54 protein-coding genes and 1 tRNA gene (2 of these 55 cut by a window edge) are annotated in these 57,671 nt (G+C 65.7%); 9 read left to right on the forward strand and 46 right to left on the reverse strand.

The window, feature by feature from the left end:
- The 13 genes from KDG50_12680 to KDG50_12740 form a co-directional block, all read right to left on the reverse strand.
- Positions 1-70, reverse strand: the start of a protein-coding gene (locus KDG50_12680; protein MCB1866272.1) for a sodium:proton antiporter. 629 nt of this gene lie to the left of the window's left edge; only the first 70 of its 699 coding nucleotides appear in the window; its start codon is at positions 68-70; its stop codon lies beyond the left edge, outside the window.
- On the reverse strand, positions 63-332 hold the full coding sequence (locus tag KDG50_12685; protein ID MCB1866273.1) for a DUF4040 domain-containing protein: 270 nt from the start codon (positions 330-332) through the stop codon (positions 63-65). Before KDG50_12685 ends, KDG50_12680 begins: the two co-directional genes overlap by 8 nt.
- Complete coding sequence (locus KDG50_12690) at positions 332-619, reverse strand: Na+/H+ antiporter subunit G (GenBank protein MCB1866274.1); 288 nt, start codon at positions 617-619, stop codon at positions 332-334. The genes KDG50_12685 and KDG50_12690 overlap by 1 nt, the downstream gene beginning before the upstream one ends.
- Positions 616-882 (reverse strand): cation:proton antiporter, encoded by a 267-nt coding sequence (locus KDG50_12695; protein MCB1866275.1) that lies wholly within the window; start codon positions 880-882, stop codon positions 616-618. The genes KDG50_12690 and KDG50_12695 overlap by 4 nt, the downstream gene beginning before the upstream one ends.
- Positions 879-1,421, reverse strand: coding sequence for a Na+/H+ antiporter subunit E (locus KDG50_12700; GenBank protein MCB1866276.1), 543 nt, complete (start codon positions 1,419-1,421; stop codon positions 879-881). Before KDG50_12700 ends, KDG50_12695 begins: the two co-directional genes overlap by 4 nt.
- On the reverse strand, positions 1,418-2,146 hold the full coding sequence (locus KDG50_12705; GenBank protein MCB1866277.1) for a cytidylate kinase-like family protein: 729 nt from the start codon (positions 2,144-2,146) through the stop codon (positions 1,418-1,420). The genes KDG50_12700 and KDG50_12705 overlap by 4 nt, the downstream gene beginning before the upstream one ends.
- 3 nt (positions 2,147-2,149) lie before the next feature.
- Entirely contained in the window at positions 2,150-3,838 is a 1,689-nt protein-coding gene (locus KDG50_12710; protein ID MCB1866278.1) for an FAD-dependent oxidoreductase, read from the reverse strand.
- On the reverse strand, positions 3,835-4,827 hold the full coding sequence (locus tag KDG50_12715) for a pyruvate ferredoxin oxidoreductase (GenBank protein ID MCB1866279.1): 993 nt from the start codon (positions 4,825-4,827) through the stop codon (positions 3,835-3,837). The genes KDG50_12710 and KDG50_12715 overlap by 4 nt, the downstream gene beginning before the upstream one ends.
- Positions 4,827-5,999 carry a pyruvate ferredoxin oxidoreductase gene (gene porA / locus KDG50_12720; GenBank protein MCB1866280.1) on the reverse strand — a complete coding sequence of 391 codons (1,173 nt, stop codon included), beginning with the start codon at positions 5,997-5,999 and terminating at the stop codon, positions 4,827-4,829. The genes KDG50_12715 and porA overlap by 1 nt, the downstream gene beginning before the upstream one ends.
- Complete coding sequence (locus KDG50_12725; protein ID MCB1866281.1) at positions 5,983-6,558, reverse strand: 2-oxoacid:acceptor oxidoreductase family protein; 576 nt, start codon at positions 6,556-6,558, stop codon at positions 5,983-5,985. Before KDG50_12725 ends, porA begins: the two co-directional genes overlap by 17 nt.
- On the reverse strand, positions 6,555-8,981 hold the full coding sequence (ppsA, locus tag KDG50_12730) for a phosphoenolpyruvate synthase (protein MCB1866282.1): 2,427 nt from the start codon (positions 8,979-8,981) through the stop codon (positions 6,555-6,557). Before ppsA ends, KDG50_12725 begins: the two co-directional genes overlap by 4 nt.
- A 143-nt stretch (positions 8,982-9,124) precedes the next feature.
- A complete protein-coding gene (locus tag KDG50_12735) occupies positions 9,125-9,574 on the reverse strand; it encodes a F0F1 ATP synthase subunit epsilon (protein ID MCB1866283.1) in 450 nt (149 codons plus the stop codon).
- Between the two features lie 40 nt (positions 9,575-9,614).
- On the reverse strand, positions 9,615-10,664 hold the full coding sequence (locus KDG50_12740; GenBank protein MCB1866284.1) for a class I fructose-bisphosphate aldolase: 1,050 nt from the start codon (positions 10,662-10,664) through the stop codon (positions 9,615-9,617).
- Between the two features lie 172 nt (positions 10,665-10,836).
- Here KDG50_12740 and KDG50_12745 point away from each other — a divergent pair, with 172 nt between their 5' ends.
- Positions 10,837-11,892, forward strand: coding sequence for an SUMF1/EgtB/PvdO family nonheme iron enzyme (locus KDG50_12745; GenBank protein ID MCB1866285.1), 1,056 nt, complete (start codon positions 10,837-10,839; stop codon positions 11,890-11,892).
- Between the two features lie 94 nt (positions 11,893-11,986).
- Here the strand turns inward: KDG50_12745 and prmB are convergent, their stop codons facing one another.
- From prmB to KDG50_12770, 5 genes are all read right to left on the reverse strand, one after another.
- On the reverse strand, positions 11,987-12,892 hold the full coding sequence (gene prmB / locus KDG50_12750) for a 50S ribosomal protein L3 N(5)-glutamine methyltransferase (GenBank protein ID MCB1866286.1): 906 nt from the start codon (positions 12,890-12,892) through the stop codon (positions 11,987-11,989).
- Positions 12,893-13,013: 121 nt separating this feature from the next.
- The gene (locus KDG50_12755; GenBank protein MCB1866287.1) at positions 13,014-13,559 is read right to left on the reverse strand and encodes a cytochrome b; all 546 of its coding nucleotides are present in this window, start codon (positions 13,557-13,559) and stop codon (positions 13,014-13,016) included.
- A 2-nt stretch (positions 13,560-13,561) separates the two neighbouring features.
- Positions 13,562-14,788: a hypothetical protein gene (locus tag KDG50_12760; protein MCB1866288.1), complete on the reverse strand. Its 1,227-nt coding sequence runs from the start codon at positions 14,786-14,788 to the stop codon at positions 13,562-13,564.
- Positions 14,789-14,948: 160 nt separating this feature from the next.
- A complete protein-coding gene (locus KDG50_12765; GenBank protein MCB1866289.1) occupies positions 14,949-15,356 on the reverse strand; it encodes a DUF4332 domain-containing protein in 408 nt (135 codons plus the stop codon).
- Between the two features lie 308 nt (positions 15,357-15,664).
- A complete protein-coding gene (locus KDG50_12770) occupies positions 15,665-17,008 on the reverse strand; it encodes a GHKL domain-containing protein (GenBank protein MCB1866290.1) in 1,344 nt (447 codons plus the stop codon).
- Between the two features lie 39 nt (positions 17,009-17,047).
- Here KDG50_12770 and KDG50_12775 point away from each other — a divergent pair, with 39 nt between their 5' ends.
- Entirely contained in the window at positions 17,048-17,572 is a 525-nt protein-coding gene (locus KDG50_12775) for an MOSC domain-containing protein (protein MCB1866291.1), read from the forward strand.
- A 646-nt stretch (positions 17,573-18,218) separates the two neighbouring features.
- Positions 18,219-20,990 (forward strand): ribonuclease E, encoded by a 2,772-nt coding sequence (rne, locus tag KDG50_12780; protein ID MCB1866292.1) that lies wholly within the window; start codon positions 18,219-18,221, stop codon positions 20,988-20,990.
- 50 nt (positions 20,991-21,040) lie between these two features.
- On the opposite strand, the gene KDG50_12785 is transcribed toward rne, so the two are convergent.
- From KDG50_12785 to pcnB, 5 genes are all read right to left on the reverse strand, one after another.
- On the reverse strand, positions 21,041-21,919 hold the full coding sequence (locus tag KDG50_12785; protein MCB1866293.1) for a pantoate--beta-alanine ligase: 879 nt from the start codon (positions 21,917-21,919) through the stop codon (positions 21,041-21,043).
- Positions 21,919-22,713 carry a 3-methyl-2-oxobutanoate hydroxymethyltransferase gene (gene panB / locus KDG50_12790; protein MCB1866294.1) on the reverse strand — a complete coding sequence of 265 codons (795 nt, stop codon included), beginning with the start codon at positions 22,711-22,713 and terminating at the stop codon, positions 21,919-21,921. Before panB ends, KDG50_12785 begins: the two co-directional genes overlap by 1 nt.
- A gap of 64 nt (positions 22,714-22,777) precedes the next feature.
- Positions 22,778-23,437 carry a deoxynucleoside kinase gene (locus tag KDG50_12795; protein MCB1866295.1) on the reverse strand — a complete coding sequence of 220 codons (660 nt, stop codon included), beginning with the start codon at positions 23,435-23,437 and terminating at the stop codon, positions 22,778-22,780.
- Positions 23,434-23,925 carry a 2-amino-4-hydroxy-6-hydroxymethyldihydropteridine diphosphokinase gene (gene folK / locus KDG50_12800; GenBank protein ID MCB1866296.1) on the reverse strand — a complete coding sequence of 164 codons (492 nt, stop codon included), beginning with the start codon at positions 23,923-23,925 and terminating at the stop codon, positions 23,434-23,436. The genes KDG50_12795 and folK overlap by 4 nt, the downstream gene beginning before the upstream one ends.
- Positions 23,922-25,268, reverse strand: coding sequence for a polynucleotide adenylyltransferase PcnB (pcnB, locus tag KDG50_12805; GenBank protein MCB1866297.1), 1,347 nt, complete (start codon positions 25,266-25,268; stop codon positions 23,922-23,924). The genes folK and pcnB overlap by 4 nt, the downstream gene beginning before the upstream one ends.
- 73 nt (positions 25,269-25,341) lie before the next feature.
- Between pcnB and KDG50_12810 the strand changes: the two genes are divergently transcribed.
- Positions 25,342-25,417: transfer RNA gene (locus tag KDG50_12810), tRNA-Glu, on the forward strand.
- A gap of 83 nt (positions 25,418-25,500) precedes the next feature.
- Here the strand turns inward: KDG50_12810 and KDG50_12815 are convergent.
- The gene (locus tag KDG50_12815) at positions 25,501-26,214 is read right to left on the reverse strand and encodes a transposase (GenBank protein ID MCB1866298.1); all 714 of its coding nucleotides are present in this window, start codon (positions 26,212-26,214) and stop codon (positions 25,501-25,503) included.
- Positions 26,215-26,309: 95 nt separating this feature from the next.
- The gene (locus KDG50_12820; protein ID MCB1866299.1) at positions 26,310-27,065 is read right to left on the reverse strand and encodes a hypothetical protein; all 756 of its coding nucleotides are present in this window, start codon (positions 27,063-27,065) and stop codon (positions 26,310-26,312) included.
- A 471-nt stretch (positions 27,066-27,536) separates the two neighbouring features.
- Between KDG50_12820 and KDG50_12825 the strand changes: the two genes are divergently transcribed.
- The 5 genes from KDG50_12825 (at position 27,537) to KDG50_12845 (ending at position 34,207) form a co-directional block, all read left to right on the forward strand.
- Positions 27,537-28,421 carry an FHA domain-containing protein gene (locus KDG50_12825; protein ID MCB1866300.1) on the forward strand — a complete coding sequence of 295 codons (885 nt, stop codon included), beginning with the start codon at positions 27,537-27,539 and terminating at the stop codon, positions 28,419-28,421.
- Positions 28,422-28,504: 83 nt separating this feature from the next.
- Positions 28,505-31,261: a valine--tRNA ligase gene (locus KDG50_12830; protein ID MCB1866301.1), complete on the forward strand. Its 2,757-nt coding sequence runs from the start codon at positions 28,505-28,507 to the stop codon at positions 31,259-31,261.
- Between the two features lie 8 nt (positions 31,262-31,269).
- The gene (locus KDG50_12835; GenBank protein ID MCB1866302.1) at positions 31,270-32,175 is read left to right on the forward strand and encodes a glycosyltransferase; all 906 of its coding nucleotides are present in this window, start codon (positions 31,270-31,272) and stop codon (positions 32,173-32,175) included.
- Positions 32,176-32,201: 26 nt separating this feature from the next.
- Positions 32,202-33,317: a glycosyltransferase gene (locus tag KDG50_12840; GenBank protein MCB1866303.1), complete on the forward strand. Its 1,116-nt coding sequence runs from the start codon at positions 32,202-32,204 to the stop codon at positions 33,315-33,317.
- A complete protein-coding gene (locus KDG50_12845; GenBank protein ID MCB1866304.1) occupies positions 33,314-34,207 on the forward strand; it encodes a glycosyltransferase in 894 nt (297 codons plus the stop codon). The genes KDG50_12840 and KDG50_12845 overlap by 4 nt, the downstream gene beginning before the upstream one ends.
- Positions 34,208-34,278: 71 nt before the next feature.
- On the opposite strand, the gene galU is transcribed toward KDG50_12845, so the two are convergent.
- The 21 genes from galU to secD form a co-directional block, all read right to left on the reverse strand.
- Positions 34,279-35,163 carry a UTP--glucose-1-phosphate uridylyltransferase GalU gene (gene galU, locus KDG50_12850; GenBank protein ID MCB1866305.1) on the reverse strand — a complete coding sequence of 295 codons (885 nt, stop codon included), beginning with the start codon at positions 35,161-35,163 and terminating at the stop codon, positions 34,279-34,281.
- 87 nt (positions 35,164-35,250) lie between these two features.
- Positions 35,251-36,282 carry a hypothetical protein gene (locus tag KDG50_12855; GenBank protein ID MCB1866306.1) on the reverse strand — a complete coding sequence of 344 codons (1,032 nt, stop codon included), beginning with the start codon at positions 36,280-36,282 and terminating at the stop codon, positions 35,251-35,253.
- Positions 36,283-36,300: 18 nt separating this feature from the next.
- On the reverse strand, positions 36,301-36,936 hold the full coding sequence (cysC, locus tag KDG50_12860) for an adenylyl-sulfate kinase (GenBank protein ID MCB1866307.1): 636 nt from the start codon (positions 36,934-36,936) through the stop codon (positions 36,301-36,303).
- Positions 36,937-37,131: 195 nt separating this feature from the next.
- Positions 37,132-37,404 (reverse strand): helix-hairpin-helix domain-containing protein, encoded by a 273-nt coding sequence (locus KDG50_12865; protein MCB1866308.1) that lies wholly within the window; start codon positions 37,402-37,404, stop codon positions 37,132-37,134.
- 98 nt (positions 37,405-37,502) lie between these two features.
- Positions 37,503-38,219 carry an orotidine-5'-phosphate decarboxylase gene (gene pyrF, locus KDG50_12870; protein ID MCB1866309.1) on the reverse strand — a complete coding sequence of 239 codons (717 nt, stop codon included), beginning with the start codon at positions 38,217-38,219 and terminating at the stop codon, positions 37,503-37,505.
- A 7-nt stretch (positions 38,220-38,226) separates the two neighbouring features.
- Positions 38,227-39,447 carry a lipopolysaccharide assembly protein LapB gene (gene lapB / locus KDG50_12875; GenBank protein ID MCB1866310.1) on the reverse strand — a complete coding sequence of 407 codons (1,221 nt, stop codon included), beginning with the start codon at positions 39,445-39,447 and terminating at the stop codon, positions 38,227-38,229.
- Between the two features lie 17 nt (positions 39,448-39,464).
- The gene (locus tag KDG50_12880) at positions 39,465-39,728 is read right to left on the reverse strand and encodes a LapA family protein (GenBank protein MCB1866311.1); all 264 of its coding nucleotides are present in this window, start codon (positions 39,726-39,728) and stop codon (positions 39,465-39,467) included.
- 62 nt (positions 39,729-39,790) lie between these two features.
- On the reverse strand, positions 39,791-40,096 hold the full coding sequence (locus KDG50_12885; GenBank protein MCB1866312.1) for an integration host factor subunit beta: 306 nt from the start codon (positions 40,094-40,096) through the stop codon (positions 39,791-39,793).
- Between the two features lie 133 nt (positions 40,097-40,229).
- Positions 40,230-41,903 (reverse strand): 30S ribosomal protein S1, encoded by a 1,674-nt coding sequence (gene rpsA / locus KDG50_12890; GenBank protein ID MCB1866313.1) that lies wholly within the window; start codon positions 41,901-41,903, stop codon positions 40,230-40,232.
- A gap of 103 nt (positions 41,904-42,006) precedes the next feature.
- Positions 42,007-42,702, reverse strand: a complete 696-nt coding sequence (locus KDG50_12895) for a (d)CMP kinase (protein MCB1866314.1) — start codon at positions 42,700-42,702, stop codon at positions 42,007-42,009.
- Positions 42,695-44,008, reverse strand: coding sequence for a 3-phosphoshikimate 1-carboxyvinyltransferase (aroA, locus tag KDG50_12900; protein MCB1866315.1), 1,314 nt, complete (start codon positions 44,006-44,008; stop codon positions 42,695-42,697). Before aroA ends, KDG50_12895 begins: the two co-directional genes overlap by 8 nt.
- 3 nt (positions 44,009-44,011) lie before the next feature.
- A complete protein-coding gene (locus tag KDG50_12905) occupies positions 44,012-44,884 on the reverse strand; it encodes a prephenate dehydrogenase/arogenate dehydrogenase family protein (GenBank protein ID MCB1866316.1) in 873 nt (290 codons plus the stop codon).
- Positions 44,881-45,972 (reverse strand): histidinol-phosphate transaminase, encoded by a 1,092-nt coding sequence (locus KDG50_12910; GenBank protein ID MCB1866317.1) that lies wholly within the window; start codon positions 45,970-45,972, stop codon positions 44,881-44,883. The genes KDG50_12905 and KDG50_12910 overlap by 4 nt, the downstream gene beginning before the upstream one ends.
- Before the next feature lie 41 nt (positions 45,973-46,013).
- Entirely contained in the window at positions 46,014-47,096 is a 1,083-nt protein-coding gene (pheA, locus tag KDG50_12915; protein ID MCB1866318.1) for a prephenate dehydratase, read from the reverse strand.
- The gene (locus KDG50_12920) at positions 47,093-48,262 is read right to left on the reverse strand and encodes a phosphoglycerate dehydrogenase (GenBank protein ID MCB1866319.1); all 1,170 of its coding nucleotides are present in this window, start codon (positions 48,260-48,262) and stop codon (positions 47,093-47,095) included. The genes pheA and KDG50_12920 overlap by 4 nt, the downstream gene beginning before the upstream one ends.
- Positions 48,263-48,323: 61 nt before the next feature.
- Entirely contained in the window at positions 48,324-49,406 is a 1,083-nt protein-coding gene (serC, locus tag KDG50_12925; GenBank protein MCB1866320.1) for a 3-phosphoserine/phosphohydroxythreonine transaminase, read from the reverse strand.
- Positions 49,403-52,015 carry a DNA gyrase subunit A gene (gene gyrA / locus KDG50_12930; protein ID MCB1866321.1) on the reverse strand — a complete coding sequence of 871 codons (2,613 nt, stop codon included), beginning with the start codon at positions 52,013-52,015 and terminating at the stop codon, positions 49,403-49,405. Before gyrA ends, serC begins: the two co-directional genes overlap by 4 nt.
- Before the next feature lie 212 nt (positions 52,016-52,227).
- On the reverse strand, positions 52,228-53,385 hold the full coding sequence (locus KDG50_12935; GenBank protein ID MCB1866322.1) for a glycosyltransferase: 1,158 nt from the start codon (positions 53,383-53,385) through the stop codon (positions 52,228-52,230).
- Positions 53,378-54,841, reverse strand: coding sequence for an oligosaccharide flippase family protein (locus KDG50_12940; GenBank protein MCB1866323.1), 1,464 nt, complete (start codon positions 54,839-54,841; stop codon positions 53,378-53,380). Before KDG50_12940 ends, KDG50_12935 begins: the two co-directional genes overlap by 8 nt.
- 172 nt (positions 54,842-55,013) lie before the next feature.
- Positions 55,014-55,952, reverse strand: coding sequence for a protein translocase subunit SecF (gene secF / locus KDG50_12945; protein MCB1866324.1), 939 nt, complete (start codon positions 55,950-55,952; stop codon positions 55,014-55,016).
- Between the two features lie 6 nt (positions 55,953-55,958).
- Positions 55,959-57,671: the 3' portion of a protein translocase subunit SecD gene (gene secD, locus KDG50_12950; protein MCB1866325.1), read on the reverse strand. Its footprint extends 156 nt past the window's final position; the window shows 1,713 of its 1,869 coding nt (coding positions 157-1,869); its start codon lies off the right edge, out of view — the gene reads right to left on this strand; the stop codon is at positions 55,959-55,961.

The following is a 57,671-nucleotide window of genomic DNA, read 5'->3' on the forward strand; positions in this document are numbered from 1 at the left end:
GACGCGCACCGAGCGCAAACAGCAGCGCGACGAGTCCGAGCGAAAAGATCAGCGAAGCGAACCTATGCATCGCGATGCCCGCTGTCGCTGTCGACACGCGCGAGGCCCAGGCGTTTCAATCCGAGCGCCAGAACGATCGCGCTGAGCCCCGCGCCCACCGCCGCCTCGGTCATCGCGACATCCGGCGCACGCAGCAGCGCAAACAGCACGGCGACCGCCAGCGAGACGACCGACACACTCGCGACGGCCGCAACGAAATTGCGCACGAACAGCGTCACGAGTGCGGCGACCAGCGCCATGACGACGAGCACCAGCGCAATCCAGCCCTCCATCAGGGCGCCCGCCATGGCGCCACGCCGCGCCGGAACAGCGCGCGCGCGATCGTCGACGAGCCGACCGGATTGGTCAGCAGCAGAAACAGCCCGATCGCGAGCAGTCGCGGCCACCAGTCCGGCCGCAGCAACGCCGTGCCGGCAAGCAGCGCGAGCGCCCCCAGCGTCGCGGCCTTGGTGCCGGCCTGGATGCGGTTGTAGACATCGGGCATGCGCAACAGGCCCAGCGCAGCAAGAAACGCAAACACCGCACCCAGCAAGAGCAGGACGTCGCCGGCAATCCTCACGATGCATTGCCCTCCAGCGCGTGCGCGAGCGCGACGACACCGATGAACGCGAGCACGCCGTAGACCAGCGCGACATCGAGCACAAACACGCTGTCGATGACGATCGCGAGCGGGGCGAGTGCCGCGGTGAGGATCACGGCCAGCGTGTCCGCGGCAACGATGCGGTCGCCGGCGCCCGGTCCGCGCACCAGCCGGACCAGCGCCAGCAGCACCGCCAGGCCCAGCAGCGCCAATGCCGTCAGCTCGGCAAGATTGAGGTTCACTGCAGGAATCCGGCCAGATGCCGTTCGAAGTCCGCGGCGATCCGCTCGGTTGCGGCCTGCATGTCCAGGCCCGGCGGCGCATCGATCCAGTGTATGCGCAGGCGCGAACCTTCCATGTCAACCGTCAGCGTGCCGGGCGTCAGCGTGATGGCGTTGGCGAGCAGCAGGCGCGCGAGCGGCGAATGCAGCGCCGTTTCGATTTCGACGATTGCGGGATCAAGCGGCAACGACGGCGACAACACACGCCGCGCAACATCTAGATTGGCGCGTACGAGCGCCAGCATGAACCGGCCGACGAACGCCAGCAGTGCAATCGGCATGCCGGGCGTCGCGCGCAGTCCCGCGAATGCGGCGAGCCGTTCACCGGACAGCGCCGTGACGAGCAGCGCCGCGAGCGCACCCGCGACGAGTTCATCGACGCGCCACTCGCCCGCCAGCAGCATCCACAGCAGCAGGCACAGGAAAAACACCGCGACACGGCGCGCGAGCGGCACACGCGACTCACGCTCAGCGCGCAACACGGGGGCGGAATCCGTCACGGCAGGACGTAGTTCGTCGGTGCGCTCACGCTGCGTTCAACATAGGCCGCGCGTGCGGCAAGCACGAGCTTGACCACGGACTGTTCGTCGAAATGATCGGTGTTCACGGTGAAGTCGTAGGCGGCCGGTTCGTTGATGTCGCGGCCGAACAGCTCCTGCACGAACTTCGCACGCTCCGCGTCGATGCGCTCGGTCATGGAACGCGCCTGCTGGGCCTCGAGTCCGTGACGCCCGGCGATGCGTGCATAGCGCATCGCGGCGGACCCCGTCACACGCAGACGCAGCACCGGCCGGCCTCCGATCGGACGACCGCCGAGAATGAAGTTCGCCCCGCGGCCGATGATCACGCCGCCGGTCGTCGCGATGCCAAGCACGGCGTTGATCAAGGCGCGTCGATAACGGCTGGAATAGGTGCCGCGACCGCTGATGACCGCCTGCAACCACTCGGTACGGCTGCTCGCGACGTGTTCGTCGAGCCGCTCGAGCATCTCGGTGCTGACGTCGGTTTCGCGGCCCATGAGTTCGATCAGCTCACGATCGAAGAACGGCACCTCGAGCGCCTCGGCCAGCAAGTGACCGATGTGCTCGCCGCCCGACCCGCAGTCGCGCGACAGCGTCACGACGCAGCCCGGACATTTCGCCGTGCGGGCCCGGCCATCCATGCCGGCGAGGAATTCGGATTTCAGGATCGCGTCGAGCGCGCGGTGTACATCGATGCGCGACATGCGTCAGTCCTCAGGCGTCATCTGGATATAGCCGCAGGGGCATTCATGCGCGCACAGCCCGCAGCCCTTGCAATAGTCGTAGTCGAAAACATAGCCGCCCGCCCCGGCATCCGCAGCGGCGGTCTTGAGCACGGCGCTGTCCGGGCACAGGGTCCAGCAGTTGTCGCAGGCGAAGCATTCGCCGCAGGAAAAACAGCGCTGCGCCTCGGCCTGGGCCTCGCGGCGATCGATGCCGAGTTCGATCTCCACGCCCACACCGCGGTCGGCAACCGGCACCACGCGCTCCGCCGGGCGCTGCCCGGCCTCGTAATAGTTCAGGTTCAGCGCCTCGAGCGGTATCGGCTCCAACGCCGGCTCAGCCACATGGGCCCGCCCCTGAAGTTCGGCCCAGAGTGCCTCAGCGGCCCGGCGACCGTCGCCAATGGCCGCGCTGACCGTGCCATTGACGCCGAGCGCATCACCGCCCGCGAACACGCGCCTGCGACCGGCCAGCCGCCCGTCGTCAGCAGTCGCCAGATACCCGCGCGCATTCAGCATCGCGGCGAAGCCGTCCGGGTCCACGCGCTGACCGACCGCCGGAATGACCTGGTCGACCTCGAGCACCGATTCGGTGCCCTCGAACCCGACGCGGTGCAGCCGCCCGTCGCTGCCACGCAGCTTCTTCATGTGCACGATCTCTACCCCGACCACGCGCTCGCCGCGCAGGATCAGCCGCTGCACGCCGCGGTGCTCGTGGATGCGCACGCCCTCTTCGAGCGCCTGCCTGATCTCGCGCAGGATCGCCGGCATCGCATCCTCGGGCGCGACCCCGGGCCCCGGAATCGCCTTGTGCGAGATCACCCGCACCTCGGCCACACCGGCGGCCTTCAGTACCCGCGCGAGATCGATCGCCGTGTTGCCCGCACCGACCACCGCGGCACTGCGCCAGGTCGGCGCGGCACCGACGGTCAGCAGTTCCTCGAGCAGTTCCAGCCCGTTGTGCAGATCGGCCGGGGTGGCGCCCTGCACGTTCCACTCCGCGGCGTGATGCGTGCCGGGCGCGACGAACACGCCGTCGAACTGCGCGCGGAGTTCATCGAGCGAAAAGTGCCGGCCCAGCTGCTGGCCAGTGGCAAGCTCGATCCCGGTGCCGAGCAGGCGATCGATCTCGGCGTCCAGCACATCGCGCGCGAGGCGGTATGGCGGAATCGCCGTGCGCAACAGTCCGCCCGTGACGGCGAGCCGCTCGAAAACCGTCACGGCCGCGCCGAGCCGACGCAGATGCCAGGCCGCCGAAAGACCGGCCGGACCCGCGCCGACAACGGCGACGCGCGGCGTATCGGCCGCTAGTGGCGCGCAGGGGTAGGCCCAGCCCGCTGCGATGGCCTGCTCGCCGAGCTGGCGTTCGACGTGATGGATCGCGATCGGTGCGTCGAACCGGCCACGATTGCAGGCGCTCTCGCAGGGATGGTGACAGACCCGCCCGGTGATCGCCGGCAGCGGGTTGACCCGGACCAGGGTCTCCCACGCCCCCTGCGCATCGCCGGCATCGATGCGCGCCAACCAGGCCTGCGCGTCCTCGCCGGCCGGACAGGCCGCATGGCAGGGCGCTGCGCGATGCCGGTGCACGGGTCGTTCGTTGCGCCAGTCACCGGTCTTGAACGCGAGCGAGCTGGCCGGCGTCGCCCAGCCGCCGCGATGGATGCGCGTCACGCCCATCGGCCGCCTCCACGCGCGACGCGGTCGGCGCCGTCGGAATCGTGCGCACCGGCCGGCTGGCCGCCCAGCCCGTAGCGCTCGATGTTGCGGTCGGCCAGTGCCTGCAGGTGCGCGAGTTCCTCCTGCGCACGTGGGTCGTCCGCAAACAGGTGCGCGAAGCGCTTCTGCGCACGCAGATAGTCGGTCACCGGAAGCTGGGTGCGGATCGGCATCGCACCGGCGACATAGCCGCGTTCGAGTTCGACCAGCGGGTAGAGCCCGGTCTGCACCGCGAGTCGCGCGACCTCGATGGTGCGCTCGCTGCCGTGCCCCCAGCCGAGCGGACACGGCGAATGCACCTGGATGAAGGTCGGCCCCTCCACGGCCATCGCGCGGCGGACCTTCTTGCGCAGGTCCGACGGGTACGCGACGCTGGCGGTCGCCGCATACGGAATGTGGTGCGCGGCGACGATCGAGACCATGTCCTTTTTCAGATGCCGCTTGCCCATGCGCTCGCGGCCGGCCGGCGAGGTCGTCGTCGACGCGGCGTGCGGGGTCGACGACGAGCGCTGGATGCCGGTGTTCATGTAGGCCTCGTTGTCATAGCAGACATACAGCACGTTGTGGCCGCGTTCGAGCATGCCCGACAGCGCCTGCAGGCCGATGTCGAAGGTGCCGCCGTCGCCACCGAACGCGAGCACCTTGGTCGGCCGGCCCTGGGCCTTGAGCGCCGCTTCCATCCCGGCGGCGATCGCCGCGGCGTTCTCGAACAGGGAGTGCATCCACGGCACGCGCCATGCGGACTGCGGCCAGGCGGTCGTGAAGACCTCGAGACAACCCGTCGCGTTCGCGATCATGACATCCGGCCCCGCGGCTTCGGTGACAAGCCTTGCGGCCAGCGCCTCGCCACAGCCCTGACAGGCGCGGTGTCCGGCCTCGATGCCCTGAAAGCGCGGCTGTGCACGACGCAAGGCTGCGGTGTCCGCGGGAATCTCCACCGCCATCAGTGCTCCTCCACGGCAAGCCGCTCGGCCACGAGATCGAGAACCGAGAACCGCGCGGGCGTTGCCGCCTGCGCCTGCTCGATGATGCGTGGGTAGAGTTCCACCGGCATGTCGCGGCCGCCGAGACCGATCGCGAAGCCATGCACGCGCGGCGCACCGGCCGCGCCGTACAATGCCGCACGAACCTCGTTCGCGAGGATGCCACCGGCGCCCGGCGACAAGGCGCGCTCGACGACAATGAGCTCGTCGAGTCCCGCGCAGGCCACATGCAGGGCCTCGAACGGGAACGGCCGGAAGGCGCGCATGCGCATGAGTCGCACCGGATCGAGGTCCGGGTACGCATCGCGCGCCTCGACCAGCGTGCCAAACACCGAACCGATGGTCAGCACACCGATGCGCGCGCCCGGCACGTCGTCGACCGCAATCAGCGCCGCATCACCACGACCGGTCAGCTCGCGCCAGTCGGCGAACGCGCTTTCGATCTCGGCCGTGGAACGTTCCAGCGCGCGATGATGCGCGTGCCGCGCCTCGGAGTAATGTTCGGGACCGACCAGCATGCCGATGCTGCGCGCATGGTTCGGGTCGAGCGCGCGCTGAAAAACATACGGCGGCAGGAATCCGTCGACGAGTTCGCGATCGGGCAGATCGATCGGCTCGAGGGTGTGGGTCAGGGTGAAGCCGTCCACACAGACCATCACCGGCAGTTCGCAGCGCTCGGCGATCCGAAAGGCCTGGATCGTCGCATCCACGGCCTCCTGGTTGTCCTGACAGTACAGCTGAATCCAGCCCGCATCTCGCACGGCCATGGAATCCTGCTGGTCGTTCCAGATCGACAGCGGCGCGGACACGGCTCGATTCGCGCAGGTCAGCACCAGCGGCACGCGCATGCCGGCGATGTCGAACAGCACCTCGGCCATCAGCAGCAGGCCCTGCGAGGAACTTGCGGTATAGGCACGCGCGCCGGCCGCGGCGGCACCGAGCACGACCGAGGCCGCGGAAAACTCGCTCTCGACACTGACGAGTTCGCAGGCGAACTCGCCATCGGCGACCAGGCTCGCGATGTTTTCGACGATGTGGGTCTGCGGGGTGATCGGGTACGCGGCGACGACCTGCGGCCGGCACAGCCCGACCGCGCGTGCGATCGCCTGCGACCCCTCAAGCGCCAGACGCATCGATCTTCTCCCGCCAGAGTCCCGCCGGCACCTCGTTCGCGGCCTCGGCAACGACCGCGCGATTGCGCTCCAGCAGGGTTTCGCTGAAGCGCCCGACCATCGCCTGATCGAGTCCGTCCACGGACACCACGCCCGTCAGGCTCAGGAGCATCGCGAGCAGTGCCGTGTTCGGCACCGGGCGGCCCAGATGACGTTGGGCGATCTCGCCGGCCGGCGCGGCGATCACATCACAACCGAGGCGCTGCGACAGTTCAGCGGTGTCCGCGCTGCCGTTGATGAGTACGCCGCCACCGGCACGGATGCCGTCGAGCACCCCGGCGGTGTGCAGCAGCGTCGCATCCTGGATGACGACCAGTGCCGGCTCGCGCACGGCACAGCGGCGCCGGATCGGCGCGCCGGCGATCCGCACGAACGCGGCAACCGGCGCGCCACGACGTTCCGCGCCGAACGCCGGAAAGGCTTGGCAGAAACGGCCGTCCGCGAACGCGGCACCGGCGAGCAGATACGCCGCAACAACGTTGCCCTGTCCGCCGCGACCGTGGATGCGAACCTCGATCACGCGCCGCCCGCGACCTGTGCGCCATGGGCGTGATCGGCCTCGGCCTCGAGCACGATCTGCGTCATCTTCAGCACGCTGTCGGCATTCAGGGCGATCGAGGTGATGCCCTGCTCGACCAGCCAGCGCGTGATCTCCGGAAAGTCCGATGGCGCCTGCCCGCAGATGCCGACGTACTTGCCGGCCTTGCGACAGGCACGCACGGCCATCCCCATCAATACGTGCACGGCCGGATCGCGCTCGTCGAATTCGGTCAGCAGCCCGGAATCGCGATCGACCCCGAGTGTGAGCTGCGTGAGGTCGTTCGAACCGATCGAGAAGCCGTCACAGACCTCGAGGAAGCGCTCGGCCAGCAGGGCATTGGCCGGAATCTCGCACATCAAGATGACCTCAAGGCCGTCTTCGCCACGCTTGAGCCCGTTGGCCGCCATGAGATCGAGCACACGGCGCGCCTCAGCCACCGTGCGCACGAACGGGATCATGAGTTTCAGATTCGTCAGCCCGAACGTCTCGCGCACCTTCTTCATCGCCGCGCACTCGAGCGCGAAGCAGTCGGCAAACTGCTTGGAGTAATAGCGCGAGGCCCCGCGCAGACCGAGCATCGGGTTTTCCTCGTGCGGCTCGTAGTCCTGCCCACCGACCAGTTGCGCGTACTCATTCGACTTGAAGTCACTCATGCGCACGATCACCGGTTTGGGATGAAACGCCGCCGCAATCGCGCCCACGCCCTCTGCAAGCTTTTCGATGTAAAAGCTGCGCGGATCGGGATAGCCGGCCATGCGCCCATCGATCTCGTCCTTCATCGTGTCGTCCAGCGTGCTGTAACGCAGCAGTGCATTCGGGTGCACACCGATCGACTTGGAGATGATGAATTCAAGCCGGGCCAGCCCCACGCCCTCGTTCGGAAGCTGCGCAAATTTGAAGGCACGGGCGGGATCGCCGACGATGAGCATCACCTTCGTCTTCGGGCGCGCCATCTGGCCGACGTCGACGACCTCGTGACTGAACGGCAGTTTGCCGTCGTAGACATAGCCGACATCGCCCTCGGCGCAGGACACGGTGACTTCGCGTTCGGTCGGAATGCGCGAGGTCGCATTGCCGGCACCCACGACGGCTGGAATGCCGAGTTCACGCGCGATGATCGCGGCATGACACACGCGCCCGCCGCGATTGGTGACGATCGCCGAGGCGATCTTCATGACCGGCTCCCAGTCCGGATCGGTCATGTCCGTGACCAGCACCTCGCCGGGTTGCAGTTCGTTCATGTGCGCGGCCTCGAGGATGATCCGCGCACGACCCGCACCGATGCGTCCCCCGACGCTCTTGCCCTGCGCCAGCACCGGTCCGCGCTTGTCCAGCGAGAAAACATCCTGCACCAGCGCCGAACGCTGCGAGTGCACGGTCTCCGGACGTGCCTGCACGATGAACAGCTCGCCGGTATTGCCGTCCTTCGCCCATTCGATATCCATCGGCCGCGGCGTGCCGGCGTGTTCCGAATAATGCTTCTCGATGGTCACCGCATAGCGCGCGAGCTCCAGCACCTCGTCGTCGCTGATCGCGAAACGGCTGCGCTCGATGTCACGCACCGGGACGTTGCGTGTGGCGGCACCCGTGACCGGGTCACTCGAATAGATCATCTTGATCGCCTTCTCGCCGAGATGCCGGCGCACGATCGGGCGGTGCGAGTCCAGCGTGCCCTTGAACACCAGATATTCATCGGGATTCACCGCGCCCTGCACGACGTTCTCGCCGAGGCCATAGGCCGCCGTGACCAGCACCGCATCGCGAAAACCGGTTTCGGTATCCAGCGTGAACATGACGCCGGACGCGCCGATGTCCGAACGCACCATGCGCTGCACGCCGATCGACAGCGCCACGCCCATGTGTTCGAAGCCCTTGTCGACACGGTAGGAGATGGCGCGGTCGGTATACAGCGAGGCCAGCACGCGCTTGCAGGTGCGCAGCAGCTGTTCGGTGCCGCGGATGTTCAGATAGGTCTCCTGCTGACCGGCGAACGAGGCATCCGGCAGGTCTTCGGCCGTTGCGGAACTGCGCACCGCGACATCGGTGTCGTCGCCGTAGTCGCTGACCATCTGCGCATAGGCGGCGGCAATTTCCTCGGTGAGTTTCGGCGGGAGTTCGGCATCGACGACCCAGCCGCGGATCATCGCCCCGGTCGCCGCCAGCGCGTCGACATCGCGCTTGTCGAGCGCACGCAGGGCCTCGGCGATGCGCGCGGTCAGATCGTTGTGTTCAAGGAAATCGCGAAACGCCTGCGCCGTCGTCGCAAACCCGTTGGGCACCCGCACCCCGCCGCCCGTGAGCGCCCGGTACATTTCACCCAGCGAGGCGTTCTTGCCACCCACCAGCGGCACGTCCTCGATGCCGAGTTCGGAAAACCAGCGTACGTAGCGCATGTCATTCATTAGCTGTCCCCAATGGTCCTGAGATTTGGACGCCGCGCACGCGCGACGCTGTGGTGGATTGATCCCGATTGGCCGACCTTCGCATCACGACAGCCGGGCGTTACAGAACGGTTACTGCGCGCATGGGCCATCCACACGCAACGCTAGGAACGGCCGCCGCCGGTGCGGTGCCGGCCGTGACTCTTGCGCAGATCCTCCACGGCCTTGAGCCGCGCCAGCGCCTCGGCGAGTTCGGCCTGCGCGCGCGCGGTTTCGAAATCACCCTTTGCACCGGCCAGTGCGATCTCGGCCGACCGGCATGCGGCCTCGGCACGCTCCAGATCGATGTGTTCGGCACGCTCGGCGGTATCGGCCAGCACCGTGACGACATCCGGCTGCACCTCGACCATTCCGCCGGAGATGAAAATCACGCGTTCTTCCTGCCCCTCGGACTGCACGCGCACATCCCCGGCGCGCAGGCGTGCAATCAGCGGGCTATGCCCGGGCGCGATGCCGATTTCGCCATCGACCGACGGTGCACAGACCAGATTCGCGGAGCAGGAAAAGATCTCGCCCTCGGCGCTGACGATGTCGACGCGGATGCTCCGCGTCATACCGCCCGGAATACCGCGGGCACGGCAGGCCCGGGCACCGTCATGCGATCGTCACATCGGCGCTTGCGTACACGTCCTGGATGGCATTGAGCAGCCGCACGCCATCGGCCATCGGCTTCTGGAATGCCTTGCGCCCGGAGATCAGCCCCATGCCGCCCGCGCGCTTGTTGATCACCGCCGTGCGCACGGCCTGATGCAGATCGTCCGAACCGGACGCCCCTCCGGAGTTGATCAGTCCGGCGCGGCCCATGTAGCAGTTGGCGACCTGGTAGCGCACCAGATCGATGGGATGTGCAGTCGTGAGTTTTTCGTAGACCAGCGGACTGGTCTTGCCAAAACCAATCGCCGTGTAACCGTTGTTGCTGTCGGCCTGCTTCTGCTTGACGATGTCGGCCTCGATCGTCACGGCGAGGTGATTGGCCTGACCGGTCAGATCGGCGCTCGCGTGGTAGTCCCTGCCATCCTTCTTGAAGGCATTGTTGCGCAGGTACGCCCACAGAATCGTCGCCATGCCGAGTTCGTGCGCACGCGCGAACGCCTCGGAGATCTCCATGATCTGACGCCGGGATTCGGCCGAGCCGAAATAGATCGTCGCGCCGACCGCGACCGCACCCATGTCGAACGCCTGCTCCACGCTCGCGAACAGGGTCTGGTCATGGATGGCCGGATAGCTGAGCAGTTCGTTGTGATTGATTTTCACGACGAACGGAATACGGTGCGCGTAACGGCGTGCCACGGCGCCCAGCACGCCGAGCGTGGACGCAACGCCATTGCAGCCGCCCTCGATCGCCAGTTCGATGATGTTGGCCGGATCGAAATAGATCGGATTCGGCGCGAACGACGCACCGCCGGCATGTTCGACCCCCTGATCCACCGGCAGCAGCGACACATAGCCGGTGCCGGCCAGGCGGCCGTGACCAAACAGCTGTGCGAGCGCACGCATCACGCCCGGCTTGCGGTCGGAAAGCGCCACGACGCGGTCAAGGAAATCGGGCCCCGGAAGCGCGAGCATCTCGCGCGGAATGCCGCTGCAGGTGTGCCCAAGCAGGCTCTCGGCTTCGTCGCCGAGAATGTCGATCACGCTGGCCATCCGCCCCTCCGTGTTGGTTTACGGGCGTGTCAGCCTACGCCCCACCACCCGGGCGATGTGTTGACATTTGTCAAACAAACCCGCCGTGCAACCTGCCAGTCACATCGCCGGAAAAACCCTACAATGCGTGTGTCGCACGCCGTTGTAGAACCCACGATCCCGCTCACACGCCATGCATCCGAAGCGCCCAATTCCGTGGTTGAAGTGGATACTGATCCTGCTCGCACTGGTCGTCGCGGGCGGGCTTTTCTACGTCGCAAAGTATTCCTGGTACGAACGCTACGTCTGGCCCTCGACCATCGAAGGCATGGACGCCCCGCCGCCGCCGGACCGCAGCGTCTGGCCTGCCGAGCCCTACCCGCTGAAGATCGAGACCCAGCGTGTGGAGGTCGCGACGCCACAAGGACTGGCGGTTCGCGAGATCACCTATCAGGTCAACAGCCTGGACATGGACCTGGTGCGCATCGACGCTGGGGCGTTCATCCAGGAACCGACCTTCGGCGCCCGACCCGACCGCCGCGCCTGGCAGCGGGCCTCGCGCTGGTATCCGCCGAGCGGACCGCAAGCGCACCAGGTGACCGTCACGCGGCCCTATCTGATCGGCGCATTCGAGGTCACGAATGCCCAGTTCGAGCGCTTCGACCCGTCGCACCGCGACCGCCGCGCCGAATACCAGCCGGCCAACAAGCCGGTCTACGACCGTCACCCGGCCGAGCCGGTCAGCTGGACCGAGGCACAGGCGTTCTGCCGCTGGCTCTCGGAGCGCGAGGGTCGGCTGTACCGCCTGCCCACCGAGGCCGAGTGGGAACTCGCCGCGAAGGCCGGCACGACGGCACGCTTCTACTGGGGCGAGGCGTTCTGGGACCGCAGCCTCGCGAACCTCGGCGGACTGCACTCGAACGCCGAGACCCTGCGAGAGGACAGCTACAAGCAGACCGCCCCGGTCGGCATGTATCCCGCCAACCCCTGGGGGCTCTACGACATGCTCGGCAACAGCTATGAGTGGGTCGCCGACTGGTGGCACGAACCGCACGCGACCGATGTCGTCGATCCGACCGGACCGGATTCCGGCCGGCTGCGCATGGCCAAGGGCGGCAGCTGGACGACCCGTCCGTATGCGATGTATATCGGCGAGAACGATGGCAACAATCCGGCCGATCTGCGCGACATGCGCGGGTTCCGGGTGCTGGCGGAACTGCCGCCATCTCCGACGGCTGCAAACCGTTGAAACCCAGAGAAATCGAACAGCCGCCGTTCTTCGTTTTCGCTGTTTGTGGCAATCCGGGACGGATTGACCCGCGCCTGCCGCCCAGGGCGAGCGGTCAGCCGTCGCGCCACTGATCGAGCGCGGCACGCTCGATGACGACGACGCCTTCGCCACCGCGTTCGAATTCGGCCTCGACCCAGGCCAGATCACGAAACGCCCGCGCAAACGCCGGCAGGCTCAGTCCCACCTCGATGACCAGGATCCCGTCGTCGGCCAGCCAGTCCGGGGCAGCGGCGAGGATGCGCCGGGCGAAGTCCAGCCCGTCGTCGCCGGCCACCAGACCCATGCGCGGTTCGGCGTGGTACTCCGCGGGCAGGGCGTCGACCACGGCATCCGCGACGTACGGCGGGTTCGTCACGATCAGCTCGTAGCGCGCGGCGGGCAGTTGCGCGAACAGGTCCGACTCGAACACGGCCACACGCCCTTCGAGGCCGTGACGGGCGACATTGGCGCGCGCGACCGCCAGCGCATCCGGCGAGCGATCCGACAGGTCGACCGCTGCATCGGGGAAGGCCATGGCGCAGGCGATGCCAATACATCCGGAGCCGCAGCAAAGATCCAGAATCCGGTCGACCGGGCGATCTTCCAGCCAGGGCGCAAACCCGGCCTGGATCAGCTCGGCGATCGGCGAGCGCGGGACCAGCACGCGTTCGTCGACAGCGAAGTCCAGCCCGCAGAAACGCATCGTTCCGGTGAGATACGCGGCCGGCTTGCGCGTGTCGATGCGCCGGCCCACCAGTCCGGCGATGGCTTCGGCCTCGGCCGCGCTGACCCGGGTTCCCAGCACCCAGTCCGGCAGCTCGTGATCCAGGGCCAGGGCATGCAGCACCAGCGCGAGCGCCTCGTCGATCGCGTTGTCCGTGCCATGACCGAACACCAGCCCCGCGCGGTTCATCGCGCTTGCCGCCGCACGCACATGATCGGCCACAGTTCTGAGTTCCGGCGTTATCGCGTAAGGCATGGTTCGGTATCCGGGTTTCACGCGGCACGGGCGCGGGCCGCCATTATCGTTCCGACAACGGTGTCGCGGATGAAGCAGGCCAGGCGTCCGGATGACGGCCGATCACCCAGCGATGTCCCGTTCAGCGCCGCGGCAGCATCCGCCGCAGCACATCGTCGCGCAACACGAAGTGGTGCTTGAGGACCGCGCCGACGTGCAGCACGAGCAGGCCAATCAGGCCGTAGGCGACGGACTGATGCACCAGCACCGCCGCTTCCAGCAGCGCCTCGTTCTTCGGGATCACCAGGGGCAGCTCGAACAGGCCGAAGAAGGCGACGTGATAGCCGCCGGCGGACGAATCCACATAGCCGGAGATCGGCAGCACGAACATCGCGAGATAGAGCATCGTGTGGGTCGCGTGCGCGGCAAAGCGCTCCCACGCCGCCAGACCCGCTGGCATCGCCGGCTGCACATTGCGCCGCCGCCACAGCACCCGCACGACAGCGAGCATCAGGACCAGCAGGCCGAAGGACTTGTGCCAGCCGTACCAGCCCCACTTCGGATCGCCGTCGGGCAGCTCGACCATCCACAGGCCGAGCGCGAGCAGGCCGAGCATCACCAGCGCCATCGACCAGTGCAGCACCATCGCCACGCCGCCGTACCGAACCTCGTCATTGCGCCAAGCCATCCTCAGGCCTCCATGAACATCGTCTTGAGCCGCCGCGCGCGCAGCGCCAGATCAATCAACACCAGACCACCCGCCAGCCAAAGCAGCGGCGGCAGCCAGTCGAGCACCCCCGCGCCAGCTGGCGACACCTGCACGCCACCGGCAACCAGACCGCCGCGGATCAGCGTCGCCACCGACAGCATCGTGAACCACAGCCCCAGCACCAGGCCCTCGCGGCCGCGCGTGCCCAAGCCGAGCGCCGCGCTGATGCCGGCCATGAACACCACGCCCCAGGCGCCGCCGGCGAGCATCTGCGCGGCGATCAGCACGCCAAGGCTGTCGGCGAAACTCGCGCCGAGCGTGGCGAGCCCACCGACGAGGGCCGCCACGACCAGCGTCTCGACCGGCCCAAAGCGGCGCGCCGCCGCCGCGCCCGGGAACACCAGCAGCTTGAAGCCGACCCAGAACAGCGGCAGCACCCAGACCAGCTCGGCGGCACCGATGTAGGCAAGAAACTGCGGCTTGGTGTTGAGGAAAAAGTGAATCTGAAAACCAAAGCCGAGCAACAGGCTGGCGAGCAGCAACCGTACGACATTGCGCGGCTGGAACGGCGGCATCGCGCGCTCGTCCGGCGCAGTGTCTGACTGTCCGCGACTCAGGGCCTCCATGCGCGACATCCCCAGGGTGACCAGCAACAGCGTCGCGCCGGTCAGCATGAACGGCACGACCGGGTCCACGCCCTTGAGCCACAGCCCGAGATACGGCGACACCGCGCCCCCCAGGGCGAGGCCGAGCAGGGTCAGCGCCACCAGACGTGGCGCGCGCGGGCGCGCGGCGTGTTTCATCAGCAACACGATCGGTGGCGCGCGCAGCACCGAGGAGGTGGCGATCCACACGACGATCAGCAGCGTGAACACGGTCTGCGCGACACCGCCGACGCCCAGCTCCAGGGTCAGCGGCAGCAGCGCGAAGGCCAGGCAGGAAACCACGTTGACCCCGGCGATCAGCGGCCCGATGCGGCCCAGCACGCGCTCGAAGCGATCGGCCGCGTAGCCCATCACCGTGTCGGACACCGCGAACACCAGCTGATCGAGCAGGATGAACCAGATCAGCAGGTCGCGGCCCAGGCCGATGCGCTCCAGCAGCTCGCCAAGATAAGTGACGTAGACGATCCAGGTCGTGAAGAACAGAAACTGCACCACGGCGAGGTACAGCGCGGTGCGGCGCAACGGATTGGAAGCTTCATTCATGGCGGGGCCTCACCGACTGACGCGGCAAGTGTACGCGCGCAGATCGATTTTGGAACTCCGGCGTACTACCGATCCCATCGCGTTGTCGCTGATCCACGCCTGTTCAACGAAAAAGCCCGGCACTGGGCCGGGCTCGTTGTCGATCGGACTGCGGACCGAATCAATGCGTGATCAGCGGTTCCATGGTGCGTGCCGCGTCGATCCAGCGCTGGATCGATGCCTGCGGCGGCGTTGCGCGCGCGAGACGTTTCGCGGCGTTGACCTCCTTCATCTTCTCGGCAAGATTCTCCGCCTTGCGGTTGCGCAGTTCCTTTACGGTATCCACGCCGGCGGCTTCGAGCATTTCCGAAAACTGCGGGCCGATGCCCGAAATGCGCATCAGGTCCGCGAGATTGGCCCAGGTCAGGATCAGCTTTTCGCTGATGTCGCAATCCTTCGCGATCTTCTGCCGGCCGCGTTTGTCGCAGCACAGTTTCAGAAGATCCTTCGTCGTGCGGATTCCGGCACCGGCGAGCTTCTTCGCATAGACCGGTCCGATGCCCTCGACGGCTTCGATCTTGTATGACATATGTTTGTTTCCCCTTTGGTCGACTGGTACATGGCACCGGCCCACACCCCGGATGCCGACTTACGGTTTTGCACACCACCCCGCACGCCCGGAGTGTACCAGCGTCCCGCGCCCGCCTCCCATCACAGGCAAGCAGCGTTTACAAAATTTTTTCAGCCCGATCACGGCCGGACGTCAGTGACACGCGACGCCGGTCTTCGCTGACAAACATTGCTTCTGCCTTCGCTTCATAGGCTTACGGAACGGATGTAAACCGATACCTTTCAATCCGCCCGAAGATCCGCCGACAACGGCACCAGGGATCCGACTCAACGCCGCGGAAACTCGATCGTGACCAGAGCGCCACGCAGGTCGGGGTCGGCACCAACTTTCAACGCACCGCCGTACGCGGCGACCAGTTCACGCACGACTGCGAGACCGATGCCCTGTCCGTCGACCCGCTCGTCGGCACGCACGCCACGTTCCAGCACGGCCTCACGCGCCGGCTCGGCAATGCCCGGCCCGTCATCGGCAACCGTGACCACGATCATGTCCGACCGAACGGTCGCCGCCACGCGAATCTCCCGCCGCGCCCACTTGCATGCGTTGTCGAGCAGGTTTCCGAAGATCTCCATGAGATCACCGCGCTCGATGGCCGCACGCAACTCCTTGTCGACCGCGAGATCGATCGACAGCGACTTGTCACGATAGACCTTCGCAAGCGCACCACGGATCTCTTCGAGCACCGGTCGCAACGCAATCGATGCAAGCAGCGCGCGCGTGCCACCGGCCGCGGCGCGGCCGAGCTGATAGCGCACGATGTCGTGCATGCGCTGGGCCTGTTCCCGAACGCTGGCGCGCAGGTTCGCGTCGGACTCGCCCTGCACGGCGCCGTGCAGCACCGCGAGCGGTGTCTTCAGGCTGTGCGCGAGTTCGTCCAGGGCATTCGCGTAGCGCATCTGGCGCGCGCGACCGGATTCGAGCAACGAGTTCACCGCCCCGGTCAGCGGCGCGAGTTCGCGCGGCACGGCGCGATCGATCGCATTCGCCTCGCCCGCGGAAATATGGCGCAGATCGCCCGCGACCTGCGCCAGCGGACGCAGGCCCCAGTGCAGCACCACCAGCAGCGCGGCGAGCAGCACGGCCGCCAGTGCGCCAAGCCACAGCCAGAGCCCCTGCGCGAAACGTGCGACCTGCGCCTGCACGCCGACGCGGTCGCGGGCCAGCGCGATGGTCATCGGCCGCTCGGCACCGGCCTCGGTCTCCCAGATCACGCCGAAGCGCACGATCAGCCAGCTGCGCCCGCGGGCATCGTCGAGCGAGTTCACAAGCATCGTTCCGGGTTCTTCCACCGGGACGATCGCGAGGCCCTCGCCCACCGCCGAAGGCGACTGCCAGAGCACCGCGCCGGCCGGATCGAGAATTCGGGCGATCAGGCCCGAACCCGTGGTCTCAAGGTCCGGCACCGGCGCGGGTTCCTCAACGAGCGGCAGGCCCTGGGCATCCAGGTCCGTGGTCGCAAGCAGGGTGTAGACATGCGCCTGCAGGGTGTCACGCAGAGCCGTCTCGCGCGCGTCCTTGAACGCCTCGACCAGGGCAACGACCGTAAGCCCGAGAAAGACCACCAGCACGGCCCCGGCGGCGATCGCGAGCCGGGTGCGCAAGGCCATCATGCCGACCGCCCCGCGCTGCGGCGCCGATACAATTCGTCCATGTTCGATCGAGAACCGGGAAGACCCTCACCCATGCGCTGGCCGGTCGCCGGCACCGGCACGCTGGAGTGGATCGGACTGCGGTCCGCGCGGCGCGCACCCATCGATGTCGTCGGACAAACCCGGCTGCTCGCCGGGCAGGGACTGGAAGGCGACCACTGGTCCGGGAGCGCGAGCGGAAAGCGCCAGATCACGCTGATCCAGGCCGAACACCTGCCGGTAATCGCGGCCTGGACGGGCCGGACGTCGATCGACCCGGCCCTGCTGCGCCGGAATCTGGTCGTTCGCGGAATCAATCTGGCGGCGTTGCGCACGGCTCGGTTTGCGATCGGCGAGGCCATTCTCGAAGGCAGCGGTCATTGTCACCCGTGTTCGCGCATGGAGGAAGCGCTCGGCCCCGGCGGTTACCAGGCCATGCGCGGACACGGCGGGATCACGGCGCGGGTGGTGGTCGGTGGCGTCATCCGCACCGGCGACGCCGTGCGCTGGATCGCGCCGGTCGACGGCGACGCCCCCTCCGACTGAAGCTTGACAACACGCCGATTGTGGCTTCCCGGCCCGGCTGATACACTCGCGCGGTCCGTTACGGTGCATGGACCAAAGCGTCCGGCCCCGCGACGGCGGCGATGGATCGACACCTTCCGCCCGCAAGGCGTCACCCCGGCCCCGGCCGGTGTCACGGCCGCGCCAACCCGCTGCCAGCCTTCGAGCCGAATCCGGCCGTCTGAGCCCTCACCCGGCGACGCCCGTCGAACCACCGCCACAACGGCGAGCGCAATTCAATCGCGCCACGCCGAAGAGACATGCCCCGTCTGCAGGCAGCGCTCAAATGGTAATCGGCCGGAGGGTCCGGCCGGACGCGCCGCGGAGCCGGGGAACCTGGCGGCCACCGTGGCACAAGCGCGGGGGCCCGTAGCAACACCGGCATCACGCGAGTGCGCCGGGCAGGCAACAATCGGACATTCCGCGTCGCGGTCCGACCGCGGCGCGACAATTCGGCAACGAACTGCGGGCCCGGTCCCGCATTCTCCGGTCTGGCGGCACGCGTGCGTCCGATCCGGGAGGCGCACCGCTTGAGCGGCATGCGTGTTCGTACAGAGCGCCAGGAGCGGCGCCGCCACCCGCCTGCCCCGCACCGCGCGATCCAACAACATAACAAGGACCCGCGCGAATGAACCGAATGCTGATCAATGCCACGCAGCGCGAAGAGCTGCGCGTGGCGCTCGTCGACGGCCAGCGGCTATACGACCTGGACATCGAGTCGCCCGGACGCGAACAACGCAAATCCAACATCTATAAGGGTCGCATCACGCGCATCGAGCCCAGCCTCGAGGCCGCGTTCGTCGACTACGGCGCCGACCGCCAGGGGTTCCTGCCGTTCAAGGAGGTCGCACGCGAATACTTCTCCGAAAGCGCTCAGGAAAAGGGCGGCCGCGCGACCATCGCCGAGGCCCTGCGCGAAGGCCAGGAACTCGTCGTCGAGATCGAGAAGGAAGAGCGCGGCAACAAGGGCGCGGCGCTGACGACCTTCGTCAGCCTCGCCGGCCGCTACCTGGTACTCATGCCGAACAACCCGCGCGCAGGTGGCGTCTCGCGGCGCGTCGAAGGCAAGGACCGCACCGAGATGCGCGAGGCGCTCTCCGGTCTGGAAGTGCCTGCGGGCATGGGCCTGATCGTGCGCACGGCCGGGGTCGGCCGGCAGGTCGAGGAACTGCAGTGGGACCTCAACTACCTGCTGCATCTGTGGGACGCGATCTCGCGCTCGGCCGAGGCGCGCCCCGCGCCGTTCCTGATCTTTCAAGATTCGAACATCATCATCCGCGCGATCCGCGACTACCTGCGCCCGGACATCAACGAGATCATCGTCGACAACGAGCGCGTGCATGAACAGGCGCGCGGCTTCATGCAGCAGGTCATGCCGGAGAACCTGCGCCGGCTGAAGCTCTATACCGACCGCGTACCGCTGTTCAGCCGCTACCAGATCGAATCGCAGATCGAGTCGGCGTTCACGCGCGAGGTCAAGCTGCCGTCCGGTGGTTCCATCTCGATCGACCACAGCGAGGCGCTGACCGCGATCGACGTGAACTCCGCACGCGCGACCAAGGGCGCGGACATCGAGGATACGGCGCTCAACACGAACCTCGAGGCCGTCGACGAACTCGCCCGCCAGCTGCGCATCCGCGACCTCGGCGGACTGATCGTGATCGACTTCATCGACATGGGCCCGTCGAAAAACCAGCGCAAGGTCGAGAACCGCATGCACGAGGCGCTGAAGATGGACCGCGCGCGCGTGCAGCTCGGGCGCATCTCGCGCTTCGGCCTCATGGAGATGTCGCGCCAGCGCCTGCGCCCGTCGCTCGGCGAGTCCAGCCACATGGTCTGCCCGCGTTGCAGCGGCTGCGGCTCGGTGCGCACCGTGCACTCGCTCGCGCTGTCCATCCTGCGCCTGCTCGAGGAAGAGGCCATGAAGGACGGCACCGCGCGCGTGGTCGCGCAGACGCCGGTCGACGTCGCGACCTTCCTGCTGAATGAAAAGCGCCGGGCGATCGAAGAAGTGCAGACCCGCAACGACGTGACCATCGTCGTGGTCCCAAACATGAACTTGGAAACGCCGCACTACAGCATCGAGCGAGTGCGCCGTGCCGACGTCAGCGAGGAGACCGAACGACCGGTCAGCTACGAGATGGTCGAGGCCGTCGAGGAATCCGCCGAAACCGGCGAACCACGCATGCGCGCACCGGACGAACCCGCCGTGCGCGCGATCGACCGCCCGCCGCCCGCGCCCGCGCGGCAGCCGGCACCGCCCTCCGACGCCGAGATGTCGGCAACGACCGCCGCGGTTGCAGCGGCCGCGCCGGCCGTCAACAACGGCCTGCTGCGACGCGTCTGGCGCGCGCTGGTCGGCACCGGCGAGAACGCCGTGCCGGCATCCGCGGCCAACGATGCGCCGGGCGAATCGGCCCCGGTCGCAGCACCGGTCAACCCGCCGGAAGCCGCGCCCGCGAACACCGCAGGCGCCGCGCAACCGCGCCAACCGGGGCGCGGCAATGATGGGCGTTCGCGCCACGAGCGTGGGCGCGGTCAGCGGCGTGAAGGCGGCGAGCGGCGCGACGGTCGTCGCGACGGCGGGCAGAATCGCGACCGCGGCGAACGCCCGCAGCGCAGCGAAAGCACCGAGCGTCCGGAGCAGAACGAACCGCGCAATCGCCAGGACGGACAGTCACGCGACCCAAACCGGCAACGTTCGCGACGCGGTCAGCGCTCGCGTAATTCCGGCGAGCCCGGGACCACGCCAAGCACAGACGCCACGGCACCGACCGGTGCCGAACCGACGAGTCCGCCGACCGCCAGCCCCGCGGCCGGCGACGCGCCGCAGGCCACGGCTCCCGCCGTGCCGGCGAACGAATCGGCCACTACCACGCCTGCACCCGCGCCGGAAGACGCCGGTGCCGCGCCCGTGAAGAAGGCCAATCGGCGCGGTCGCCGCGGCGGCCGCGGACGCCGTCGCGCACGCGAGGGTTCAGCGCCAGCCGGTGAGTCCGGCGCCGCGGCCGACACTTCGGACAACCCCGCGGCCGGTGGCGAGGCGCAGACTCGGGACAACAACGGCGGCGACGGTACCGAACGGCCGCGTCGCCAGCATCAGCAGCGCCCGCCCAAAGAGCGGGCACCGCGCGACGCCAGCGACCCATCGGCGCCACCGAGCCAGCCGCCCGCCCAGCATGGCGGCAACGGTGCGGGAGAGGGCCCGGCACATTCGGCGCCGGAAACGCCGGCACCGCGTCCGGCCGAAAGCGCCGCGGCGCCTGCGCCGCAACCGACCGAGGCACGCCCCGCAGCGGAACCGAAGCCCGAACCGGCGCGCACACCGGCGCCCGAGGTCAGACCGGAGCCAGCACGTGCGCCGGCCACGACCGACGGCGGTCAGGGCACCGGGGAATAGTGTCCTGTCCCGCGATATCAGGCTGCTGAAAAGAGAAGCTCAACAGCCTGCTAGCGCCCGGGCACCGCAGTTGCGGCCTGATCGCCGCGCGTAAATTCGAGGTTGTCGATCAGCCGCGTCGCGCCCATGCGCGCAGCAGCGAGAATCACCAGGTCGCGCGTGTCCGCACCTGCCGGCGCAAGCGTCGTCGCGTCGCACACCCGCAGGTACTCGGGGACGAAGCCGCCGACCGCGAGTCCGGCCGCGGCATTGCGTTCGATCTCGGCGATCGGATCACCGGCCAGCACGCGCTCGCGCGCCATGACCAGCGTTGCATAAAGCCCCGCTGCACGCTTGCGTTGGTCGGCATCGAGATAGCCGTTGCGCGAACTCATCGCCAGCCCATCGGCCTCGCGCACCGTCGGCACACCTACGATCTCGAGCGGCAGGTTCAGATCGGCGACCATGCGCCGGATCACCAGCAGCTGCTGAAAATCCTTGCGGCCGAACACCGCGATATCGGGCTGCACCAGATTGAAGAGCTTCAGCACGACGGTCGCGACGCCGACGAAATGTCCGGGTCGCGCGGCGCCACAATGGATGTCGGAGATACCCGGCACTTCCACGCGGGTCTGATCGCCGGGACCGTGCGGGTACAGCGTCCTGACGCCGGGCAGAAACAAGGCGTCGGCACCTGCATCGACCAGCCGCGCGGCATCAGCACCCTCGGTGCGCGGATAGCGCTCGAAGTCCTCGCCCGCACCGAACTGCATCGGATTGACGAAGATGCTGACGATGCTGCGCGTGGCACGCTCGCGCGCAACCTCCACGAGATGCAGGTGGCCGTCGTGCAGATTGCCCATGGTCGGCACGAAGGCAAGCGACTCGCCGCTCGCGCGCAGCTCCGCACGCCAGGCACGCAGCTCGTCGGCATCGCGCAGCGTCTGCATCAGGCGTAACAGTGCTCTTCCGCCGGGAACTCACCGGCGCGCACGGCCTGAACATAGGCGCGCACCGCGGCCTCGATCGAGCCGCTCCCGGCCAGAAAATCGCGCACGAAGCGCGGCCTTGGCCCGCCCATGCCGAGCATGTCGTGCAGCACCAGCACCTGGCCGTCGCAGTCGACGCCCGCTCCGATGCCGATGGTTGGAATCGCGAGGCTCGCCGTGATCCGCGCGGCGAGCGGCGCCGGCACACATTCGAGCACCAGCATCTGCGCACCGGCGTTCTGCAGGTCCAGCGCATCGCGCGCGATGGTGTCGGCCTGTGCCGGATCGCGGCCCTGCACGCGATAGCCGCCGAAGCGGTGCACCGATTGCGGCGTGAGACCGAGATGCGCGCACACCGGTATGCCCTGCTCGGCCAGTGCCTCAACGACTGCAAGCTGCGCTCGGCCGCCTTCGAGCTTGACCATGTGCGCCCCGCCCTCGGCCAGCAGCCGGCCGGCGTTCTCGAGCGCCTGCACGCGGCTGGTATAGGTCAGAAACGGCAGGTCCGCGATGATGAAACACGGCGCGGCGGCACGCGCGACGCAGGCCGAGTGGTAGGCCATGTCGTCGATACGCACGGGCAGCGTGGAGCCATGCCCCTGGATCACCATGCCCAGCGAGTCGCCGATCAGGATCACATCCACACCGGCCGCGGCGAGCACGCGCGCGAAGCTCGCGTCATAGGCCGTCAGCACGGCAATCTTTCTGCCGTCGGCCTTCATGCGGTTGAGCGTGGTCAGGTTGATGTCGGTCATGGTTTCGCACGGCAACGAACAGGTCGCAAAGCATACCGGCAACCGCCACGCCCCGGCACGACCGTCATACCCGTTCCATCGCGGCCGACTGCGCGTTCAGATAGTGCAGGCCATGCTCGGCCCGCTCGATCGCACGCAGCACCAGCGCCAGATCGGCGTCGTTCGCAATCGGGTTGATGTGGCTGGTGTTGATGATCACCACGGGTGCGGCCGTGTAGTCGTAGAACAGCCGCGCATAGCGTTCGCCCAGGGCATCCAGATACTCGGCACGGATCGCACGTTCGGCCGGACGCCCGCGGCGCGCGATGCGCTCAAGCAACACCGGCGCCGACGCCTGGAGATACAGCACGACATCCGGACGCGGCGGATCGATCGCCAGATGACGCTGCACCTGTTCGTACAGTGCAAACTCGGCCCGGTCCAGCGTGATCTCGGCGAACAGCCGATCTTTCTCGATCATGAAGTCGGCGACCAGCGCCTGCCGGAACAGATCGCCCTGGCGCAGTTCGCGCAGCTGCTGTTCGCGTTGCAGGAGAAAATGCAGCTGGGTCGCAAGCGCCGCCTCGCGCGGTGCGCGATAGAAACGATCGAGGAAGGGATTGTCCGCCGGGCGCTCGAGCAGCAGCTGCGCACCGAGCGTCTCGGCCAGCCGCGTGGCCAGCGTGGTCTTGCCGACGCCGATCGGCCCCTCGATCGCGATGAAACGCCGTGTTTCGCGGCTCATGGAGCGACACGCCGCAGATCATGACGCTCGTCGAGCGCAGCCAGCAGCGCAACGGCCGGGCCGCGACCGGGAATCACGATGTCCGGCGCGAGATCCAGCAACGGTTGCAGCACGAAATCACGACGGTGCATCTGCGGGTGGGGCAGCGTGAGCTTCGGGTCCGACGCGACTCGTGCGCCGAACAACAGCAGGTCTAGGTCCAGCACACGTGGTCCCCAGCGCGTCCCGGCCCGGCGATCGCGCCCCGCCGCGCGCTCGATCGCAAACAGGGCATCGAGCAGCGCGGCCGGCTCGAGCGCGGTATCCAGTGCCGCGACGGCGTTCAGGTAGTCCGGCTGATCCGGCGGCCCTAGCGGCGCACTCCGGTAGACCGGCGAGCGCGCGACCAGCGTAGTCCGTTCCGTGCCGGCGAGCGCATTAAAGGCCTGCCCGATCCGGGTGGCCGGGTCGCCGAGATTGGCGCCGAGCCCCACATAGGCCCGGGTCACGACCCGGATTCGGCTGCCGGTTTGCGCCGGCGCCGGCGCCGGCGGTTGCGGCGTTTCGGTCCGTCGGCCTCGATTGGCGCCGGCTCGGCACGCCCCTCTGCAAGGTCCGTCCACCACTCGGCCAGTGCCGGCTCAACCTCGCCGGATTCCGCGCGCAGCAGCAGGAAATCATAGGCTGCGCGAAATCGCGGATGCGTCAGAAACCGCTTCGCCCGATTGCCGTTGCGTTGCTCGAAGCGCGGTTGCAGACGCCAGATCTCGCGAATGACGCTCGTGAAACGGCGTGGAATGCTCACACGCGCGGCCTGCCCGTCGAGCACCGCATCGGCCGCGCGATCGATCACCTCGGCCGGCACGGCCTCGCTGGTCATTTCGCGCTCGGCGCGCAGTCGAACCGGTTCCCACAGCAGCGTGGCAAACAGAAACGCCGGCGTAACGGGGCGGCCATCGGCGATGCGCACATCAGTATTTTCCATCGCGCGCGCAACGAAGGTGATCGGAAAGTGCTGGACCTCCTGCGCGAGCGCGGATTCGGTCGCCGGAAACAGCTGGCCGAACAGCCGGAAGTGGCGAATCTGTTCGAACGACTGCAAAGCATGGCCAGTCATGAACAGCTTCAGCACTTCATCGAACAACCGCGCCGGCGGGATATCGCCGAGCAGGCCGCCAAGCTGCCAGATCAGCTCCTCAGTGTGCTTCTCCAGCGTGAAACCGAGCTTCGCCGCGAAACGTGCCGCGCGCAGCATGCGCACCGGGTCTTCGCGGTATCGACGTTCCGGATCGCCGATCAGCCGGATCACGCCGGCATCCAGATCGGCCCGGCCGCCGACGAAATCCAGCACCGAGAAGTCGTCGATGTTGTAGTAGAGCGCGTTGACCGTGAAGTCGCGCCGCCAGGCGTCCTCCTCGATCGTGCCGTAGACGTTGTCGCGCAGCAGGCGACCGTCGCCGTCCACGGTCATGCCGTCGTGGTCTTCATCCGGGTCGCTGCCCTTACGGAAGGTCGCAACCTCGACGATGTCGCGCCCGTAGCGCACATGGGCCAACCGGAACCGACGGCCGATCAACCGGGCATTGCGAAACAGCTCCGCGACCTGCTCCGGGCGGGCGTCGGTCGCAACGTCGAAGTCCTTCGGCTCACGCCCGAGCAGCAGATCGCGAACCCCGCCGCCGACGAGATGGGCCTGGAACCCGGACTTGTGCAGCCGGTAGAGGACCTTCAGCGCGCTTTCGCTGATCAGGCTGCGCGAGATCGTGTGCGCGGACCGCGGGATGACGGCAGGGGCGGAATGAATGGCGGTGGTTCCTGCTTTGAAGCGGGTTCCGCCGGCCGTGGGCCCCATGCCTGACACGGCACGATTGAGTGGCGGAACGATCCGTTTATAATACCATCGCCTGCCAGCCCGGCACCTCGCCGCTCCCTTCGTCTAGAGGCCCAGGACGCCGCCCTCTCACGGCGGTAACAGGGGTTCGAATCCCCTAGGGAGCGCCATTTCCGACTTCCCCGGTACGGCGCAATCAGCCGTTCGCCCCGTTACTTCGGCGGTACGGTGGCCGGTCGGGCGGGCGCGGCGCCTAGCTGGGAATTTCCTCGACTTCCAGCCGCGGAATCGACGGGCGCCCGCGCCTGGAATGCCCCACGTTGCACTTGAGCTTCGCCTCGATCCGCTCGCGGAAATGATCGTTGCCGAGCGGCGTGCCCGTGCGCCAAGCCGCGCGAATCTGCTCGAGAGCGCCCGGTTCGACATGCGCCTTGAACAGCGCCTTGTACGCCTCGAGCCGTGCCGGGCGGGTCCGCGCCAGGTTCAGATACAGCGCATGAGCAGTGACCAGATCGTCGGCCTTGCCCTGCGCATTCGCCCGATAACTGCTCCACCGGTAGCCCGCCGGTGAGCGGACCATGTCCGCCCGGACCGGATTGAGCTCGATGTAGCGCATGCAGGCCAACAGATACTCCTCGTCGTGGATCAGGCTGGCCTTGTAGCGCCCCTCCCAGATCGAGCCGCTGGTGCCATACAGGTGATTGACGTACGGCACATAGCGCCGGCCGACGTACTGCATCATGCGGCTGATGCCGTCTTTCTCGGCTGGTGTGACCAACACATGAATGTGATTGGTCATCAGAACGTAGGCGTGGATCGCACAGCCATAGCGCACGGCCGCCTCGCCAAGCCAGCCGAGATAGGCCGCGTAGTCGGAATCCTCGAAGAACACCGGCTCGCGACTGTGGCCACGCTGGACGACATGGACCGGCACTCCAGGTAGATAAAAACGTGGTTTTCGTGGCATTTACCCACCCCCTTCGCAGCAGAAGGGGGATCGTAACACCTGCGGCAGGCCAAATAAAGGGCTCTGACCCCTTTTTATAGGGCTCTGCCCCCTTTTTATAGTGGAACATTCATTGTATCAACCAGCAGCGGTTTAAGCCTTTTTTGTTCCCCTTTTGTGGGACAGCAGTGGCTCTGCCCCTTAAATTCAGTGTTGCACTTGATTCTTGAATCTAAGCTGACCCCTATATTTTTAATTGTTAAATTGACCAAAGGAAGCATGTATAAAATTAGGAATAGTGTAGTTGGCAGTGGAACAGATTGCGTGATATCGATTGTAAGGATCGGTACGAACGGATTCGTGCCGCCAGTGCCGCCGCCCATTCGAAAATCGTTATCCATGGCGCCGCCGAAAACAAAAGAACCACCCAGGCTATTGTATATCGCGGAAATACCTTCTGAATTAAAGGTGATTTCTCTAAATGAATAGCTCGCATAGTCGGGTATCAAAACTGACCCGTAATTTACACCTGTACCCAAGTCATTGAATATAGAAACATCAGTAGTGGAGTCGCCAAGAAGGGCTGGGAGAGCCGTATTCACATCGTAAATTGAAAAGAATCCGTTGGTGGAAGGGTGGGTGCCGTTGTCAGTGTTTCCCACATAAAAACGAAATACTGCTGAATTCACATTGCCGGATAGACCGGATAGATCAAATGTGAAGAAGTTATGCCACTCTGTAAACGCTGTACTGCCGTAATAAAAACCTGCGGAGTAGTTCTCATTGGTGCTTACATGTTGGCCTTCATCAGAGTACCAACCTCTATCTGATGGATTGAAAATAAAAGGAAGTGCGAGACACCTGATTGGCATCAATAGAGATACAAGGATTTAAGGAGTCAGAGCCCTTTTCAAGAGATCGACGCCGGGCACAGGGTCCAAAAAGGCCGGATGCACGATCCCCCGCCCGACCGGCTGCACCGGGCGGATCGCTTGGAGTCTGGCGACATCGGACAGACGCATGATCCCTGCTCCCGCGTTGAAACCCGTTCATTTCCCACTCCAGAAGGCTAGAACACCGGGAGGCCACTGACAAGGCGGCCGCAGGCCTGCCCTGGCGACCGGATGGGGCAAATGGCCCAGGCTGCCGCAGCGCACAACGCCTGCCGCGATTTTCTGCAAGAATGGGTCCCACGACGGCACTGCGGCAGAGGACCTCGTGATTCATCCGGCACACCGAGCCCCGATCCGGCCCGACCAGCCCCGCCCGGCAGCACGGCGACCAGCCGCAGCGCGACGCGTTCACCTGCCCGCCCCCGGCGGCAGCGGATGCCGGCAAGCCCGATGACCGACCCCACCGACAACCGCTCGATCAAGGCCTGGCTCGTGTTCAAGGGTGAGCGAATTCCGCTGCGCATGTCGTTCAACGTTGGTCGCTCGCAGAAGTGCAAGTTCGTGCTCGAGGACGATCGCGCCTCGCGCGAGCACGCGATGTTCCAGTACGACGACGCCGGCCGCCGCTGGCTGATCATCGATCTGGGCAGCACCAACGGCACCTATCTGAACGAAAACCGCCTCAGCCGGCCGATGCCGCTGAAAGACGGCGACACCGTGCGCATCGGCGACAGCCAGTTCGAGTTCGGCGAGCTGCGCGACGAGACGCTGACCCGCGATGCGTCCAGCATCGCCTCCGATCGCACGGTCATCGCGGTGAACACCACGCCGGTCTGGCTGCTGCTCGCCGACGTGAAGGGCTCGACCCGGCTGATCCAGGAACTGCCCCAAAGCGAAGTCTCGCTGAAATTCCGCATGTGGGGCCGCGAGTGCGAGCGCATCGTCCAAGCCAGCGGCGGCATGGTGAACGAATACATGGGCGACGGCCTCCTGGCGTTCTGGCGCGACGCGCCGGACGCGCCCGGACGCATCGCGACGATGCTGCGCGAGTTCAACGCGCTGGAATCCGAAACCGGCCTGGGTTTTCGCGTGATCTGCCACTACGGCGTCGTGGCGATCGGCGCCGGCATGAGCAGTGGCGTGGAGAAGCTCGCCGGCAAGGACCTGAACTACATCTTCAAGATCGAGAAACCCGCCGGCAAGACCGGAATGAAGGTCAATCTGACCCAGGCCGCCGCCAACCGCCTGGGCGACCAGTTCGAGTGCATGGAGACGGCCGAGACCGAGGTCGCGGGCTTCGCCGACCAGCACAAGATTCTGACCCCCTGCTTCTAGCGCACCCGCCCGCATGCGGCCGACCAGCCGCCCGTGGCCGCCCGTTATAATCGCGCCTTTATTCGCTCCGCCCCTTCCTGACCATGGACAAAAGCTTCGATCCCGCCGCGATCGAGTCCGATCTTTACGGACGCTGGGAACAGGCCGGCGTGTTCGCGCCCAGCGGCGACGGCGCGCCGTACTGCATCATGATCCCGCCGCCCAACGTCACGGGCAGCCTGCACATGGGCCACGCGTTCCAGGACACGATCATGGACGCCCTGACCCGCTACCACCGCATGCGCGGCCGGCGCACGCTCTGGCAGCCGGGGACCGACCATGCCGGGATCGCGACGCAGATGGTCGTCGAGCGCCAGCTGAACGCGACGGGCAAGACCCGCCACGACCTGGGTCGCGAGGTGTTCATCGAGCGCGTCTGGCAGTGGAAGCAGGAGTCCGGCGGGCGCATCACGCGCCAGCTGCGCCGAATGGGTGCCTCGGTCGACTGGTCGCGCGAGCGCTTCACCATGGACGAGGGCCTGTCGGCCGCCGTGCGCGAGGTGTTCGTGCGCCTGTACGAGGAGGGTCTGATCTATCGCGGCCAGCGCCTCGTGAACTGGGACCCGGTACTGCACACGGCGGTCAGCGATCTGGAGGTCGAGAACGTCGAGGACAATGGCTACCTCTGGCACCTGCGCTATCCGCTCGCGGACGGCAGCGGGCAGCTGGTCGTCGCCACGACCCGGCCGGAAACCATGCTCGGCGACACCGCCGTGGCGGTGCACCCCGAGGACGAACGCTATCAGGCGCTGATCGGCCGCGAAGTCGAACTGCCGCTGACCGGCCGGCGCATTCCGGTGATCGCCGACACCTATGTCGATCCGACCTTCGGCTCGGGCTGCGTGAAAATCACGCCCGCGCACGACTTCAACGACTACGCCGTCGGCGAGCGCCACGGCCTGCCGCTGATCAACGTGCTGGATCGCAACGCGGCCATCAACGACAACGCACCCGAGGCCTACCGCGGGCTGGATCGCTACGAGGCACGCAGGCGCATCATCGCGGATCTCGAAACCGTCGGCCTGATCGAGCGCATTGAAGCGCACCGTCACGTCGTGCCGCGCGGCGACCGCTCGGGTGCCGTGCTGGAACCGTGGCTGACCGACCAATGGTTCGTGCGTGCCGGCCCGCTCGCCGAGACCGCGATCCGCGCGGTCGAGAACGGCCGCATCCGCTTTGTGCCCGAGAACTGGACCAAGACCTACTACGAATGGATGCGCAACATCCAGGACTGGTGCATCTCGCGGCAGATCTGGTGGGGACACCGCATCCCGGCCTGGTACGACGAGGCGGGCAATGTCTATGTCGGACGTAGTGAAGTCGAGGTCCGCGAACGCCACGCACTGGGCGATCGCCCGCTGCGCCAGGACGACGACGTGCTGGACACCTGGTTCTCCTCGGCGCTGTGGCCGTTCTCCACACTCGGCTGGCCGGAAAACACCGAGGCGCTGCGCAGTTTCTACCCGACCAGCGTGCTGGTCACGGGCTTCGACATCATCTTTTTCTGGGTTGCCCGGATGATCATGATGGGCCTGAAGTTCATGGACGACGTGCCGTTTCGCGAGGTCTACATCCACGGGCTGGTGCGCGACGCGCACGGCCAGAAGATGTCGAAGTCCAAGGGCAATGTGCTCGATCCGATCGACCTGATCGACGGCATCGACCTCGAAACGCTGGTTGAAAAACGCATCGCTGGACTGATGCAGCCACAAATGGCCGCAACCATTGAACGTCATACCCGCGAGGACTTTCCGCAGGGCATCAAGGGCTACGGCACCGACGCACTGCGCTTCACGTTCGCGGCGCTGGCCAGCACCGGGCGCGACATCAACTTTGATGTCGGCCGCATTGAAGGCTATCGCAACTTTTGCAACAAGCTGTGGAACGCCGCGCGCTATGTGCTGATGCGCTGCGAGGACGGTGCGGACATCACGCCGCACACCGACCGGCTTACGCTCGCCGACCGCTGGATTCGTTCACGGCTCGCCGGCACCGTGCGCATCGTCAATGACGCAATCGGCAGTTACCGGTTCGATCTCGCCGCGAACGCGCTGCACGACTTTGTCTGGCATGCCTACTGCGACTGGTATCTGGAACTGACCAAGCCCGTGCTGAACGACGCGAGCGATTTGCAGATGGCGGCCACGACACGTCACACCCTGCTCGACGTGCTCGAAAACACCCTGCGTCTGCTGCATCCGATCATGCCGTTCATCACGGAGGCCGTCTGGCGACCCGTTGCGGATCGCCTCGGCGTCGCGGGCGAGACGATCATGCTCGCGCCCTACCCTGAATCCGACGCCATCGTCGCGGACCCCGCGGCCGAGCAGGAAATGACCTGGCTGCAGAGCTTCGTGCTGGGCGTGCGGCGCATCCGTGCGGAAATGGACATCGCGCCAGGCAAGCCATTGCCGGTGCTGGTACAGGGCGGCAACGATGAAGAACGGGACTGGTTCGAACGCAATGCGGGTCTGATTTCCGCACTCGCACGCATCGAGTCCGCAAGCCGTCTGGCCGATGGCGAAACCGGCCCGGAGAGCGCGACCGCCATTGCCGGCGGCACAACGATTCTGATTCCGCTGGCAGGGCTCATCGACAAGGATGCCGAACTCGCCCGGCTCGACAAGGAACTCGGCAAGCTGTCCGCGCAGATCGAACAGATCGAGCGCAAGCTGTCGAATGCCAGCTTCGTCGAGCGTGCGCCTGCGGAAGTCGTCGCCAAGGAACGCGCCCGCGCCGACGGCCTTCGCGATGCCATCGCGAACTTCAGCGCGCAGCGCGAACGCATCGCCAGACTTTAGGCTCCATCGTGCGCATCAGTGTCTGGCTGACGACCTACAACTCCGAGCGCTACATAGCCGCGGCGATCGACAGCGTCCTCGCGCAAACGCGACCGGCCAGCGAGATCGTCATCTGTGACGACGGATCGAGCGATGGAACGCGCGAGCTTCTGACCGCCTACGCGAACCGGCATCCGGGCCTGTTCCGCATCGAGTTCAACGAACGCAACCTCGGCATCACGCCGAACAAGACCAAGGTCGCCGGGCTGTGCACGGGCGACCTCGTCACCTGGCTGGATGCCGACGACCGGTTTCTGCCACGCAAGCTTGAGCTTGAATCCGATGCGCTGCTCACGCATTCCGACGCCGGATTCGCATTTTCGAATGTCCGGCTTGTGGATTCCGATGGCACCCCGCTGAGCGAGTGGGATTTTTCCAGGGCCTTCGGGGCCGGCGGCCCCGTTCCACGCGATACGCTCGTCGGCGCACTCCTGCGACCGTCACGATTCACCGCACACCTTCGCAACGAACTCGTACACCGTTGCCTGATCCCGACGCCCGCGTTCGATCCGAGGATCCGGCTCTGGCAGGACTGGGATGCGCGCGTATCACTGGCGATTGAACATCCGGGCATCTACGTGCCAGAAACCCTGCAGGAATATCGCCGAACCGACGAATCATGCAGTGTCACCCACACCGTCGCCAGCCTGGAAGACATGGTGTATGCGGCGGAGAAATTTCACGACACGATTGCGGCACTGCCGCCGGATGCCGCAACGAAATCCCGCTGGGACTTCGTGCAGATCTCCCTTCAAAAGTACCGTGAACTCGGACAGGTTTCACGCCGCGACGCAGCCCGCGCCCGCCGAGCGCTCGCCCGGCTTGCCTTCCGTCATCCGAGAATTTTCGCGCATTTTTACTTCAGGCCGTCCTGAATCGGCGGGCTTTCGTGACTTCGCAAATGCAACCGTTTGCGTATTGTCGCAACCCGCCGCAAGACGCCAAAAAAGCACTGCTGTGCTACGTCGCCGATCCACTGGTTTCCAGCGAGTTTGGCGATTGGCATCTACACCCAAACCGTCGCAACGCAGTGACGATCGCTACAACGATTACGGAGCTGGGGTATTCTCTGGATGTGATTGATTGCGAGAGCACGCTGGATTTCGACGCATCCGACTATTCCCTGATCGTTGGCCAGGGCCCGGCATTTACAACGGCCCTCAAGTCAGCCGCCAACGAGGCCGTGAAGGTTCTATTGGGCACGGAACTCCCACCGGGATTCGTCCGCCGCGCACTGCATGCACGACTGAATCGGCTTCATTCCGGTCGCGGCGGTGACTACACCGAGCAGCGTCCGGAATTTCTGACCGACACCATGATCGATGCCTCCGATCTGGTTCTGTGCATGGACTCAGCCTTCGCTCAACAGATCTGGCGCCAGCGGGCTGACGCCGTGACGAGGCTCGCGCCCGGCTGTCTGAACGACATTCCGACGATTCGTTTCCGCAACCCGTTTACCGCGAGACGACGGTTCCTCTGGATGGCCGGCACCGGGCTAGTCTACAAGGGGCTCGACCTCGCGCTCGAGGTCTTCTCTTCGCGACCCGACCTGGAACTGCACATCTTCGGCCGAGTCAGGGCGAACCCGGAATTTTGTGACATGTACCGGCGGGAACTGTTCGAGACACCGAATATTTCGCTTCATGGATTCGTCGATGTACGCACAGCGAAGTACCGCTCCATCGCACGACGCTGCGCGTGGAACCTGGTGCTGTCCTGCGCGGAAGGCGGAGGCGACAGCGTATGGACCCCCATGCGTTCGGGGCTGCTGCCAGTCCATCTGCGCAGCGCGGCCATCGACGCAGACGGTTTCGGCGTCATAATCGAGACTGATTCGATCGAGGCCATTTCAGCGGCGGTGGATCGTAGCGCGGCAATCAGTCCGGCCGAGTGGTATCGACAGTATCGGCGTCTTCAATCGACGATGCGGCGCCGGTTCACATCGCAAAGGCTGCAACTCTCATTGACCGAGGCATTGACAAGCATCGACCGGCATCGAATGTTGGTGGCCCAGTGAGCAACCCGCCGCCATCGATCTCCGTCATCATCCCGTGCTTCAACATGGCGGCCTATCTGGGCGCCACGCTCGAGTCGGTAGTGCGCAATGACTTTCCGGGCCTGGAACTGATCGTTGTGGACGGCGGCTCTGCCGATGGGTCGGTCGACATCATCAGGCGCTACGAACAGCACATCAGCTGGTGGTGTTCCGAGCCGGACGACGGCCAGTACGCGGCGCTGAACAAGGGCTTCGAACACGCCACCGGCGAGATCCTGGCCTGGCTCGGCGCCGATGATCTGTATTTCCCGTGGACACTCGCCACGGTCGGCTCCCTGATGAAATCGTTCCCAAAGGTGGACTGGCTGACATCACGGTTTCCGGTCCTGTTCAACGCCGATGGCGTGGCGATCGAGTCATCGCGCGCCACGCCGCTCAACCCGGTCGCGTTCTATCGCGGCCATAACCTGCCGATCGGAATGCACCACAGGGGCGGAGGCCGCTTTATTCAACAGGAATCGACGTTCTGGAGACGCGGACTGTGGGAGCGCTGTGGAGCTCGGCTGGACGAATCGGTGACGCTGGCCGCGGACTTCGATCTCTGGGCGCGGTTTTTCGAGCATGCCGAATGCTGGTCGGTCGAGGCCCTGCTCGCCGGATTCAGACGCCGGACCGACCAACGCAGCTCGAATCTCGATCTGTATCGCGACGAGGCCACGCGGGTGCTTGCGCGCTACGGCCAGTTTCCTCGTGCGCAGGCAAGCCCGCGCCCCGGTTCGGTTCTGTCCAGGATTCCCGGCATGCCCCTGCGACTGCGCGAACGCTGGGGTGCGGTCTGCGCCGGCCCGGTGCTGCGGTTCCAGCCCAGAACGCAGAGCTGGATTGAAACGATCGAATACTTCCCGACCTGATCGCCCCCCCGGCACCTGCATGCTCATCATGCCTGCCCCGGGAAATGAACCCCCGCTCGATTCTTGTCGTGTCAGGGCGTGGTCTCGCCCAGGCTCTGCAGATACTCACGAAATGGCTCACCAAGCTCGGCGTGATTGAGCGCGAATTCCACGGTGGCCTTGAGATAGCCCAGCTTGTCGCCGCAGTCATAACGGCGACCCTCGAAGCGGTAGGCGAACACCCGCTCGGTTGCGAGCAACCCCGCGATCGCATCGGTTAACTGAATCTCGTTCCCAGTGCCCCGCTCAGTGGTTGCAAGTCGCGCGAAAACGCGGGGCGTGAGTACGTAACGTCCGATCACTGCCAGGTTGGACGGCGCCTTTTCCGGCGCAGGCTTCTCGACGATGCCGCGAATCTCGGACAACCGTCCGTTGCCGGTATCGGTGGCGACAATGCCGTAGCGATGCGTCGCCTCGCGCGGCACCTCTTCGGTCGCGAGAATCGAACAGCCCGTTTTTCCGTACTGCTCGACGAGCTGCGCCATGCAGCCGCGACCGGGATTGGCGACCAGATCGTCGGCGAGGATCACAGCAAACGGTTCGTCGCCGACAACCGGCCGCGCGCATAGCACCGCATCACCGAGCCCACGCGCCTCGGGCTGCCGGATATAGGTGCAGGTGATGCCGTCCGGCACGACGCTGCGCGCCAGTTCCAGCAGACGCTCGTTGCCCCGCGCGGCGAGTTCGGTTTCCAGTTCGTAGGCCTTGTCGAAGTGATCCATGATCGAGTTCTTCGTCCGGCCCGTGATGAAAATCAGGTTTGTGATGCCGGCCTCCACGGCCTCATCAACCGCGTACTGGATCAACGGCCGATCGACGATCGGCAGCATTTCCTTGGGACTCGCCTTGGTGGCGGGCAGAAATCGAGTGCCGAGACCGGCGACCGGAAACACCGCTTTGGTGATGGGTTTGATCATCGTGTTTGAATCAGAAACAAAAAATTCGACTGCAATCCTAACCGTCGCACAGGCCGCCATGCGGCTGCAAATCCGCGCCGGGAATCCTCATGCCGACAGCGGCGCGCGACGATCGATGACCCGGGCAATCGCCAGGTAAAGAACCGCAATGCCGGCCAGCACCATCCATTGCACCTGCGGACCCGCATCGTGCGAAGCGATGCCGAGCACGGCGGACAGCCCCATGAGCCAGAGCGAATGCAGGAACAGGCCGCGTTTGGTGCCGCCCGCAAGCAGCCAGCGCTGGTAGTAGTGATCGCGGTGCGCGCGCAATGGCGAGCGGCCAAGCAGCAGCCGCCGAATCAACGTCACGGTCGCATCCACGACAAAGGGTGAGAAGACGAGCAAGGCGGTCCACACCGGGAACAAACCGCCGCGGTTCGCTTCCAGCGAGAACAGCGCAAACAGTAGGCCAAGCACCGCGGCGCCGCTATCGCCCATGAAGATGCGCGCCGGCGGACGATTCCACCACAGGAACGCCGCCGCGGCGCTCGACACCACCAGCGCCGCGAGCGCGAAGTCCACGGCCCCGCCACGCCAGCCCAGCACGGCATAGGTGCCGAACCCGCTCGCGGCCATCAGGGTTGCGAAGCCGTCGCTGCCGTCCATGAAATTGAACAGGTTGATGGCCCAGGCAACGCCGAGTATGCACAGGGCCTCGGCCAGTAACACTGGCGGCGCCCAGTCGACCCCCGGCAGACCAAGGGCCTGCGGCGCGAGTCCCGCGGCCAGCGCGGCGATGCCCAGGCCGAGGTGCACGAACAGCCGCGTGACCGGCGACAGACCGATGCGGTCGTCGAGCCAGGAGATCGCGGCGAGCACTACCACCATGGCAGCCATCATCAGGCCGTTCCCGACGGGTGCAAACCACTCGCGCATCGCCAGCCAGCCCACGACCATCCCGCCGATGATCGCCACGCCGCCCGAACGCGATACGACCTGCGCATGCAGGGAGCGCGCGTTCGGGGCATCCGGAAGGTAAAGCCGCGAGGACGGGTCTGCGCAATGGCGCGCGAGCCACAGGGTGACGATCGCTGTCACGATCGGTGCGATCCACACCGCGGCCTGCGCGCCGGTCATGCCACGTACAACCCGCGGCTATAGTCTCGTGATTGTGGCGCTTTCGCGGGTCGGGCGTGCAATCACGCCGCGGGCCTCGAGCAGTTCAAGAAGTTCCGCGACCGTTTCGTCCAATGATGAATCGCCGGTATCCACGCTCAGTTCCGGGGTTTCCGGTTCTTCATACGGCGAGGAAATGCCGGTGAAGTGCGCAATCTCGCCGGCGCGCGCGCGCGCGTACAACCCCTTGACGTCGCGCTGCTCGCAGATCTCCAGCGAACAGCGGCAATAGACCTCGTAGAAGTCGCCATGCGCGAACATCGAACGCACGCGCTGACGATCGGCACGAAACGGTGATATGAAGGCCGTGATGGCAACGATGCCGGCGTCCACGAACAGCTTGGTCATCTCGCCGATGCGGCGGATGTTCTCGCTGCGATCGTCCTCGGAAAAGCCCAGATCGCTGCACAGGCCGTGACGCACGTTATCGCCATCGAACACATAGGTGCGGCAGCCGCGGCGGAACAACGTCTCCTCCAGTGCATGCGCAACCGTGGATTTGCCGGCCCCCGAAAGGCCCGTGAGCCAGACGACGGCGCCACGATGCCCATTTGCACGCTCGCGGCGCGTGCGGGTGACCGTGGCGTGGTGCCAGACGAGGTTGTTGTCGCTCATGCGGAGATTGTACCGCAGCGCGATTGCGGCCCCAGCGACGCATGGAGCAGGTGGGATGTTCGGGCGGGCCGGGCGTTCCCGCGCTCGTCGGACGCGCTGACGCGTCGGGCTCAGAGGCCCATGGGCCGCGCGGCACGTCCGTGTGCCGCTGGCGACTCAAACTCCGGCAAACATTCCCTTGCCGTAGCGCAGCGCCTATTGAGCGCTCTTGACCAGGATGTCGACGCGATTGCGTTCGACCGTCGCCGGCCCGATGCCCTTGACCCGGGTCAGATCGTCGGCCGAGGCGAACGGTCCGTTCGCCTGACGATCAGCCACGATGGCCGCAGCCTTGCTCGGCCCGACGCCGATCAGGGACTGATCGAGTTCGTCCGCGGCCGCGGTGTTGATGTTGACCGGCGCCGCAAAAGCCTGCCCGCCCAGCGCCAGACCGAGACCTGCAATCATTGCAACCATGAACTTCTTCATCACGAATTACTCCTGTGCCATTGAATCGAACCAGTGGTTCGGAATCGCGCCGCAACGTTCGTTACCGCAGCGCTTGGTGCACAGATTAGCTACGCCGTTCAGGCGTCGGAATCGTCGAGCGATGAAGCGATTGTCAGCAATTGCCGCGCCGGGTCGTCGGCCGCGGTAATCGGTCTTCCAATGACGAGGTAGTCGGCGCCCGCGCGGATCGCCGCGGCCGGTGTCAGGGTGCGGCGCTGATCGTCCGCGCCGGCACCGGCCGGACGGATACCCGGCGTGACGAGCCGGAAGCCCGGCCGGGTCGCCTCGTGGACGAGGCTGATTTCCAGCGGTGAACACACCACACCGTCTAGCCCGCAGTCGTCGGCAAGGCCCGCCAGACGCACGACGTTCTGCGCCGCCGTGCCCGGCAGACCGAGCTGGGCGACATCCTGATCCGAAAGACTGGTCAGAATGGTGACGGCCACCAGCAACGGCCGGCTGGCGCGCGGCGCCAGGGTCGCGACCGCAGCTTCAAGCATGCGCGCGCCGCCGAGCGCGTGCACATTGATCATCCAGACGCCGAGATCGGCAGCCGCCGCGCAGGCACGCGCAACCGTATTGGGAATGTCGTGAAACTTGAGATCGAGGAACACCTCGAACCCGTCCCGGGCCAGCGTTTCGAGCGCACGCGGACCGCAACGGGTGAACAGTTCCTTGCCGACCTTCACGCGGCACAGCGAGGGATCGAGCTGCGCCGCCAGTGCCTGCATGGACTCCAGCGAGTCCACGTCCAGCGCAACGATCAGCCGCGGATCGGGCCGCTCGCGGGTCACGGGGCGGTCAGCCGTTCGAGGAGATCAGCGTCAGGTGCCGCGCGCCCGGGCGCGCCTTCAGCTGCCAGTCGGGCCCCTGCAGCGGCTTGATGGTCGACCACTGTTTGCAGCTCGGGCACTGCCAGTGCAGGCTTCCGGCCGGATAGCCGCAGTTCTCGCAGCGGTAATGCGGCTGCGAGTCCAGCAGCTTTGCGGCGAGTTCGCGGAACAGCCGGAGTGCATCGATCGACGGTGGCAGGCGGCCGTCCAGGCTCATGCTCATGAGCTTGTACAAACCTTCCAGGCTCGGCTGCCGTTGGAGTTTCTCGAGCAGGAACTCGCCGGCGGCAACCACACCGCGCTCGGCGGCGATCAGATCGGCCAGTGCCTCGATGCCGCCGATGCTCGCGCGCCGCTCCAGCATGATCTCCAGATGCCGGCGCCAGTCGTTCATCGCGCCCAGCGCAATGAAGCTGTCGCGCATCGGAATCAGGACTTCGGGCAGATAGCCGCTGTCGATCTCCTCCACGCGGCGGTATTGCTTCAGCGCACCCTTCCAGTCGTTCGCGCGGCGCGCAAGATCGCCCTGCATGATGACCGCGCGCACGCAGTTCTTGTCGGCCGCAAGCGCCTTGTTCAGCAGCGTCTGCGCCTCGCTGCGGTCGCTGCGCGCCAGCGCTTCTTCGGCCAGTTGGCAGTGGAACTGTGCGATGTCCGCCGACCAGTCGTGCGATGCATAGGTCTGCAAGCGCTTGCCGACGTCGATTGCGCGCGTCCAGTCCTTCTCCTGCTGATAGATCATCAGCAGCTGTTCAAGGGCCGACTCGCAGTGCACGCCGGTCTCGACGACTTCCGCGAACAGGCTTTCGGCGCGATCGAACAGGCCCGCGCGCATGTAGTCCAGGCCGAGTTCCAGCAACGCGCCGGCGCGCTGGTCCTTGGACAGGGTCGGTCGGGCGATGAGGTTCTGGTGAATGCGAATCGCACGGTCGACCTCACCGCGGCGCCGGAACAAATGCCCGAGCGCCAGATGGGTCTCGACCGTCTCGCTGTCGACCTCGATCATCCGGATGAAGATGTCGATGGCCTTGTCAGGCTGCTCGTTGAGCAGGTAGTTCAAGCCCTTGAGGTAGTCGCGGCCACAGTCCAGCGACACACCGAGATCGACCCGCCTTGCGGCCGAACGGTGCCCCGACCACCAGCCAACGGCGGCAGCGACCGGGATCAGGAACAGCGCGTATTCGATCATCTGCGCCCGAGTATGGCTCAATCCTTGAGCGGAATGGTACGCAGATTGTTCAGTTCGCGTTCGGTCAGGGCGGCCTGACGGCGCATCGCGCCGGCCCGGCGGCGGTAGCGCAGCAGGCTTGGCAGCATCGCGAGCGCCCCGATCAGCGCCCCGAACAGGACCGCGCCGATCATCGCCAGGGCGAGCGGTGCGTCGAATTGCAGGAAGTAGAGATTCAACGCGACATCGCGCTGATTGAGAAAAGTGAACGCGGCGCCCAGGGCGCCGACCATCAGGACCACGGCCGCTGTCAGAAAACGCACAGTGTCGCCTTCAGGCCGCGCCCGATGCGGTCGGGACCGATTCAATCCCCATCATCGTCATTGCCCGCCCCGCCATTGACCCGGCTGCGCAGTTCCTTGCCAGGCTTGAAATGCGGAACGTATTTTCCCGGCAGACTGACACTCATGCCGGTCTTCGGGTTGCGCCCGACCCTCGGTGGCCGAAAATGCAGGGAAAAGCTTCCAAATCCGCGCACTTCGATGCGCTCGCCACCGGCGAGGGCATCGCTCATCTGATCCAGCATGCACTTGACGGCCAGCTCCACATCCTTGACGGCGAGCTGGCCCTGGAGCCGCGCGAGTTGTTCGATGAGTTCGGACTTCGTCATCGTCGCTGTTCTCTCACACCGGAAAAGTACGTCTCATGCCCAGTGATCAGGGAGGCTCCGTTCAGTCCATCGCCGGTTTGCCAGAGCGGCACGTCCATGTGCCGCGGGTCACTCCGAATGCTTCAGAGCGTCGTTACTTGGAGTCGTCGATCTGCTCCTTGAAGATATCCCCCAGCGTGGCCATGCCGGAGGTCTGGCCTTTGCCGTAGTCCTTCAGCGCCTGGGCTTCTTCGGCGTCTTCCTTCGCACGGATCGACAGGGTGATGCCGCGATTCTTGCGGTCCACGCCGGTCAGCCGCGCATCGATCTCCTGGCCGACCTTCAGCACCGTGCGCGCGTCCTCGATACGGTCACGAGCGAGTTCCGAGGCGCGCAGATAACCTTCGACGCCCTCTTCAAGCGCAATGACCGCGCCCTTCGCGTCGACCTCGACGACCTTGCCGGTGACGGTGCTGCCCTTCGGATGCGTCGCGATGTACGACGACAGCGGATCCTGTTCGAGCTGCTTGACGCCAAGCGAGATGCGTTCGCGCTCGGCATCGATTCCGAGCACCACGGCATCAATCTCGTCGCCCTTCGCGAAGCGACGCACGACCTCTTCACCTTCCTCGTTCCAGGAAAGATCGGACAGGTGCACCAGCCCGTCGATGCCGCCCGGCAGGCCGATGAAGATACCGAAGTCGGTGATCGACTTGATCTGGCCGCGAACGCGATCGCCCTTCTTGCTGTTCTGCGCAAACTCATCCCAGGGATTCGCCTTGCACTGCTTGATGCCGAGCGAGATACGGCGACGCTCCTCGTCGATATCGAGCACCATGACCTCGACCTCGTCGCCGATCTGCACGATCTTGGTCGGGTGGATGTTCTTGTTGGTCCAGTCCATTTCGGAGACGTGGACCAGACCCTCGACGCCATCCTCGATCTCGACGAACGCGCCATACTCGGCAATGTTCGTAACACGACCGAACAGGCGACGGCCTTGCGGATAACGACGCGCGAGGTCGCTCCACGGATCCTCGCCGAGCTGCTTGAGTCCGAGCGAGACGCGGTTGCGCTCGCGGTCGAACTTCAGCACCTTGACCTCGAGTTCCTGGCCGATTTCGACGACTTCGGTCGGATGCTTGACGCGCTTCCACGCCATGTCGGTGACGTGCAGCAGGCCGTCGATGCCACCAAGGTCGACGAACGCGCCGTATTCGGTGAGGTTCTTGACCACACCCTTGAACACCGAACCTTCCTGCAGCTGATCAAGCAGTGCCTCGCGTTCAGCACTGTATTCCTGCTCAACCACGGCGCGGCGCGAGACCACGACGTTGTTGCGACGGCGGTCGAGCTTGATGACCTTGAACTCGAGCGGCTTGCCTTCGAGATAGGACGCATCGCGCACCGGACGCACGTCGACGAGCGAGCCCGGCAGGAACGCGCGCACGCCTTCGATGTCGATCGTGAACCCGCCCTTGACCTTGCCGGTCAGTTCGCCGGAAACGACCGCGGCGCCCTCGAATGCCTTCTCGAGTTCGTCCCAGATCCGGTTGCGTTTGGCCTTCTCGCGCGACAGACGCGTCGCGCCCATGCCGTCCTCGACGGCATCCAGCGAAAGCTCGACCTCGTCACCAAGCTCGACCTCGAGTTCACCATCCCTGTTCAGGAACTCGGCGCGATCGATGACACCTTCGGATTTCAGGCCGGCGTTGACGACAATGACGTCAGGACGAATATCGACAACGGTGCCCTTGACCATCGAACCGGGCCGCATCTCAAGGCCGGCCAGGCTCTTCTCAAACATTTCAGCAAAGCTTTCGCTCATCAAGGCGGAGACTCCGCGCCCGGAAAGGGCGACATATGCAGTGTTAAGTGAACCACCCGCAACCTGCTGGCGCCGGTTGCGGCCCAAATTCTTGCGCTACACCCTAGGCGGCTGAGGTGAGCCGTTCGTGCAGCTTTGCACGGACGGTCGCGGTGACCGAATCGATCGAAAGATCGGTCGAGTCGATGACCACGGCATCGTCAGCGGCCTTGAGCGGCGAGGCCGATCGACCGGCGTCGCGCCGGTCGCGCTCGGCAATCTCGCGCGCAAGACTCGCTATCGTAACTTCAATTCCCTTTTCCTTCAACTGCTTATACCGGCGCCCGGCGCGGGCCTCGGCGCTGGCGGTCAGAAACACCTTCAGGGTCGCGTCCGGAAACACGGTGGTACCCATGTCGCGACCGTCGGCAACCAGCCCCGGCGCCATCCGAAACCCGCGCTGGCGCTCGAGCAGCGCCGCCCGCACGGGCCCGAGCGCCGCGACGCGCGAGGCCAGCGCCGCGCAGGCCTCGCCGCGCAGCGCCGCAGAAACGTCCACCCCGTCGAGATCCACGCAATCGTCCTCGGGACGGTCGGCCGGCCGGAACCGGAGCGCAAGTCCACGGGCCGTTTCGACGACGGCTTGGGCATCGTCAGGGTCGAGCCCGCGCCGCTCGACCGCCAGACCCAGTGCGCGGTAGACGGCGCCCGAGTCCAGGTAGTGCCAACCGAGTTCGCGTGCCAGCCGGCGCGCGATCGTGCCCTTGCCGGAGCCGCTCGGCCCGTCAATCGTCAGAACGGGCGGCGGTGTATCAGTCATTGAGGGCGGTGATCGCGAGGCCCGCGTCGCGGGCCAGCCCGGCGAATCCCGGAAACGAGGTGTCCACATTCGCACAGTCGTCGATCTCGACCGGGCCGCGCGCGCGCAGCGCCGCCATGGCGAAACTCATGGCAATTCGATGGTCACCGTGGCTGTCGATGCGGCCGCCGGCGATCGCGCCGCCGCGGATCACGATGCCATCGGGCGTCGGCCGTGCGTCCACGCCCAGCGTCGCCAGCCCCGTGGCCATGGTCGCGATGCGGTCGCTCTCCTTGACCCGCAGTTCCTCCGCGCCGGTCACAACGGTCTCGCCCTCGGCGCAGGCAGCGGCCACGAACAGCGCCGGGAACTCGTCGATCGCGAGCGGCACCTGGTCCTGCGGAACGCGAATGCCGTGCAACGGCGCGCTGCGCACCCGCAGGTCCGCGACCGGTTCGCCGCCAACGACGCGCTCGTCGACGATATCGATATCCGCGCCCATCGCGCGCAGGATGTTGATCACGCCGATGCGGGTCGGATTCACGCCGACATGGCGCAGCCGCAGGTCCGATCCGGGTGCGATACAGGCGCCGACCAGAAAGAACGCCGCCGAAGAAATATCGGCCGGAACGTCGATCGCGGTTCCGCGCAGCCGCCCGCCGCCCAGCAGACAAACCGTCGCCCCGTTGCGTTCGACCCGATAGCCGAAACCGGCGAGCATGCGTTCGGTGTGATCGCGCGTCGGCGCCGGCTCCGTCACACAGGTTCGCCCACTGGCGTACAGCCCGGCGAGCAGCAGCGCGGACTTGACCTGCGCACTCGCGACGGGCATCTCGAAGTCGATGCCGCCCAGCGCGGCGACCGGACGCACGACCAGAGGCGCCGTGCCGTTTGCCTGGGTGTCGATGCGTGCACCCATTCGCGCCAGCGGTTCAGTCACGCGGCGCATCGGTCGCGAACGCAGCGATCCGTCACCGGTCAGGCGGGATTCGAAGCGCTGCCCGGCGAGCAGCCCGGAAAGCAGACGCATGGAGGTGCCGGAGTTGCCGAGGTCGAGTTCGCCGGCTGAGGCACGCAGACCATCGCGGCCGACGCCGTGAACCACAACCCGACCATCGGTCGGTCCCTCGATTCTCACGCCCATGTCGCGAAACGCCTTCAGCGTCGCAAGGCTGTCCGCGCCCTCCAGGAACCCGGTGATCTCGGTGACACCGTCGGCGATGGCGCCGAGCATGATCGAACGATGCGAGATCGACTTGTCACCGGGCACGCGCAGGCTGCCACGCAGGCTGCCGCCGGGATCGACTCGAAAACGCGCTGCGGGCATGGTTCAACGACTCCGGGTGAAACGGTCGCGCGCGGCTTTCGCACGCTGAAACAATTCGAGAATCCACTGTGCGTCACCGGCCTCGACGGCGGCATCCAGCGCATCGAGATCGGCGCGGAAGCGCGCGAACATCGCGCGCAGGGCATCGCGGTTCTCAAGACAGATATCCCGCCACATCACCGGGTCGCTGGACGCGATGCGCGTGAAGTCGCGGAACCCGCCGGCGGCGAACCGGAAGATCTCGTCGTTCTCCTTCATGCGCGCCAGTGCGTCGACCAGCGCGAACGCGAGCATGTGTGGCAGATGACTGGTCGCCGCCAGCACCTCGTCGTGATGCGCCGGGTCCATCTCGACGACCTGCGCTCCGCAATAACGCCACAACGCCGCGACGCGGTCCACCGCACCACGGTCGGTCTGCGCGACCGGTGTCAGGATCACCTTGTGATCGCGATACAGCTCGGCGAACGACGCGGCCACACCGCTGTTCTCGGTACCGGCGATCGGATGACCCGGTACAAAGCGTGCGAAGGCCGGGCCCAGACCCGCGCGTGCGGCATTGGTGACCGAGGTTTTCACGCTGCCGCCATCGGTGATCACCGCGTCTGGTGCAAGCGCCTGCGCGACATGCGAAAACACCCGCGGCATTGCACCCAGCGGCACGGAGACGAACACGAGGTCCGCGCCCGCCACGGCACGCGCCGCGTCGGTATCGAACCGGTCGATCACGCCAAGTTCGACCGCCTGTGCCAGATGCGCCTCGTTGCGACTCGATCCGACGATCTCGTCGGCGAGCGGACGCAGGGCGCGCGCATACGAACCGCCGATCAGTCCGACGCCGATCACGCACAGTCGACGGATGCGCGCCGTTTCGCTCATCGCCCCAGCGCCCCTGCAAGGGCCTCGAGAAACCGCGCGTTCTGTTCCGTGGTTCCGACGGTCACGCGCAGGTGTTTCGGCAACCCGTAATTTTCGACCGGCCGCACGATGACGCCCTGATACAGCAGACTCTGGTAGACCTGCGCCGCGTCGCCGACTTCGACCAGCATGAAATTGCCGACCGATGGCACATGGCGCAGGTCCAGTCCCTGACACCCCTCGGCAATCTGCGCATGGCCGGCCGCATTGACCGCACGCGAACGTGCGACGAAGTCTTCATCGCCCAACGCGGCCTCGGCAGCGGCAAGCGCCGCGGAATTCACGTTGAACGGCTGCCGCGCACGATTCAGAAGATCGGCGATCTCCGTGCTCGAAAGTGCATAACCGACGCGCAGCGACGCCAGACCATAGGCCTTCGAGAAGGTACGCGTGACGACCAGGTTCGGATACCGGTGGAGCCAGCGCGAGGTATCCGGGTAGTCCGCTTCGTCGACGTACTCGAAATAGGCCTCGTCGACCACCACGACGACACCGGGGTCGACCGCGTCCAGCAGGCCCTCGAGCGCGCCGGCGTTCAGCCAGGTACCGGTCGGGTTGTTCGGATTGGCGATGAACACGACGCCGGTGGATCCGTCCACAGCGGCCGCGAGCGCGGCGGCGTCATGCCCGAAACGTGGACCGTGCGAACCGTCGTGCGCGGACACCACCCGCGCTGCCGCGCCGGCGAGTTGCGTGACGATCGGATACACGGCGAAGGCATGTTCGGAAAACACCGCATTGCGACCAGGCCCCAGAAAGGCACGCGCAATGAGGTCCAGCACGTCGTTCGAACCATTGCCGAGGGTGACGCGCGAAGCCGCGATGTCCAGCCGGTCGGCGAGCGCACGTTTCAGCGCAAAGCCGTTGCCGTCCGGATAGAGGCCGATCTGATCGAGTGCGGCTCGTGCGGCGGCAATCGCCCGGGGGCTTGCACCAAGCGGATTTTCGTTGGAGGCAAGCTTGACCGAATCGCGGATGCCGAGTTCGCGTTCCAGTTCGCTGATGGGTTTGCCAGGACGATACGGCGTCAGCGCACGCACCGTCGCCATCGCGCGCAGTCGCGACTGATCCTGCCCGGACACGATGTCGCTCAGAATGCCGCGACCGGGTAGGACCCGAGCGACTTGAACAGATTGGCCCGTCTGGCGAGTTCCGCAAGTGCCGCCGCCACATTCGACTCTGCGGCATGTCCTTCGATGTCCACGAAAAACACATACTCCCACGCGGCCTTGCGCGACGGACGCGACTCGATACGGGTCATCGACACGCGATGCTCGGCCAGCGGCGCAAGCAGTTCGACCAGTGCGCCCGCACGGTTGTGGGCGGAAACCATGACGCTGGTCTTGTCCCTGCCGCTCGGCGGCGCCTCGTGCTGGCCGATGACTAGAAAACGCGTGGTGTTGCCGCCGTCGTCTTCGATATTGCGCGCGAGGATGCGCAGTTCATAAAGACCCGCCGCCCGTTCGCCGGCAATGGCCGCCGCGCCATCCACCTCGGTAGCGAGCCGCGCGGCCTCGGCATTGCTTGCAACGGCGACAGTCCGCACTCCCGGCAGATGTTCCACCAGCCATGCGCGACACTGCGCGAGCGCCTGCTGATGCGCATACACCTCACGCACCCCCGCGACATCCGTGGCACGGCTCATCAGACAGTGATGAATCGGCAACTTGATCTCGCCACAGACCTTCAGCGGCGAGTTCATGAACTGGTCCAGCGTGTGCGTGACCACGCCCTCGGTCGAATTCTCGATCGGCACGACACCATACTGGGCCGCCGCGGCGTTCACCTCGCGAAACACCTCGTCGATCGAACCGAGCGCGACGAGTTCTACACCGGCGCCGAAATGCTTCATCGCGGCCGCCTCGGTATAGGTGCCACGCGGCCCCAGAAATGCGACCTGCAGCGGCTGCTCCAGCGCAAGACACGCGGACATGATCTCCCGGAACAGATGCGCAACGGTTGCATCGCTGAGCGGTCCGGGATTCGCGGCCTGCACCTGACGCAGAACCTGCGCCTCGCGCTCGGGCCGGTAGAAGAATGTCTCGCCCTGCCCACGCTTGACTTCGGCGACCCGCGCCGCGAGTTCCGCGCGGCGGCTGATGCGATCGAGCAGATCGCGGTCGATGGCGTCGATCGCGCTGCGCAGTTTGTCGAGTTCGTCCGGGTTGCTCACACCGGGTCCAGCACACGGGCCGAAAGCACGCCTTCGATCGATCGGATCGTGTTCAGAGCGGCATCCGGAACGGCCGTGTCGGTGTCGATGAGATTGTAGGCAAGTTCCCCGCGCGACTTGTTGAGCATGTCCAGAATGTTTAGACCGGCGTTTGCCAGATCGGTCGACACTTGGCCGACCATGTTCGGCACGTTCCGGTTCACCACAATGAGCCGGTAGCCCGAACCCCGGGGCAACACGGCCTCGGGAAAATTCACGGAGTTCGTCACCGTGCCATGCTCGAGAAAATCACGCAGTTGATCGGCGACCATGACCGCGCAGTTCTCCTCCGCCTCATGCGTCGACGCACCAATGTGCGGCAGGGCAATCACGCGCGGATGGTTCTTGATGCGCGCGGTCGGAAAATCGCAGACGTACATCCGGATCCGGCCGGCATCCAGGCCTTCGATCATGGCGGCTTCGTCGACGATCTCGGCGCGTGCGAAGTTCAGGATCGTCACGCCCCGGCGCAGCAGGCCGATGCGTGACGGACCGATCAGGCCACGTGTCTGATCGTTCAGCGGCACGTGTACCGTAACGAAGTCCGAGCGCGCGAGCAGGTCGTCCACGCTGATCGCCTTCTCGACGTCCGCTGCGAGCTTCCACGCGCTTTGCACCGTGATGGTCGGATCGTAGCCGAGCACACGCATGCCGAGCGCCCGCGCCGCATTGGCGACCTGCACTCCGATCGCACCGAGGCCGACCACGCCGAGCGTGCGCCCCGGCAGCTCCGAGCCGACGAACTGTTTTTTGCCCTGCTCGACGCGCTCATGCAGATCGTCGCCGGGCTCGAGCTCGCGCACGTACTGCCACGCCTGGCAAAGATTGCGCACCGCCAGCAGCATGCCGCCGATGACGAGCTCCTTGACCGCATTCGCGTTCGCGCCGGGTGCATTGAACACGGCCACACCGGCGTCACTCAGGCGCGCAACCGGGACGTTGTTGGTACCCGCCCCGGCACGTCCAACGGCCTTCAGCCGTGCACCCACCTGCATGTCGTGCAGATTGTGCGATCGCAGCAGGATTGCATCGGGATCGCCCATGTCCGAGGCGATCTCGTATACATCGCGCGGAAAGCGGTTCAGCCCGCTCACCGCAATGTTGTTGAACGTCTGAATCCGGTACATCTGGTGTTGTGACTCTGATGCTGCTGGCGTCGCGGATGTCTGGCGACGGTGTTCGCCCGGCTTATCCGCGCGTCCGCTCGAACTCGCGCATGTACTCGATCAGGGTATCCACGCCCACCTTCGGCATCGCGTTATAGATGCTCGCGCGCATGCCGCCGACCGAACGATGCCCCTTGAGGTTCTTCAGCCCGGCAGCGCTCGCGCCGGCAAGAAAATCGGCATCGAGGGCTTCGTCAGCGAGCGTGAACGGCACGTTCATCCACGAACGGTACGGCGGATCGACCGGATTTGCATAGAACGGCGAATCGTCGATCGCGGCATACAGTGCGCCGGCTTTCTCCTGGTTGGCACGCGCCATGGCCTGGAGTCCGCCCTGTTCCGCGATCCACTCGAACACCAGACCGGCGAGATACCAGGCATATGTGGGCGGCGTGTTCGCCATGGAATCGGCGGCCGCATGCACCCGATAGTCGAGCAACGACGCGCTGCCAGCCGGCGGCTCGCGGAGCAGATCCTCGCGCACGATCACCACCGTCAGACCCGCTGGCCCGATGTTCTTCTGCGCACCGGCATAGATCAGACCGAAACGCGAAACGTCCAGCGGGCGCGACAGGATCGTGGAAGAAAAATCGCCGACCAGCGGCACCTCGATGTCAGCCGGGATCGAATCGAACTCGACACCGCCGATCGTCTCGTTCGGCGTGTAGTGCAGATAGGCCGCATTCGGATCGATCTGCCAGGAGGCACGTGCCGGCACGGTCGTGTAATTGTTGGCTTTCGCCGAGGCGACCACATTGACCTTGCAGAACCGTTTGGCCTCGGAAATCGCCTTCAGCGACCACTGCCCGGTGTCCAGATAGTCCGCGCTTTCGTGGGCACCGAGCAGGTTCATCGGCACCATCGCGAACTGCAAGGTCGCACCGCCCTGCAGAAACAGCACCTTGTAGCCCTGCGGAACGTCCAGCAACGCACGCAGGTCAGCCTCGGCCTTTTCCGCGATCGAGATGTAGCTCTTCTCGCGATGGCTCATTTCCATCGTCGACATGCCGGTGCCGTGCCAGTCGCGAAACTCGCGCTGCGCACACTCCATGACGGCAATCGGCAGCATCGCCGGGCCGGCGCTGAAGTTGTATATGGTTGTCATTGTTCGGTTTCCGGATCGGCCGCATCATCTGGCTCAGTTTCGACATCCGGGTCCGGATCTCCATCCGCATCCGCATCATCCACTTCCAGGCAATCCACCCGCGCGAGGCCGATCAGATTCTCGGTCTCGGCGAGCCGGATCAGGCGCACGCCCTGGCTCGCACGCCCCTGAACCGAGACATCCGCGACACGGGTGCGCACGAGCGTACCGCCGTCGCTGATCAGCATGAGCTCATCGTCGCTGACCACGCGAACCGCGCCCACGACGCGCCCGTTGCGGTCACTGGTGCGGATCGCGATGACGCCCTGACCGCCACGCCGGTGCGTCGGGAACTCCGACATCGGCGTGCGCTTGCCGTAGCCGTTGACCGTCGCGGTCAGCAACTCGGCGCTGTCGTCGCCGATGATCAGGGCAACGACCTCCTGATCGTCACCGAGACGGATGCCGCGCACGCCGCAGGCGGTGCGCCCCATCGGGCGCACATCGGATTCCTCAAAGCGCACGGCCTTGCCGGCGCTGGTGCACAGCATCAACTGTTGCCGGCCATCGGTGCGGGCGACTCCGACAAGTTCGTCACCCTCGCGCAGATCGCAGGCGATGATCCCATTCGCGCGTGGACGCGAAAAATCCTGTAGCGGCGTCTTCTTGATGACGCCGGCGCGCGAGGCCATCACGACGTATTCGTCTTGCGGATATTCGCGCAGCGGCAACACCGCGCTGATGCGCTCACCCTCGTCGAGCGGCAGCAGGTTCACCATCGGCTTGCCGCGTGCATTCGGCCCGGCCTGCGGAAGTTCGTAGACCTTCAGCCAATACGCCTTGCCACGGCTTGAAAAACACAACAGCGTGTCGTGGGTCGCCGCGACGAACATCTGCTCGATGAAGTCGTCTTCCTTGGTGGTGGCGGCCGTGCGACCGCGACCACCGCGACGTTGCGCGCGATAGGCATCCAGCGGCTGCCGTTTCGCATAGCCGCTGTGCGAGAAGGTCACGACGGCGTCTTCGTCGGTGATCAGATCCTCAATCGAGAGATCCTGCTGGGTCACGACGATTTCCGTGCGCCGCGCATCCGCATACTGTTCGCGCAGACTCGCGAGTTCACCGCGAATCTCGCGGATCAGACGATCGGGGTTCTGCAGAATGTCGAGCAGGTCGGCGATGCGAACGAGGATCTCGCGGTACTCCTTGAGCAGATTCTCCTGTTCGAGCCCGGTGAGCTTCTGCAGCCGCAGATCGAGGATCGCCTGTGCCTGGGTGTCGGACAGGCGGTAACCGGCGTCGCCCAGGCCAAACCCGGTGGGCAGATCATCGGGCCGCGACGCCGTCGCGCCCGCACGCGCCAGCATCTCGGTGACGACCCCCGGCGGCCAGGCGCGATCGAGCAGCGCCTGCTTGGCCTCGGCGGGCCCGGCCGCCGCCTTGATCAGCGCGATGACCTCGTCGATGTTGGCCAGGGCGACCGCAAGCCCTTCGAGCACATGCGCCCGTTCGCGCGCCTTGCGCAGCTCGTACAGGGTGCGCCGTGTCACGACCTCGCGGCGGTGACGCAGAAACGCCTCGAGCATGTCCTTCAGCGTGAGGAGCCGCGGCTGGCCACCGAGCAGGGCCACCATGTTGATGCCGAACACCGTCTGCATCTGCGTGTGCTGGAACAGGTTGTTCAGCACGACATCCGGCACTTCGCCACGCTTGAGATCGATCGCCACGCGCATGCCGTCCTTGTCGGACTCGTCGCGAATCTCGCTGATGCCCGTGATGCGCTTGTCCTTGACCAGGTCGGCGATGTTCTTGATCAGGCGCGCCTTGTTGACCTGGTAGGGCAGCTCGTGGACCACGATCCGCTCGCGGCCGCTGTCCTCGGTCTCGAAACCGGTGCGTGCACGCACATAGATTCGGCCGCGCCCGGTGCGATAGGCCTCGCGAATCCCGCGCGCGCCGTTGATGATGCCCGCGGTCGGGAAATCCGGCCCCGGCACATGCGCCATCAGGCCGTCGAGATCGATGTCGGGGTCGTCGATCAGCGCCAGTGTTGCGTCGATGACTTCGCCGAGATTGTGCGGCGGGATGTTGGTCGCCATGCCGACAGCGATGCCGGAGGCTCCGTTCACCAGCAGGTTTGGCACCCGAGCGGGCAGAACGGTCGGCTCGTTTTCCTTGCCGTCATAGTTCGGGACGAAGTCGACCGTTTCGCGATCGATGTCCGCCAGCAGTTCCGACGCGAGCCGCGTCATGCGGCATTCGGTGTAGCGGTAGGCCGCCGGTGAATCGCCGTCTACGGAGCCGAAGTTGCCCTGCCCGTCGACCAGCACGTAGCGCATGGAAAAATCCTGCGCCATGCGCACCAGCGCCTCGTAGGTCGCGGTGTCACCGTGCGGGTGGTATTTGCCGAGCACGTCACCGACCACGCGCGCGCACTTCACGTACGGGCGATTCCAGCTGTTGTTGTTCTCGTGCATCGAGAACAGGATGCGCCGGTGCACGGGTTTGAGACCGTCACGCGCATCCGGGAGGGCGCGGCCGACGATCACGCTCATGGCGTAATCGAGGTAGGACTGTCGCATCTCGTCTTCGAGCGCGATCGGCAATACCTCTGAGGCGAAATCGGCCATGCGTTTCCGGGGTCTTCAGGCTTGGCGGCAGATGGCCCGCCAGACGGCGGCAGGCGCGTTCCGGGCGGGCTGCCCAGGGCTGCGGCGCTTCACGCGCGCAGCGACGAGCACAACGGTGAATTGTAACATGGCCCTGTCATGGGCGCGGTCGGGACGATCGCCGCCTCAGGGCGTCCTGAACGCCCGATTTGCGGCGATTGGCGGGCCCGCCTCTACGGCGACCCCAAGCCGGTCAGCGCCCAGACCAGACGGCGCATGACACTGCGATCCAGCATCCGCCTCGGACTCAGAATCAGCGTGACCACGATCGCACCCAGGGCCTGTAGGCGACGGCCCGAGGCGGCCGCATCCGCCGCCCTGCGCAGGGCGTGGCGCAGCCGGATCGCGCGGCGCAGCGGCGCCACGGCCGCCGGCCAGGCGGTGCTGGGCGCGACGACTTCGAGCGCCGCTTCGACACCGGCCGCGTCGAGCCGGTGACCGGCCAGCCCCTGATAGTCCACGATGCGCCGCGCGGTCTGCTCCGCATCCCCCCAGGGCCAGCGGCGAGCGGCCAGGGCGCGATCGAGTGATCGCCGCGCGGCCTCGGTATCACCGGACTGAATTTCCTCGTGCAGACGCCGCAATGCGTTGCGCGCACGGGCGAGTTCCAGTTCGTCGCCGGAAAGCAGTTCGGTGGCCGGCGGCCTGGCAAACACCGTGCGCTCGAGTTCGTCGAAAAACGCGCCGGACTGCGAGACCGACTTGCTCTCCCCGTGATACCGGAACCGCGCCAGGGCTGGGCCGTCGATTCGCGCCCATGCGCCTTGCATCGAGAGACGAACCCAGAGGTCAAAATCCATGACATAACGCAGGCCTGCATCCACACCACCGGCCCGCGCAACGGCGCGGGCATTCATGAACGTGCCCTGCTGCGGGATGGAGTTGCCGAGCAGCAGCAGTTCGCGGGCACCGCGGGTCAGACCGCGCCACGCCCCCAAAGGCTCGCCACGGGCGTCCACACGCAGGACTTCGCCGGTCCACGCCACCGCGTCCGGCACGGCCCGCCAGGCCTCGGCAACCCGGCGCAGCGCACCGGGCTCCAACAGATCGTCAGCGTTGATCCAGGCGAGAATTTCGCCGCTTGCGCGCGCAAAGCCTTCCGCAATGGCGGCAGCCTGCCCCGCATCGGGTTCGCAACGCCACCCCGAGAGCCTCGACGCATGGCGCTCGATCACGGCGCGGCTTGCATCGGTCGACCCGCCATCGAGCACGAAATACTCGAGCCTGGGATAGGCCTGATCGAGCACCGAACGTATACAGGCGTCGAGATACTCGCCCTGATTGAACGACGGCGTTACGACGCTGATGGTGGGCCAGTTCGCCTCACTCAAGTTCCGGCTCCGGCGGAGCGGCACGGTCACGGATGGCCTTGAGCAGCGACTCCAGTTCCAGACGCAGCGGATGTCGAACGACATACAGCCCGACCAGCCAGCCCAGCGCGGCCGACAGACCGCCCGTCAACAGCGTTACAAAGGCGCCACTGGATTCACGCAGCCAAAACATCGACGCATAAGGCCCCACCGCGGAGAACGCCGTCAGCACCGCATTGCGGATCATCACGGACCACCAGGCCCGTGCGGGAAATCGGACCACACGCCGAAACATCCACATCGAGAGCACGAACACGCCATAACCTACAGTCACGGCGCCCAACAGCATGTTGTACAGCCCGTAGGGAGAAAACAGCCAAAGCGTGGTTACCAGCACGATGATCGTCATGCCCGCCAGAAACACGTTGATTGCCGGCCGCCCGATTGCAACGAGAATCGAAGAGTGAAGACTCAGCGTCACGCCCCAGAAGCGCCCAATCACGAGCACCTGCAGCAGCGGCGCCGCCTCGACCCATTGCCAACCGAACAGCAGGCTGATCGCGGGCGAAGCCAGAATCGCGAGCACCGCGTAAAACGGCCATGCAATCGCGCAGATATTGCCGGTCCAGCGCACATACAGATCACCGATGGGCTTGCCTTCACGCAACAGTCGCGAAACCAACGGCATCGCCACCGGCAGGATGCCCGACAGCACCAGGGTGCGAAACAGTTCGAGCAATCCCTTCGCCCGGGAAATCAAACCAACGCCGCCGAGTCCCACCAGGCGCCCGATCATCAGCTCGTTGATGCTCGCGGCCAGTTCGTAGAGCACGCGCTCGACGAATACGTTCAGGGAGAAGCTGAAAATCTCGCGCGCACGCTTCAGCGTGGGTAACCCCCCAAAGCGCTTGCGTCGATACGGTATGCACAGCAGCGCCGTGACCGCGACACCAGCGACCGCACCCCAGGCCAGGGAGACCGCACCCACGCCGTACCAGGCGAGTGAAATGGACACCGCGTTGCGGGTGAAGGTCGCGCTGGTGCGAATCTGCAGAATCTTGCCGAACCACATCTCGCGGGTCAGCAATGCCATCGTGATCGAGCCGAACGGCAGCAGCAGGAAGGTGAATGCGAGCACGCGGCCCACCTCGCCAACCGTCGCCGACTCGTAGACCAGCGCCAGCGGTGTCGCGACCAGCCACAGGATCACCGCCATGGACCACGCCAGGATCAGCGTGATTCCGAACGCCGACTGCACGCGCTCGCGGGTCAGATCAGGCTCACGAACCAGATACTGGCTTACGCCGAAATCGCGCACGATATGTGCGAAGCCGGCCACTGCGGCGGCTATTGAATATGCGCCAACCTCGTGCGGGGTCAGCAGGCGCGCGATGACCATCGCGGCCACGAAGTCGATCACGAGGCTCGCGTATTTTTCCGCGAAGCTGGTCGCTAGCGAACGTCGAACGCTGGCCACGCCACAAACCTGTCTAGGTTGCCCGCAGGCACGCCAACAGTGAAACGGCGACGCTCGCGGTGATCACTGCCCCAGGAGCGAAGCCGCTCTCGATGAGCTGTACAGATGAAGCCGGAACCCCTGGCGGGCTGAGGCTTCTGAGTCGCGCACCTCGAACCGTGCGCAGCATGCGTCAGCCGATCTTGGGCGTGTCCGCGCCTTCCTTCTGCACGGGCATCAGATCGCTCTTGCTGATCCCCAGCGCCAGTGCCGCGACGCTGGCGACGTATATCGACGAGTAGGTGCCAACGAAGATGCCGACGAGCAACGCCAAGGAGAAGCCGTGAATGATCTCGCCACCGAGAAGAAACAATGCGACGAGCACTAGCATGGTCGTCAAGGACGTCATGAGGGTGCGCGACAGGGTTTCGTTGAGCGAGGAGTTCGTGATGGTTTCGGGCGTGCCCTTGCGGTGTCGCCGGAAGTTCTCGCGGATACGGTCGTAGACCACGATAGTGTCATTGAGCGAATAGCCGATGACCGCGAGCACCGCCGCAAGCTCGTTCAGATTGAACTCGATCTGGAACAGCGAAAACACGCCCATGGTGATCGTCACGTCATGGATGAGCGCGACCACGGCGCCGATGGCGAACCGATACTCGAAACGAACGGCGACGTAGATCAGGATGCCGATGAGCGCATAAAGCACGGCGAGCCCACCCTTTTCAGTGAGCTGCTTGCCGACCCGCGGGCCGACGAACTCCACACGCCGGAGGTCCACCCTGCCGTCATGCCGGGCCTTGAGCCCGCTGAACACCTTGTCGCTGAGCGCTTCGGAGCTTATGTCCTCACGGGGTGCGACGCGAATCAGCACGTCGCTCGACCGGCCGAAATGCTGCACGGTAACGTCTCTGAAATCCGCGCTGCCGAGCGCCGCGCGAACGTTTTCCAGATCGATCGCGCGGTCATAGCCGACCTCGACGAGCGTGCCGCCCGTGAAGTCGATACCCAGATTGATGCCGCGTGTGACAAAAGCGAAGACCGAAAGCGCGATCAGGATCAGCGAACCGATTACCGCGATCCGGCGCTTGCCGATGAAATCGATTTCTTGACCCGGTTTGAGTAGACGCATGACTGCTCAGATTGCCAGGCGCAGGTCGCGCACGCGCTGACGACGCCCATAGATGAGATTGATGGCCGCTCGCGTGCCAACGATCGCCGTGAACATCGAACTGAGAATGCCGATGAACAAGGTCACGGCAAAGCCCTTCACGGGCCCGGTTCCGAAGCTGAACAGCACGACCGCCGCGATCAGCGTGGTGACGTTCGCATCGACAATCGTCGAAAAGGCCTTTTCGTATCCGGCGTAGATGCTCGCTTGTGGTGAGTTGCCGCTGCGCAGTTCCTCGCGGATGCGCTCGAAGATCAGGACGTTCGCGTCGACCGCCATGCCGACTGTCAGCACGATGCCGGCGATGCCGGGCAGGGTCAAGGTGGCCTGCAGCATGGACAGAACCGCGACGATCAGAACCAGGTTCAGACCCAGGGCTACATCCGCGATCAGACCGAACACCTTGTAATACACAACCATAAAGATCAGAACAACCACGAATCCGACCACGACCGATCGCAGGCCCTGATCGATATTGTCCTGCCCCAGACTCGGGCCGATGGTGCGCTCCTCGACAATATTGATCGGCGCGGCGAGTGCCCCGGCACGCAGCAGCAGAGCCAGATCGCGCGCCTCTTCCGACGAATCAAGCCCGGTGGTCTGGAAACGCGCGCCGAACGGTTCGAGGATGTTCGCGATCGAGATGACCTCCTCGTGCTTGCGCGTGGTCTTCTGCGCCACGCCGTCGACGAGTTTGGTCTCGGTGCGGTTTTCGATGAATACAACCGCCATCGGCTTGCCGACGTTTTCCGAGGTCACTCGGCGCATGCGCTGCGCACCCAGGCTGTCGAGGCGAACGAATACCGCCGGGCTGCCGTTCTGGCCGTCAAAGCCGGAGGACGCATCCACGACCTGGTCGCCCGTCACGATGATGCGCTTGCTGAGGAGAACCGGCCGCCCCTCGCGCGTGCGATAGAGCTTGCTGGTCGGCGGCACACGGCCGTCGAGCGCGCTCTGCACGCTGTTTTCGGTGTCCTCCAGACGATACTCCAGCGTGGCCGTTGCACCGAGAACGTCTTTGATGCGCGCCGGATCCTGCGCACCCGGCAGCTGAACTACGATGTGTCGCTCGCCCTGGCGCTGAATGACGGGTTCGGCGACGCCCAGCGCGTTCACGCGATTGCGCAGAGTGGTGATGTTCTGTTCGAGTGCGAATTCGCGCAGCCGCTCCAGCTCGGATGCGTTCACGCGTGCCAGCACCTTCTCAGGATTGTCGTCCGGCGCTTCGAGCGTCAGCTGACGGAACTCCTCTTCCAGTTTGCCCAGCGCTGACGTGCGTTGTTCGGCGTCGTTGAATTCGATATTGATCACGCCATCCGCGACACTGACCGTGCGGTAGCGCAGCTTGTTTTCGCGCAGACTCTGGCGCAGATCGCTGACGAAGCGTTCGAATGCCTGCTCCGTGGCGGCCTCCATATCCACATCAATCAGGATGTGCACGCCACCGCGCAGATCCAGCCCCAGGTACATCGGCTCGGCGCCGAGGCCGCGGAGCCAGCCCGGCACGTTCGCTGAAAGCGTCAGTGCGACCGTGTTCTCGTCACCCAGCGCGGCCTCGACGAGATCGCGGGCCTTGAGCTGCGTTTCAGGGTCTTCGAAACGGACGAGCAATTGCGAAGGAGCGTTCTGAAGCTCCAGCGATTTCGCCTGGACGCCGGCCTCGGCCAGCAGCGCACGCAC

It is taken from the genome of Chromatiales bacterium (assembly GCA_020445605.1).
Classification (GTDB): domain Bacteria; phylum Pseudomonadota; class Gammaproteobacteria; order JAGRGH01; family JAGRGH01; genus JAGRGH01.

Coding starts and splice junctions, on each gene's coding strand:
- porA (MCB1866280.1), bottom strand. CDS start 5,999: ATGCGTCTGGCGCTTGAGGGGTCGCAGGCGATCGCACGCGCGGTCGGG.
- KDG50_12705 (MCB1866277.1), bottom strand. CDS start 2,146: ATGTCGCGCATCGATGTACACCGCGCGCTCGACGCGATCCTGAAATCC.
- gyrA (MCB1866321.1), bottom strand. CDS start 52,015: ATGGCCGATTTCGCCTCAGAGGTATTGCCGATCGCGCTCGAAGACGAG.
- KDG50_12760 (MCB1866288.1), bottom strand. CDS start 14,788: ATGAATGAAGCTTCCAATCCGTTGCGCCGCACCGCGCTGTACCTCGCC.
- serC (MCB1866320.1), bottom strand. CDS start 49,406: ATGACAACCATATACAACTTCAGCGCCGGCCCGGCGATGCTGCCGATT.
- KDG50_12755 (MCB1866287.1), bottom strand. CDS start 13,559: ATGGCTTGGCGCAATGACGAGGTTCGGTACGGCGGCGTGGCGATGGTG.
- KDG50_12825 (MCB1866300.1), top strand. CDS start 27,537: ATGACCGACCCCACCGACAACCGCTCGATCAAGGCCTGGCTCGTGTTC.
- KDG50_12920 (MCB1866319.1), bottom strand. CDS start 48,262: ATGTACCGGATTCAGACGTTCAACAACATTGCGGTGAGCGGGCTGAAC.
- rpsA (MCB1866313.1), bottom strand. CDS start 41,903: ATGAGCGAAAGCTTTGCTGAAATGTTTGAGAAGAGCCTGGCCGGCCTT.
- KDG50_12685 (MCB1866273.1), bottom strand. CDS start 332: ATGGAGGGCTGGATTGCGCTGGTGCTCGTCGTCATGGCGCTGGTCGCC.
- KDG50_12885 (MCB1866312.1), bottom strand. CDS start 40,096: ATGACGAAGTCCGAACTCATCGAACAACTCGCGCGGCTCCAGGGCCAG.
- KDG50_12830 (MCB1866301.1), top strand. CDS start 28,505: ATGGACAAAAGCTTCGATCCCGCCGCGATCGAGTCCGATCTTTACGGA.
- KDG50_12840 (MCB1866303.1), top strand. CDS start 32,202: ATGCAACCGTTTGCGTATTGTCGCAACCCGCCGCAAGACGCCAAAAAA.
- KDG50_12715 (MCB1866279.1), bottom strand. CDS start 4,827: ATGGCGGTGGAGATTCCCGCGGACACCGCAGCCTTGCGTCGTGCACAG.
- KDG50_12820 (MCB1866299.1), bottom strand. CDS start 27,065: ATGCCAATCAGGTGTCTCGCACTTCCTTTTATTTTCAATCCATCAGAT.
- rne (MCB1866292.1), top strand. CDS start 18,219: ATGAACCGAATGCTGATCAATGCCACGCAGCGCGAAGAGCTGCGCGTG.
- KDG50_12775 (MCB1866291.1), top strand. CDS start 17,048: ATGTTCGATCGAGAACCGGGAAGACCCTCACCCATGCGCTGGCCGGTC.
- KDG50_12765 (MCB1866289.1), bottom strand. CDS start 15,356: ATGTCATACAAGATCGAAGCCGTCGAGGGCATCGGACCGGTCTATGCG.
- KDG50_12895 (MCB1866314.1), bottom strand. CDS start 42,702: ATGACTGATACACCGCCGCCCGTTCTGACGATTGACGGGCCGAGCGGC.
- cysC (MCB1866307.1), bottom strand. CDS start 36,936: ATGAGCGACAACAACCTCGTCTGGCACCACGCCACGGTCACCCGCACG.
- KDG50_12735 (MCB1866283.1), bottom strand. CDS start 9,574: ATGACGCGGAGCATCCGCGTCGACATCGTCAGCGCCGAGGGCGAGATC.
- secF (MCB1866324.1), bottom strand. CDS start 55,952: ATGCGTCTACTCAAACCGGGTCAAGAAATCGATTTCATCGGCAAGCGC.
- KDG50_12740 (MCB1866284.1), bottom strand. CDS start 10,664: ATGGCCAGCGTGATCGACATTCTCGGCGACGAAGCCGAGAGCCTGCTT.
- KDG50_12770 (MCB1866290.1), bottom strand. CDS start 17,008: ATGATGGCCTTGCGCACCCGGCTCGCGATCGCCGCCGGGGCCGTGCTG.
- panB (MCB1866294.1), bottom strand. CDS start 22,713: ATGACCGACATCAACCTGACCACGCTCAACCGCATGAAGGCCGACGGC.
- KDG50_12905 (MCB1866316.1), bottom strand. CDS start 44,884: ATGAGCGAAACGGCGCGCATCCGTCGACTGTGCGTGATCGGCGTCGGA.
- KDG50_12815 (MCB1866298.1), bottom strand. CDS start 26,214: ATGCCACGAAAACCACGTTTTTATCTACCTGGAGTGCCGGTCCATGTC.
- pcnB (MCB1866297.1), bottom strand. CDS start 25,268: ATGGGGCCCACGGCCGGCGGAACCCGCTTCAAAGCAGGAACCACCGCC.
- lapB (MCB1866310.1), bottom strand. CDS start 39,447: ATGATCGAATACGCGCTGTTCCTGATCCCGGTCGCTGCCGCCGTTGGC.
- KDG50_12785 (MCB1866293.1), bottom strand. CDS start 21,919: ATGCAGACGCTGCGCGATGCCGACGAGCTGCGTGCCTGGCGTGCGGAG.
- KDG50_12910 (MCB1866317.1), bottom strand. CDS start 45,972: ATGGCGACGGTGCGTGCGCTGACGCCGTATCGTCCTGGCAAACCCATC.
- KDG50_12745 (MCB1866285.1), top strand. CDS start 10,837: ATGCATCCGAAGCGCCCAATTCCGTGGTTGAAGTGGATACTGATCCTG.
- prmB (MCB1866286.1), bottom strand. CDS start 12,892: ATGCCTTACGCGATAACGCCGGAACTCAGAACTGTGGCCGATCATGTG.
- KDG50_12795 (MCB1866295.1), bottom strand. CDS start 23,437: ATGAGCCGCGAAACACGGCGTTTCATCGCGATCGAGGGGCCGATCGGC.
- KDG50_12865 (MCB1866308.1), bottom strand. CDS start 37,404: ATGAAGAAGTTCATGGTTGCAATGATTGCAGGTCTCGGTCTGGCGCTG.
- galU (MCB1866305.1), bottom strand. CDS start 35,163: ATGATCAAACCCATCACCAAAGCGGTGTTTCCGGTCGCCGGTCTCGGC.
- ppsA (MCB1866282.1), bottom strand. CDS start 8,981: ATGAATGACATGCGCTACGTACGCTGGTTTTCCGAACTCGGCATCGAG.
- KDG50_12855 (MCB1866306.1), bottom strand. CDS start 36,282: ATGACCGGCGCGCAGGCCGCGGTGTGGATCGCACCGATCGTGACAGCG.
- aroA (MCB1866315.1), bottom strand. CDS start 44,008: ATGCCCGCAGCGCGTTTTCGAGTCGATCCCGGCGGCAGCCTGCGTGGC.